This is a genomic window from Streptococcus infantis (genome assembly GCF_047465525.1).
GTDB classification, from domain to species: domain Bacteria; phylum Bacillota; class Bacilli; order Lactobacillales; family Streptococcaceae; genus Streptococcus; species Streptococcus infantis_R.
Map to the genome: position 1 here is coordinate 1 of NZ_JASGZS010000012.1, position 57,671 is coordinate 57,671.

Below are 57,671 nucleotides of genomic sequence, written 5' to 3' on the forward strand. Positions count from 1 at the left end.
TTACTCAAAGTTAAGTGACGATAGCCTAGGAGATACACCTGTACCCATGCCGAACACAGCAGTTAAGCCCTAGAACGCCGGAAGTAGTTGGGGGTTGCCCCCTGTGAGATAAGGAAGTCGCTTAGCTAAAGGGAGTTTAGCTCAGCTGGGAGAGCATCTGCCTTACAAGCAGAGGGTCAGCGGTTCGATCCCGTTAACTCCCATAGGTCCCGTAGTGTAGCGGTTATCACGTCGCCCTGTCACGGCGAAGATCGCGGGTTCGATTCCCGTCGGGACCGTTTAAGATAACGGAAGTTATTTTAGACTCGTTAGCTCAGTTGGTAGAGCAATTGACTTTTAATCAATGGGTCACTGGTTCGAGCCCAGTACGGGTCATCATTGCGGGTTTGGCGGAATTGGCAGACGCACCAGATTTAGGATCTGGCGCTTAACGGCGTGGGGGTTCAAGTCCCTTAACCCGCATAATAGAAATAAGCCGGCTTAGCTCAGTTGGTAGAGCATCTGATTTGTAATCAGAGGGTCGCGTGTTCAAGTCATGTAGCCGGCATTTTTTTAATATAACCAAGAGGTCGATGCGAACGTAGTTCAGTGGTAGAACACCACCTTGCCAAGGTGGGGGTCGCGGGTTCGAATCCCGTCGTTCGCTTAGAGAGGCCGGGGTGGCGGAACTGGCAGACGCACAGGACTTAAAATCCTGCGATTGGTAACGATCGTACCGGTTCGATCCCGGTCCTCGGCATATAATGAGCACCCTTAGCTCAACTGGATAGAGTACCTGACTACGAATCAGGCGGTTAGAGGTTCGACTCCTCTAGGGTGCATTTTTTCTATTTAACTCGGGAAGTAGCTCAGCTTGGTAGAGTACTTGGTTTGGGACCAAGGTGTCGCAGGTTCGAATCCTGTCTTCCCGATTGATGGCGGTGTAGCTCAGCTGGCTAGAGCGTCCGGTTCATACCCGGGAGGTCGGGGGTTCGATCCCCTTCGCCGCTATAATGATCTTGTTGGACCTTTAGCTCAGCTGGTTAGAGCTCTCGGCTCATAACCGAGTGGTCGTAGGTTCAAGTCCTACAAGGTCCATTAAATACTATGGAGGATTACCCAAGTCCGGCTGAAGGGAACGGTCTTGAAAACCGTCAGACGTGTAAAAGCGTGCGTGGGTTCGAATCCCACATCCTCCTTTATTATTAACGCGGGATGGAGCAGCTCGGTAGCTCGTCGGGCTCATAACCCGAAGGTCGCAGGTTCAAATCCTGCTCCCGCAATAAGGCTCGGTAGCTCAGTTGGTAGAGCAATGGATTGAAGCTCCATGTGTCGGCGGTTCGATTCCGTCTCGCGCCATATTTGTTTTTATGCGGGTGTAGTTTAGTGGTAAAACTACAGCCTTCCAAGCTGTTGTCGCGAGTTCGATTCTCGTCACCCGCTTTGAACATTTAGTTCATTTACCAAGTTATTTAACTTGGGCGCGTAGCTCAGGTGGTTAGAGCGCACGCCTGATAAGCGTGAGGTCGGTGGTTCGAGTCCACTCGTGCCCATTAATAGGAGAATTACTCAAGAGGCTGAAGAGGACGGTTTGCTAAATCGTTAGGTCGGGTAACTGGCGCAAGGGTTCGAATCCCTTATTCTCCGTAGTTGAAGAGCTTAAAAGCTCTTTTTTTGACTTTAAAAGGCTCTTTGTTAACTGTAGTGGGTTGAATAAAAGCTAACATCTGGAGAGGACAATCGTTGTCCTCTCCATTTTTATATTCAGAGCGATGAAAATTCGTTTCTTAAAGTTGTCAAAGTTCCTAAAACCAAAAGCATTGCGTTTGATGAGTTTAATGAGATTATTGGTTGCTTCCAATTTGGCGTTGGAATAAGGTAATTGAAGGGCGTTGACAATTTTCTCTTTGTCCCTGAGAAATGTCTTAAAGACAGTCTGAAAAAGAGGATGAACCTGCTTTAGATTGTCCTCAATGAGTCCGAAAAATTTCTCGTGCTCTTTATTCTGAAAGTGAAAAAGCAATAGTTGATAGAGATCATAGTGAGATTGTAAGTCTTCTGAATAGCTCAAAAGCTTATCTAGAATTTCTTTATTCGTCAAGTGCATATGAAAAGTAGGGCGATAAAATCGTTTATCACTCAGTTTACGACTATCTTGCTGGATGAGCTTCCGGTAGCGCTTGATAGTCTTGTATTCATGAGATTTTCGCTCAAACTGATTCATGATTTGAACACGCACACGACTCATAGCACGGCTAAGATGTTGGAGTAAAACAGTCCAGTGGACTGTTTAGAAATATAAAAACGAAGGGTGAAAGCAATCCGACACAATTTTAGAGTACGGGAGTGAAACAGTCTGGGAGACTGTTTCAGCCTGAGCGTGGAAATTCGAAAGCAAAGCTGTTTAGCCAAGTTATATAAGGACTAAACATATCCATAGTAATGATTTTCACCTGACAACGAACGGCTCTATCGTAGCGCAGAAAGTTATTTCGGATGACAGCTTGTGTTCTTCCTTCAAGAACGGTGATAATGTTGAGATTATCAAAGTCTTGTGCGATAAAACTCATCTTCATCTCCCGATTGAAACAGTCACTCCCCTGACTGTTTCAACATCCCAGGACATAATCTAAGGAATCGGCTAAAGTCATGCTTAAAGTGAAAGTCATTGAGCTTACGAACGACAGTTGAAGTTGAGATGGAAAGCTGATGAGCAATGTCGGTCATAGAAGTCTTTTCAATCAGTTTTTGAGCAATCTTTTGGTTGATGATACGAGGAATTTGGTGATTCTTCTTGACGAGAGAAGTCTCAACGACCATCATTTTCGAGCACTGATAGCACTTGAATCGACGCTTTCTAAGGAGGATTCTGGTAGGTATACCAGTCGTTTCGAGGTAAGGAATCTTAGACGATTTTTGAAAGTCATATTTCTTCATTTGATTTTCGCAATCAGGATAAGGTGGAGCCTCATAATCTAGTTTAGCGATGATTTCTTTGTGGATATCCATATTGATGATGTCTAGAATCTGGATGTTAGGGTCTTTAATATCGAGTAGTTTTGTGATAAAATGTAATTGTTCCATATGATTCTTTCTAATGATGGTTTGGTTACTTTTCATTATAGGTCATATGGGACTTTTTTTCTACAACAAAAATAGGCTCCATAATATCTATAGGGGATTTACCCACTACAAATATTATAGAGCCGATAATATGCGTTTTATCATAGACAGATCTATTTCATTTTTTACTATAGTTGATTGAAATAAGATATGAACAAATAGGTTAGGAAAGTCAAAACAATGTCTAATAAATGTTTTAGAATCCATGACGTGCTACTCTAAGTTCAATCCACTATAAAATTAAGTTTTTAACTAGCCTCTGAATGATTACTGAAGATTAACCTTGTTTTTCAAGATGTAGTAGGTTCCGAGATAGAAGACTGCGATAAGGATTAGATCTTTGAAGATTTCATAAGTAAGCATCATATTGTAATGGGTACCAAAGTTTAAGAAGAGATCACTGAATCCAAGGACAATATGAATGACAATATAGGCTAAAACTGCAAGAGCTGTACGGTATTCATTAAAGAGTTGTCCGATTGAGATTGCCAAGTAGATGCATAGTATGCCTGCTACAGTGCTGAGGATGAATGAAATCAGAGATAAGCTGATACTGTCTAGGTACTGTTGGAACAAGTCTTTAAAAGCAAGGAAATCAACAGAATTAGGCTCAATGATCACAAGAATGATATAAATGCTCAGAACCAAGACTGCTGAACTGATCAGAGACCAAATGAAGGCCCCAAAGAGTTTGGCTAGGATAATCTGGTGTTCGGAAACTGGCAAGGTCAAAGTGAGATAACCTTGTCGGTCATAGACACTACCTTTGAAGCGACGGATGATCAAAATCAAGGTTGAAATCCCAAGCGTAATCATCAAGCCACCAAATACGAGTGCAAGAAAAACAAGTAGAATAGGTTGACTTTCTTTGATGGGTAGATTGTTATAGGTCTTTGCTTGAATTCCGATAAGACCAGAAAGTGCTAACACAGCACCATAGAGGGCTAAATACCATTTGTTAACATTTTTAAATTCATAACGAACTAAATTCCAAAACATAATAATCTCCTTTATTTAGGCTTTGAATTCGTGGCGGAAGAGCTGGTCGATAGACTCCCCAGACTCATAGCGAATATCATCAACATTTCCTTGACGGACGACTTTTCCATCCTTGAGGAAGATAATCTCATCCAAGATTGGTTCGATATCTGAAATCAAGTGAGTTGAAATCAAGACAGTCGAAGTTGGAGAGTAGTTGTTAATGATGGTGTTCAAGATATAGTCACGAGCTGCTGGGTCGACACCACCGATTGGTTCATCAAGGACGTATAGACGAGCATCACGACTCATGACAAGGATCAACTGAACCTTTTCTTTGTTCCCTTTTGAGAGTTTCTTGAAACGGCTATTCTCATCGATGCCAAGGTCACGAAGGAGACCTTGAGCACGTTCCAGATTAAAATCTTGGTAGAAGGTCTTGAAATAAGTGAGAGCTTCCTTGACCTTCATCTGCTCGTTGAGGTAGGTCGTATCAGGAAGATAAGAAACAATTGCTTTAGTTGTTGGGCTTGGTTCCATGCCATTGATGAGGATACGCCCTTCCTCTGGCTGTAGCAAGCCGTTGATTAGTTTAATCAAGGTTGTCTTTCCAGAACCGTTTGGACCAAGGAGGCCAACGATTTTTCCAGCTGGAATTTCAAGGGAAACATTTGTAAGAGCAGGACTTGCTCCATAGGATTTTGACACATTTTCAAATGCTAACAAGGTCATAGTTTAAACTCCTTCAATATAATCTCTCAAAACAGTCGGTAGTTCTTCTTTTTCATAGCCGAATTCTACCATGCCTGTTACAAACTGTTGCAGCTGTTCTTCTGACAGTTGCTTACGGGATTGGAGGATCAAGTCCAAATCCTCTGTGACAAAGCGTCCTGACGTCCGCTTGGTATAAACGAAACCTTCTCTCTCCAAGTCCGATAGGGCACGCTGGATGGTGTTGGGATTGACCCCTGCCTCGCTTGCCAATTCTCTAACGGTTGGAAGCTGTTGATTGGGCTCAAGTTTATGGGAAATAATCTGCAATTTGATTTTCTCCATAATCTGCACATAAATGGGTTTATTGTTATCAAATGTCCAAGACATCACGATCTCCGTTCTAATTACCTTTGTGTTAATTAAATAATACAACAAAACAAAAAACTTGTCAAGCCAAAAGGAGAATTATTTTGGGAATCTCTTAAAAAATGGTATAATGAAAAGAAAACGACAAGGAGGGAAAGGCATGCGTTGTCCAAAATGTGGCACTACAAAATCAAGTGTGATCGATAGTCGCCAGGCTGAAGAAGGAAATACAATCAGAAGAAGACGTGAGTGTGAAGAGTGTCAGCATCGTTTTACAACCTATGAACGTGTTGAAGAGAGAACACTAGTTGTGGTCAAAAAAGATGGTACACGGGAACAATTTTCAAGAGATAAAATCTTTAACGGGATTATTCGTTCAGCCCAGAAACGTCCAGTGTCCAGTGATGAAATTGGCATGGTGGTCAATCGCATCGAACAAAAACTCCGTAGTCGCAATGAAAATGAAATTCAGAGTGAGGTTATTGGCTCCTTGGTTATGGAAGAGTTGGCAGAGTTAGATGAGATTACTTATGTACGTTTTGCCAGCGTTTACCGTAGCTTTAAGGATGTGAGTGAGCTTGAAAGCCTACTCCAGCAGATTACACAATCCTCTAAAAAGAAAAAGGAAAAATAAATGAAGCCAAATGACCGTTTTTCTTTTGTAAAGAATAATCGGGTGTCGCAAGATACCTCATCAATGGTGCAGTGCTACCTCCCGATTATCGGTCAGGAGGCGCTGAGCCTCTATCTTTATGCTGTGACTTTTTGGGATGGTGGTCAAAAAGAACATCTCTTTGCAGCCATGCTCAATCATCTGAATTTTGGGATGGATACCCTTTTAAAGGCTTTTAAAACTCTGACAGCCATGAAATTGGTGACTCTCTATCAGCAGGGAGAGGCCTATAACTTGTTACTCCATTCTCCCTTATCAACTCAAGAATTTTTACAACATACAGTTTATCGGACCTTATTAGAAAAAATGATTGGGGATAGTGCGGTTGCAGCCATGAGACAGGATAGTGTTGAAGGGGAGCCGATCTCGGTGGCCTTGAGTCAAATTTTCCCTCAGTTATCCGAGTCTGCGAGTCAAGAAACCTCTAGTAGTCAGCCTCTAGCAGATGATTTTGATTTGGAGCATTTCCGTCAGCTCATGGCTCGCGATGGTCTTCGTTTTCAAGATGAGACTTCGGATGTTTTGGCCTTGTTTGCAATAGCAGACGAGCAGAAGTGGACCTGGTTTGAGACTTATCAAGTAGCCAAAGCGACAGCAGTGTCGCAAGTGATTTCTGTCAAACGCATCCGTGAAAAGATAGCGCAAAAGCCTGTGACTTCTGACTTTAGTCCCAAGGAAGCAACCATTATCCGAGAGGCTAAGAGAAAGACAGCCTTGCAGTTCCTTGCTGAAATCAAGCAGACCCGCAAGGGAAATATTACCCAGACTGAACGGGACCTGCTCCAGCAGATGGCAGCCTTGGGCTTGTTGGATGAAGTGATCAATGTTATCTTGCTCCTAACCTTTAATAAGGTTGATTCGGCCAATATCAATGAAAAATACGCCATGAAGGTGGCTAATGACTACGCCTATCAAAATATTCGTAGTGCCGAGGAGGCTGTCCTCCGTATTCGTGAACGTGGCCAAAAAGCAAAAACGCAAAAGCAGAATCAGACTGCCCCAGTAAAAACCAATGTGCCTAAATGGAGCAATCCTGAATATAAGAATGAAACGAGCGAAGAAACTCGTTTAGAACTAGAACGTAAGAAAAAAGAAATGTTAGCTCGATTAGAAAAAGGAGGAGACTAGATGGAAAGTGTCGGAGACGTACTCAAGCGTCAACCAAGCCGATTTCAGTATCAGGATTTGGTCCAGCAAATTGTGAAAGACCCTGATGTTGCGGCCTTTATCCAGAAAGAATCCCTCAGTCAGGAGGAGTTGAACCGTAGTATTTCCAAGTTTAACCAATACATCACTGAGAGAGATAAGTTCCTCCGAGGAGATACAGACTATATCGCGCGTGGCTACAAGCCTATCCTAGTCATGAACCATGGCTATGCAGATGTCTCTTATGAAGAGACTCCGGAGCTAATCGCGGCAGAAAAAGAAGCGGCGATTAAAAACCGTCTCAAGCTAATCAATCTTCCAGCTAGTCTTAAAAAAGCTAGCCTAGCTCAAGTAGACTTGGATGATTTGGGACGCTTATCCGTTTTTGAAAAGCTCCTAGCCTTTGTGGAGCAATATCCAGCTATTCGAAAAGGTCTGTACTTATATGGAGACTTTGGTGTGGGTAAAAGTTTCATGGTGGCTGCCCTAGCCCATGATTTGTCAGAAAAACGTGGTGTTTCATCAACTCTCCTCCACTATCCTAGCTTTGTCATCGATGTCAAAAATGCCATCGGTGATGGTAATGTTAAGACCTTGGTGGATGAGATTAAGCTGGCTGAAGTCTTGATTTTAGATGATATTGGTGCCGAGCAATCAACAGCTTGGGTGCGTGACGAGATTCTGCAGGTCATTCTCCAATATCGTATGCAGGAAGATTTACCGACCTTTTTCACCTCCAACTTCAATTTTGAAGATTTGGAGAAGCATTTCGCTAAAGGGAAAAATGGAAATGACGAAACCTGGGAAGCTAGACGCGTCATGGAACGCATTCGTTATTTAGCAGAGGAAACCAGACTTGAAGGAGAAAACCGCCGATGACAGAAACAATCAAATTAATGAAGGCTCACACTTCAGTGCGTAGATTTAAGGAGCAAGAGATTCCCCAAGAAGATTTAAATACCATTTTGTCTGCAGGACAAATGGCTTCTTCTTGGAAAAATTTCCAATCGTATTCTGTCATTCTTGTCAGAAGTCAAGAAAAGAAGGATGCCTTATTTGAGTTAGTTCCTCAAGAAGCGATTCGCCAGTCTGCAGCCTTTTTACTTTTTGTTGGTGACCTAAACCGTGCAGAAAAAGGGGCTCGTCTCCATACGGATGTTTTCCAACCTCAAGGGGTGGAAGGACTCCTCATCACTTCAGTAGATGCTGCGCTTGCTGGGCAAAATACCTTGCTTGCGGCAGAAAGCCTAGGCTACGGAGGAGTGATTATCGGTTTGGTGCGTTACAAGTCTGTTGAATTAGCAGAATTGTTCAGACTTCCTGACTATACCTATCCAGTCTTTGGGATTGCACTAGGTGTGCCAAATCAAAAGCATGATGTAAAACCAAGATTACCACTAGAGAATGTTGTCTTTGAGGAAGAATACCAAGAACAGTCAACTGAGGCTATTGAAGCCTATGACCGTGTACAGACTGAATATGCAGGTGCGCGTGCGACTACAACTTGGAGTCAACGTTTGGCAGAGCAATTCGGCAATCCAGAACCAAGCTCGACTCGAGAAAATCTTGAGCAGAAGAAGTTATTGTAGAAAGTGAGAAAACATGGCCTTACCAACTGTTGCCATTGTGGGACGTCCCAATGTTGGGAAATCAACCCTATTTAACCGTATCGCGGGAGAACGCATCTCAATCGTAGAAGATGTTGAAGGTGTAACGCGAGATCGTATCTATGCCACGGGTGAGTGGCTTAACCGTTCTTTTAGTATGATTGATACTGGAGGAATCGATGATGTCGATGCTCCTTTCATGGAACAAATCAAGCACCAGGCAGAAATTGCCATGGAAGAAGCAGATGTTATCGTATTTGTCGTGTCTGGTAAAGAAGGAATTACAGATGCGGACGAATACGTTGCCCGTAAACTTTATAAAACTCATAAACCAGTTATCCTAGCCGTTAACAAGGTTGACAACCCTGAGATGCGAAATGATATCTTTGATTTCTATGCTCTAGGTTTGGGTGAACCACTACCGATTTCATCTGTTCATGGTATCGGGACAGGGGATGTACTGGATGCTATCGTTGAAAATCTCCCACATGAAGTCGAAGAAGAAAATCCAGATGTTATTAAATTCAGCTTGATTGGTCGTCCAAATGTCGGAAAATCTAGCTTGATCAATGCCATTTTGGGAGAAGATCGCGTCATTGCCAGCCCTGTCGCTGGTACCACTCGTGACGCCATTGACACTCATTTTACAGATGCTGACGGTCAAGAGTTTACCATGATTGATACTGCTGGTATGCGTAAATCTGGTAAAGTCTATGAAAATACTGAGAAATACTCTGTCATGCGTGCCATGCGTGCTATTGACCGTTCAGATGTAGTTTTGATGGTCCTCAATGCCGAAGAAGGTATTCGTGAGTATGACAAGCGTATCGCTGGATTTGCCCATGAAGCTGGTAAAGGGATGATTATCGTGGTCAATAAGTGGGATACGCTTGAAAAAGATAACCGCACCATGAAAAACTGGGAGGAAGATATCCGTGAGCAGTTCCAATACCTGCCTTACGCACCGATTATCTTTGTATCAGCTTTGACCAAGCAACGTCTCCACAAGTTGCCTGAGATGATCAAGCAAATCAGCGAGAGTCAAAATACCCGTATCCCATCAGCTGTCTTGAATGATGTGATTATGGATGCTATCGCCATCAATCCAACACCGACAGACAAAGGGAAACGCCTCAAGATTTTCTATGCGACACAAGTGGCAACCAAACCACCAACCTTTGTTATCTTTGTGAATGAAGAAGAACTCATGCACTTCTCTTACTTGCGTTTCTTGGAAAATCAAATCCGCAAGGCCTTTGTCTTTGAAGGAACACCGATTCATCTGATCGCAAGAAAACGGAAATAAAAAAGCAGAATCTGGAAGGATATTTCCAGATTTTTTGCTATAATAAAATAAGGAAAGCGTTGGAGAGGTAAGGAGATGGAAAAACTATTAAAATTCTTGATTTTGGCACCCTACTTTTACTTTTTTCGTTGGCAAGGGAAGGTACAGCCAGGAAGTAAGTACTTTTCTGTCTTTTACTATTTTTATTGGTTTTATTTACCTCTAATGGCTTTGTTTAGTTTAACCTTCACTCTTTTTTCGCTAGTCTTATTTAACTTTATTTTACAAGAACCAAGGGATCTTGCTAGATGGGTGATTTGGCTACTTTTAGTCCTTTTATCCTTAGTCAATGACTGGAAAATCTATGCTTGTCTAAAATTTATGAATAAGCTGCGATTGGAAAAGAAGAAATCCAGTCTTCCTTGAAAGAAATAGGAAAGATTGTACCTGAAAGAAAACTAGCCTTGGAAGAGGGATTTTAAGGGAACTAATCACCTTGGTTAGCCCTTTTTTCGTCCTAAGGGAAAACGGAATATTTCTTGAAAAAATTGGGCAAATATGCTACAATAAAAAGAACATTCTAAAATATTCAGAATTTAAAGTAAGGAAAAAAATGGCAAATTTATTAAAAACAATCATCGAAAATGATAAAGGAGAGATTCGTCGTCTGGAAAAGATGGCGGACAAAGTCCTAAAATATGAAGATGAAATGGCTGTGTTAACAGACGAGCAATTGCAAGCAAAAACAGAAGAATTCAAACAACGCTACCAAAATGGTGAGACTCTTGACCAACTTTTGTATGAGGCGTTTGCTGTTGTACGCGAGGGAGCTAAGCGTGTTCTTGGTCTTTTCCCGTATAAGGTTCAGGTTATGGGGGGAATCGTTCTTCACCATGGTGACGTTCCTGAGATGCGTACTGGTGAGGGGAAAACCTTGACAGCGACGATGCCTGTATACCTCAATGCTCTTTCAGGAAAAGGGGTTCACGTAGTTACGGTCAATGAATACCTTTCTGAACGTGATGCGACTGAGATGGGTGAATTGTACTCATGGCTTGGCTTGTCAGTAGGGATCAACTTGGCAGCTAAATCTCCAATGGAGAAAAAAGAAGCTTATGAGTGTGATATCACTTATTCAACCAACTCAGAAATCGGATTTGACTACCTCCGTGATAACATGGTCGTTCGTGCGGAGAATATGGTTCAACGTCCACTCAACTACGCCTTGGTCGATGAGGTTGACTCAATCTTGATCGACGAAGCTCGTACTCCTTTGATCGTTTCAGGAGCCAATGCAGTTGAAACCAGCCAACTCTATCATATGGCTGACCATTTTGTGAAGTCTTTGGATAAGGATGACTATATCATTGATATTCAGTCTAAGACGATTGGTCTATCAGATTCAGGGATTGACAAGGCCGAAAGCTACTTCAATCTAAGCAACCTCTACGATATTGAAAACGTAGCCTTAACTCACTTTATCGACAACGCCCTTCGTGCCAACTACATCATGCTTCTCGATATTGACTATGTGGTCAGCGAAGAGCAGGAGATCTTGATTGTCGACCAATTTACAGGTCGTACTATGGAAGGTCGTCGTTATTCTGATGGATTGCACCAAGCGATTGAAGCTAAAGAAGGTGTGCCAATCCAAGATGAAACCAAGACTTCAGCTTCTATCACCTACCAAAACCTCTTCCGTATGTACAAGAAGTTGTCTGGTATGACAGGTACTGGTAAGACTGAGGAAGAAGAATTCCGCGAAATCTACAATATTCGTGTTATTCCTATCCCAACAAACCGTCCAGTTCAACGTATTGACCATCCAGACGTACTTTATGCTAGTCTTGAAGCTAAATTTAAGGCTGTTGTCGAAGATGTAAAAGCTCGCTACCAAAAAGGTCAACCAGTCTTGGTAGGTACTGTTGCAGTTGAAACTAGTGATTATATTTCTAAAAAATTAGTAGCTGCAGGCGTTCCTCACGAAGTATTGAATGCTAAGAACCACTACAAAGAAGCTCAAATCATCATGAATGCTGGCCAACGTGGTGCAGTTACAATCGCGACCAACATGGCCGGTCGTGGTACTGATATTAAGCTCGGTGAAGGTGTTCGTGAACTTGGTGGACTTTGTGTCATCGGTACAGAACGTCATGAAAGCCGTCGTATCGATAACCAGCTTCGTGGACGTTCAGGACGTCAAGGGGATCCAGGGGAATCTCAATTCTACCTTTCTCTTGAAGATGATTTGATGAAACGTTTCGGTTCAGAGCGCTTGAAGGGTGTCTTTGAACGTCTTAATATGTCAGACGAAGCGATCAAATCTCGTATGTTGACACGTCAGGTTGAAGCAGCACAAAAACGTGTTGAAGGAAACAACTACGACACACGTAAACAAGTCCTTCAATACGATGATGTCATGCGTGAGCAACGTGAGATTATCTACTCACAACGTTACGATGTCATCACTGCTGATCGCGACTTGGCTCCTGAGATTCATGCGATGATTAAACGCACCATTAATCGTGTTGTTGATAATCATGCGCGTGCTAAACAAGATGAAAAACTAGAGGCTATCTTGAATTTTGCAAGATACAACTTGCTTCCAGAAGATTCAATTTCACTTTCAGACCTAGAAGGTTTATCAGATCAAGCAATCAAAGATGAACTTTACCAACGTGCCTTGAAAGTCTACGATAGCCAAGTTGCTAAGCTTCGAGATGAGGAAGCTGTTAAAGAATTCCAAAAAGTCTTGATCCTACGTGTTGTAGACAACAAGTGGACAGACCATATCGATGCTCTTGATCAGTTGCGTAATGCTGTTGGCCTTCGTGGTTACGCACAAAACAACCCTGTCGTTGAGTATCAAGCAGAAGGTTTCCGTATGTTTAATGATATGATTGGTTCCATTGAGTTTGATGTGACTCGTTTGATGATGAAAGCACAAATTCATGAACAAGAGCGTCCACAAGCAGAGCGTCATATCAGTACTACAGCGGCTCGTAATATTGCTGCACAACAGACTGAGCTTCCTGCAGATTTGGATCTTAGCCAAGTTAAGCGTAATGACTTGTGTCCATGTGGTTCTGGTAAGAAATTTAAAAACTGTCACGGTAAACGACGTTAAGAATGACTAATTTTCAGGCGGATGCCTAGTGAAAAGTGAATTTTCGCTTGGCGTCCGTTTGCTTTATAAGGAGGATGAATCATGGTATTTACAGCCAAAAGCCCTAAAATTAATATTGAAGAAGTTCGTAGTTTGTCTAAATTAGAAGGACAAGCACTTGCCACTAAACAACAACGCGATCAAGAACTTGAAGCGATTATTCGTGGTGAAGATCAACGCATTTTGTTAGTGATTGGTCCGTGTTCATCTGACAATGAAGAAGCAGTTCTTGAGTATGCTAAGCGTTTGTCAAAACTGCAAGAAGAAGTCAAAGATCGCGTCTTTATGGTGATGCGCGTCTACACTGCTAAACCACGTACTAATGGTGATGGTTATAAGGGCTTGATTCACCAACCAAATGCCAAAGAAGCACCTAGTCTCATCAATGGGATCAAGGCAGTTCGTCACCTGCATTACCGTGTTATTTCTGAAACAGGAATGACGACAGCGGATGAAATGTTGTACCCAGAGAACCTTCCTTTGGTAGATGATTTGATTTCTTATATGGCAGTTGGAGCTCGTTCGGTTGAAGACCAACAACACCGTTTTGTAGCTAGTGGAGCAGATTTTGCGACAGGTTTTAAAAATCCAACATCTGGAAATCTCAATGTCATGTTCAACGGTATTTATGCAGCGCAAAACAAGCAGAGTTTCCTTTTCCTAGGGAAAGAAGTCGAAACTACTGGAAATCCTCTATCCCATGCCATTCTCCGTGGTGCCCTTAACGAATACGGGAAAAATATTCCTAACTACTACTATGATAATTTGATGGATACTATTGCCCAGTATGAAAAGATGGGCCTTGAAAATCCATTTATCATCATTGATACCAACCATGATAACTCAGGCAAGCAGTATATGGATCAGATTCGCATCGTTCGTCAGACCTTGATTAACCGCGATTGGAATGAAAAGATTAAAAAATATGTTCGTGGTTTCATGATTGAGTCTTATCTAGAAGACGGTCGTCAAAATGAACCAGAGGTCTTTGGGAAATCTATCACCGATCCATGTCTAGGATGGGAAAATACTGAGGCTCTTGTGCGTGAAATCTACCAAAGACTAGGAGAATAATATGGCATTTATTGAAAAAGGTCAAGAGATTGATATTGAAGCGATTAAGGCGGAAACACAGTTATCTGCAAAAGCCTTGCAACATAAGGAAAGCCGTGACCAGGAACTAGCAGACATCCTTTCAGGAAAGGATGACCGAATCTTGTTGGTCATTGGACCTTGTTCGTCTGACAATGAAGAAGCAGTTCTTGAGTATGCTCGCCGTTTGGCAGACTTGCAGAAGAAAGTTGCGGATAAGATTTTCATGGTCATGCGTGTTTACACAGCCAAGCCACGCACCAATGGAGATGGCTACAAGGGTTTGGTTCATCAGCCAGATACTTCTAAAGCACCAAGTTTGATTAATGGTTTGCAGGCTGTACGTCAGCTTCATTATCGTGTTATTACAGAAACTGGATTGACTACAGCAGATGAAATGCTTTATCCATCCAATCTAGTTTTAGTTGACGACTTGGTGAGCTACCATGCCGTGGGTGCGCGTTCAGTAGAAGACCAAGAACACCGTTTTGTAGCTTCAGGGATTGATGCACCAGTGGGGATGAAAAATCCAACCTCAGGAAATCTATCTGTTATGTTTAATGCCATCTATGCTGCACAAAATAAGCAAACATTTCTTTACCATGGACAAGAAGTTGAGACTTCAGGTAATCCCCTGGCCCACGTTATCCTTCGTGGAGCTATGAATGAATATGGGAAGAATGAACCAAACTTCTACTATGAAACTCTCTTAGATGCTATCGGCCGTTACGAGTCTATGGGGCTTGAAAATCCCTTTATCATGATTGATACTAACCATGATAATTCAGGGAAACAATATATGGAGCAAGTTCGAATTGTTCGTCAGGCTCTGCTCAACCGTGACTGGAATGAAAAGATCAAGAAGACAGTTCGAGGTTTCATGATTGAATCTTACTTGGCAGATGGTCGCCAAAATCAACCAGAAATCTTTGGTTGTTCTATTACAGACCCATGTCTAGGATGGGAAAACACAGTAGCCTTGGTAGAAGAAATCTATACTACCTTAACAAAATAAGTGAAAAGGATGGAGTTGGGGAAACCTCAACTCTTTTTGACGAAAATGATAGTTGGACACGGAATCGATATCGAAGCATTAGCTTCCATACAAAATGCAGTTAAAAAAAGAGAAGGCTTTGCGCAGCGTGTGTTGACAGACAAGGAATTGAAGCGTTTTGCCAGTCTCAAAGGTCGTAGACAGATTGAGTATTTGGCTGGTCGTTGGTCAGCTAAAGAAGCTTTTTCAAAGGCTATGGGAACGGGTATTGGAAAGCTAGGATTTCAGGATTTGGAAATTTTGAACAATGAGAGAGGTGCTCCCTACTTCAGCAAATCCCCGTTTTCAGGAAAAGTGTGGCTATCAATTAGCCATACAGATCAGTTTGTGACAGCTAGTGTTATTTTGGAGGAGAATCATGAAAACTAGTCCACATAGACCAACCAAAGCCCTCATCGATCTGGGAGCTATCCGCTACAATATCCAACAAATGGGAGCGCACATTCCCAAAGATACCCTCAAATGGGCAGTTGTAAAAGCCAATGCCTACGGACACGGTGCGGTAGCTGTTGCGACGGCTATCCAGGATGATGTTGATGGCTTTTGCGTTTCGAATATCGATGAAGCCCTCGAACTCCGTCAGGCAGGAATTTCTAAGAAGATTCTCATTTTGGGAGTATCTGAAGTTGAATCTCTTTCATTGGCTAAGGACTTTTATATTACCTTGACAGTGGCTGGATTGGAATGGATCCAGAAACTCATAGCGACAGAGTCAGACTTGTCAGGATTAACTGTTCACCTTAAAATTGACTCAGGTATGGGACGAATTGGTTTTAGAAGTGCAAGCGAGGCAGCACAAGCTCAAACTTTACTCAAGGAACATGGAGCTAATGTTGAAGGGATCTTTACCCATTTTGCAACTGCAGATGAAGAGTCAGACAGCTACTTTAACCAACAGTTGGACTGTTTCAAGGGAATACTTGCTGGCTTGCAAGAAGTACCAGAATTGGTTCATGCGAGTAACTCTGCGACTACTCTATGGCATGCAGAAACGATTTTTAATGCTGTTCGCATGGGGGATTCTATGTATGGTCTCAATCCAAGTGGACAAGTTTTAGAATTGCCTTATGAACTAAAACCTGCTTTGACCTTGGAAACAGCCATCGTTCATATCAAAACAGTAGAGGCTGGTGCTTGTATGGGTTACGGAGCAACTTATCAAGCAGACGGTGAGCAAGTCATTGCCACTTTGCCAATCGGTTATGCGGATGGTTGGACACGAGATATGCAGAATTTCTCAGTTCTGGTGGATGGACAATTGTGCCCTATCGTAGGGCGTGTATCCATGGATCAAATCACTATTCGTTTGCCTAAGCTTTATCCATTGGGTACCAAGGTAACCTTGATTGGCTCAAACGGTGACAAGGAGATTACTGCAACAGATGTAGCAGTTTACCGAGGAACCATCAATTATGAGGTGGTTTGCCTCCTTAGTGATCGAGTTCCGAGAGAATATCATTAAGAAACAAAAGGAAAGGAGAGGAGCATGAATTTACATCAACCCTTGCATGTCTTGCCTGGCGTGGGACCAAAGTCAGCAGAGAAATATGCCAAACTAGGAATTGAAAACCTGCAAGATCTCTTGCTCTACTTTCCTTTCCGTTATGAAGATTTTAAGACCAAGCAGGTACTAGAACTAGAAGATGGTGAAAAGGCTGTCCTATCTGGTCAGGTAGTAACACCAGCTAGTGTTCAGTATTATGGTTTTAAGCGCAATCGCCTACGCTTTAGCCTCAAGCAGGGAGAGGTTGTGTTTGCAGTTAACTTCTTTAACCAACCCTACCTGGCTGACAAGATTGAGCTAGGAGCCACTCTAGCCGTTTTTGGTAAGTGGGATCGCGCCAAGGCTAGTCTCACAGGGATGAAGGTTTTAGCCCAAGTGGAGGACGACCTTCAACCTGTCTATCGTCTCGCACAAGGAGTTAGTCAAGCAAGCCTTGTTAAAGTCATTAAAACCGCCTTTGATCAGAGGCTAGATCTCTTGATAGAGGAAAATCTCCCTCAGTCCTTGCTAGATAAATACAAACTCATGTCTCGCTGTCAGGCTGTTCGTGCTATGCATTTTCCTAAGGATTTGGCAGAATACAAGCAGGCTCTCCGTCGAATCAAGTTTGAGGAACTTTTCTATTTCCAAATGCAATTACAGACCCTCAAGTCTGAAAATAAGATTCATGGAAGTGGTCTAGTCTTGAATTGGTCGGAAGAAAAACTAACTGCGGTTAAAGAAAATTTGCCTTTTGCTTTGACCCAAGCACAAGAAAAGAGCCTGCAAGAAATCCTGACCGATATGAAGTCGGACCATCACATGAATCGACTCTTGCAAGGGGATGTTGGTAGTGGGAAAACAGTGGTGGCAGGTCTAGCGATGTACGCAGCCGAAACGGCTGGTTATCAGGCTGCCCTCATGGTTCCAACAGAGATTCTTGCAGAGCAGCATTTTGAAAGTCTAGAAAGTCTCTTTCCTGATTTGAAACTAGCTCTTCTAACAGGTTCATTAAAAGCTGCAGAAAAACGTACGGTTTTAGAGACCATTGCCAAGGGCGAGGTCGATGTGATCGTCGGTACCCATGCTCTTATACAGGACGGGGTGGACTACGATCGACTTGGTTTAATTATCATCGACGAGCAACACCGTTTTGGTGTGGGACAAAGACGTATTTTACGTGAAAAAGGAGAAAATCCAGATGTCCTCATGATGACGGCGACTCCGATTCCACGAACCTTAGCCATCACCGCCTTTGGAGATATGGATGTTTCCATTATTGACCAGATGCCAGCAGGACGAAAACCGATTGTGACACGTTGGATCAAGCATGAGCAACTGCCACAGGTTTTGACTTGGTTGGAAGGAGAAATTCAAAAAGATTCTCAGGCCTATGTTATTTCTCCTTTGATTGAAGAATCTGAAGCCTTGGATTTGAAAAATGCTATTGCTTTATCGGAAGAATTGACGGATCATTTTGCAGGAAAAGCAAAAGTAGCTCTCTTACACGGGAAGATGAAGAGTGATGAAAAAGACCAGATTATGCAGGAGTTCAAAGAGAGAAAGACAGATATTCTGGTTTCGACAACGGTTATCGAGGTTGGGGTCAATGTGCCAAATGCGACCGTCATGATTATCATGGATGCTGATCGTTTTGGACTCAGTCAACTCCATCAGCTCAGAGGTCGCGTCGGTCGGGGAGACAAGCAGTCCTATGCGGTTCTTGTGGCTAATCCTAAAACGGATTCAGGTAAAGACCGCATGCGTATCATGACAGAAACGACCAATGGTTTTGTCCTTGCGGAGGAAGATTTGAAAATGCGCGGTTCGGGTGAGATTTTTGGAACCAGGCAGTCAGGTTTACCAGAGTTTCAAGTGGCTGATATTATCGAAGATTTTCCGATTCTTGAGGAAGCACGTAAGGTAGCTAGTTATATCAGCTCCCTTCCTAACTGGCAGGAGGACCCAGAGTGGCATATGATTGCTCTAAATCTAGAAAAGAAAGAACATTTAGATTAAGCTTTCTCTAAGAAAATCTTAAGTTTGCTTTTAGGGTTATTGCCTATACTAGAGTCATCAAAAAGAAACGAGGACTCTCACATGACAATGACGATTAAAGTAAATTACCAAAAAACGTTTCAACAGGAGCAAGCACCTTCTCCTAAATACTAAGTAAAAGAGCGGTAACGCTCTTTTTGTGTGGGGATTCGCAGCTAAGGGATTTAGAAAAATGCTTATATTAATTTTATTTACTGAATGCATAAACTTAAACACCACTTCAAACGAGGTCTTAGTCTATCTGGTAAACTGAATGCAGTGCTTTGAGAAAGCTGTGACTAGCTTTCTAGTTTTCTCTTTCGTTTTCATTGAGTCACAAGTTACTTTTAGTTTTTTCTAAGGAAAATATAAGCTATGTTTTAGGAAGGGATTTTATACTAGGTTCATCAAAAAGAAACGAGGACTCTCACATGACAATGACGATTAAAGTAAATTATCAAAAAACCTTTCAAGAAGTAGTAGAGGCAGACAAGCTTGCTACAAAATAGTATTTAAAAAGGGCGATAAAGCCCTTTTTAAATACTTGCTTTAGGTGAAATATGGTAGACTTTTAGTATAAAGAATCAGTAGAATCACGCTATACCAATTTTTACTCTTGACAAGTAAAAGAAACAAGTATATACTGTTTTTGCTGATTCTATAAAAGAAGAATTAGACTATACCAATTTTAAGGAGAAAGCACAGCTAGCCTGTGTCGTATATACTATGTGTGGAATTGTTGGTGTTGTTGGAAACACAAATGCAACTGATATTTTGATTCAAGGGCTTGAAAAGCTCGAATACCGTGGTTATGATTCGGCTGGAATTTTTGTCCTAGGTGGTGCTGAAAACCATTTGGTGAAGGCTGTTGGTCGTATTGCAGAATTATCTGCTAAAACTGCTGGTGTTGAGGGAACAACTGGTATCGGACATACTCGTTGGGCCACTCACGGGAAACCAACAGAAGATAATGCTCACCCACACCGATCTGAGACAGGACGTTTTGTCTTGGTGCACAACGGGGTGATTGAAAACTATCTTGAAATTAAGGAAGAATACCTTGCAGGACACAACTTCAAGGGACAAACAGATACAGAAATCGCTGTTCACTTGATTGGAAAATTTGCGGAAGAAGATGGCTTGTCAGTTCTTGAAGCCTTCAAAAAAGCTCTTCACATCATCCGTGGTTCTTATGCCTTTGCCCTGGTTGACTCACAAGATCCTGAAGTCATCTACGTGGCTAAAAATAAATCACCACTTTTGATTGGTCTTGGGGAAGGCTATAACATGGTTTGCTCAGATGCTATGGCTATGATTCGTGAGACCAACCAATACATGGAAATCCATGACCAAGAGTTGGTAATCGTCAAGGCTGATAGCGTAGAAGTTCAAGATTATGATGGTAACAGTCGTGAACGTGCTAGCTATACTGCGGAACTTGACTTGTCAGATATCGGTAAGGGAACTTATCCTTACTACATGCTTAAGGAAATTGATGAGCAACCAACTGTTATGCGTAAACTCATCCAAGCCTACACAGATGAGACTGGTCAAGTAGTGGTGGATCCTGCTATCATTAAGGCTGTTCAAGACGCAGACCGCATCTACATCCTTGCAGCTGGAACATCTTACCACGCAGGATTTGCTTCTAAGAAGATGCTGGAAGAATTGACGGATACACCAGTTGAGCTTGGAATCTCATCTGAGTGGGGTTACGGTATGCCACTTCTCATCAAAAAACCACTCTTCATCTTTATCAGTCAGTCTGGTGAAACAGCTGATAGCCGTCAGGTTTTGGTTAAGGCCAATGAAATGGGAATTCCAAGCTTGACAGTGACGAACGTGCCAGGATCAACGCTGTCACGTGAAGCTAACCATACCATGCTTCTTCACGCAGGTCCTGAAATTGCCGTAGCATCAACTAAGGCTTATACAGCCCAAATCGCAGCCCTTGCCTTCCTTGCAAAAGCAGTTGGTGAAGCAAATGGCAACGAAAAAGCCAAAGCTTTTGACCTAGTTCACGAGTTGTCTATCGTGGCTCAGTCTATCGAATCAACTCTTTCAGAGAAAGAAACGATCGACGCAAAAGTCCGTGATCTTCTTGAAACAACACGCAACGCCTTTTACATCGGACGTGGTCAAGATTACTATGTAGCCATGGAAGCCAGTCTCAAGCTCAAAGAGATTTCGTACATTCAATGTGAAGGTTTTGCGGCTGGAGAGCTCAAGCACGGAACGATTGCCTTGATTGAAGAAGGAACACCTGTCTTGGCCCTCTTGTCAGACCCAGTTCTTGCAAACCACACTCGCGGAAATATCCAAGAAGTGGCAGCACGTGGAGCTAAGGTCCTCACCATTGCAGAAGAAAATGTTGCCAAAGATACAGATGATATCGTTCTTACGACCGTCCACCCTTACCTCTCACCAATCTCAATGGTCGTACCAACGCAATTAGTCGCTTACTTTGCAACCCTACACCGTGGACTCGACGTGGACAAACCACGTAACCTTGCTAAGTCAGTAACGGTAGAATAAACCAAAAAATTAAATCATAAGCAAAAGTGAACTAGATAGTTTTCTGAAAATCAGAATACTGTCTTGTTCACTTTTTTGTATATTCAATGAAAATCAATGACCAAATTTGTTCTCTTGTGTAGATGCCTCCAAGCATCGCTTTGAGGTTTTAGATAAGAGTGACGCAGTCAGTCTTATTTATTGTAGAGAAAATGGATCAAGATCTCAGCCAAGGTAGTTCAAGTCAAGATTGAAGAGGATTGATTCATACTCTTCGAAAATCTCTTCAAACCGCGTCAACGTCGCCTTGCCGTAGGTATGGTTACTGACTTCGTCAGTTCTATCCACAACTTCAAAACAGTGCTTTGAGCTGACTTCGTCAGTTCTATCCACAACCTCAAAACAGTGTTTTGAGCTGACTTCGTCAGTTTCATCTACAACCTCAAAGCAGTGCTTTGAGCAACCTGCGGCTAGTTTCCTAGTTTGCTCTTTGATTTTCATTGAGTATCACTCCTTTTAAGGATTCATTAGAAATAAATCTAAAATTAAATGTTATTCCAGTTTCTATTAAAATGAGAATTATTTTTGAAAGATATGCTTGTGGAAGACTTGCAAGCTATAAAAAAACTCTAAGAGCTGGATGATAAGGATCCAACTCTTAGAGGAGTGAGTTTCGTATTTTACTTGCGATACAAACGATCGTATTGGTAGTAAGGATCAAAGGTTACGTTGATACCTAGTTTGCGAAGAACATTTTTATCTTCGTCTGTTAGGATAATCGTAGAGTGAGCTTCGCTTCTTTTGAGATTTCCGAGTTCTTTCATGGCACGATCTGCATCAGGATTCTGCATTGCTGTGATAGCAAGGGCGATGAGGATCTCGTTAGAATGAAGTCGAGGGTTACGGCTACCCAAGTGATTGATTTTCAAACCTTGAATTGGTTTCACCACTTCTGGTTCAATTAATTTTGTTTCAGCATCAATGTTAGCGGACATCTTGATAGCATTGATCAATGCAGCCGCTGTTGGACCAAAGAGTTCTGAGTTCTTACCAGTAACGATTTCACCAGAAGGTAATTCAAGAGCGAGAGCGGGTCCACCTGTTTCTTCTGCTTTTTGACGTGCGGCAACAGCAACCTTTCGGTCAGCTGGTGTGATACCCAGGTCATTCATGAGAAGCTCAATCTTCTTCACAGCAGTTTCTCCAACCTTCTCAGCTTTGAAGTCAAGAACTGTCTGGTAGTAGCGACGGATAATTTCCTGTTTAGATGCTTCAATGGCAGCGTCGTTATCAGTGATTGCAAAACCAACCATATTGACACCCATGTCAGTTGGAGACGCATAAGGAGATTCACCCAAGATACGTTCCAGCATGCGCTTAAGAACGGGGAAAATCTCGATATCACGATTGTAGTTGACTGTGGTTTCTCCATAAGTTTGGAGATGGAATGGGTCAATCATGTTGACATCATCTAGGTCTGCTGTAGCAGCTTCATAAGCTAAGTTGACTGGATGATGAAGTGGGAGATTCCAAACTGGGAAGGTTTCAAATTTGGCATAACCAGACTTGATACCATTGATTTGGTCGTGGTACATGTTAGACATACAAGTTGCCAACTTACCTGAACCAGGCCCAGGAGCTGTCACGACAATCAAATTGCGACTAGTTTTGATATAGTCGTTTTTCCCCATACCTTCAGGAGAAATGATGTGATCCATATCTGTCGGATACCCCTTGATAGGGTAGTGAAGATAAGAGTCGATACCATTCTTCTCTAATTGATTACGGAAGGCATCTGCTGCCGGTTGGCCTGCATATTGAGTAATGACAACTGAACCAACAAAGATACCAAGTTCATTGAATTTATCGATCAAACGAAGCACTTCTTGGTCGTAAGAAATGCCCAAGTCACCACGAGCTTTGGAATGCTCGATGTTACTTGCATTAATAGCAATCACAACTTCAACCTGCTCTTTCAATTCTTGCAAGAGCTTGATTTTATTGTCAGGCTCATAACCAGGAAGAACGCGAGCAGCGTGGAAATCTTCCAACATCTTACCCCCAAACTCTAAATAGAGTTTGCCATCAAATTGGTTGATACGCTCCAAGATATGGTCGCGTTGTAGATTCAAATATTGTTCAGAACTAAAAGCTTGTTTTTTCATTTTTTTACCTCTGAGCTCTATTATATAAAAAAAATGGAAGATTAGAAACTAGAGAGTCGCAAAAGTGAGAAAAAAAGATAAAGCAAACGCTTGCATAAAATTGATAAAAGGTCTATGATGGAGTAAAGTCAATTTTAAATAGAGGTAAAAAGATGCAAGAAAAATGGTGGCACAATGCCGTTGTTTATCAGGTCTATCCAAAAAGTTTTAAGGATAGCAATGGAGATGGGATTGGTGATTTGCCTGGGATTACCAGTAAGCTAGACTATCTAGCTAAGTTAGGGATCACAGCGATCTGGCTTTCTCCAGTCTATGATAGCCCCATGGATGACAATGGTTATGATATTGCCAATTATCAAGATATCGCGGCTATCTTTGGAACCATGGAAGATATGGATGTGCTGATTGCTGAGGCTAAAAAACGAGATATCCGAATCATTATGGATTTGGTGGTCAATCATACATCAGATGAGCATGCTTGGTTTATCGAAGCTTGTGAAAATCCTGATAGTCCTGAGCGAGACTACTATATCTGGCGTGATGAACCTAACGAATTGGAGTCAATTTTCAGCGGCTCTGCCTGGCAATACGATGAAAAGTCTGGTCAATATTACCTGCACTTTTTCAGTAAGAAACAACCAGACCTCAACTGGGAAAATAAAGAACTTCGCCAAAAAATCTATGAGATGATGAATTTCTGGATTGATAAAGGGATTGGTGGATTCCGTATGGACGTCATTGACATGATTGGGAAGATTCCTGATCAGAAAATTGTCAACAATGGTCCTATGCTTCATCCCTATCTCAAGGAAATGAATCAGGCTACTTTCGGCGACAAAGAGCTCTTGACAGTAGGGGAGACATGGGGAGCAACACCAGAGATCGCTAAACTCTATTCAGATCCTAAAGGACAAGAATTGTCTATGGTTTTCCAGTTTGAACATATCTGTCTTCAGTATCAGGAAGGACAACCTAAGTGGCAGTACCAAAAAGAGCTAAATGTTGGGAAATTAAAAGAAATTTTCAACAAATGGCAGACAGAATTAGGAGTTGAGGATGGCTGGAATTCCCTTTTCTGGAACAACCATGACCTCCCTCGAATCGTCTCTATCTGGGGAAATGACCGAGAATACCGCGAAAAATCTGCTAAAGCGTATGCAATCTTGCTTCATCTCATGAGAGGGACTCCTTATATTTACCAAGGGGAGGAGATTGGGATGACCAATTTCCCGTTTGAAAAGCTAGATCAAGTAGAGGATATTGAATCCCTCAACTATGCGCGTGAAGCTCTTGAAAAAGGTGTTTCAATGGAAACAATCATGGATAGCATTCGTGTGATTGGACGTGACAATGCGCGTACTCCAATGCAGTGGGATGAGACAAAAAATGCTGGTTTCTCAGACGGACAACCTTGGTTGGCTGTTAATCCAAACTATGTGAAGATAAATGTAAAAGAAGCTTTAGCAAACCCAGATTCTATTTTCTATACTTATCAAAAATTGGTAAACATTCGTAAGGAAAATAGCTGGTTGGTGAGAGCTGATTTTGAACTCCTTGAAACGGCTGAAAAAGTCTTTGCTTACATCCGTAAAGATGGCGACCGTCGATTCCTAGTAGTGGTTAACCTTTCAAGCCAACAACAAGAGTTCCACTTGGATGCAGTCCTTAAGTCAGTCTTAATTGCAAATACAGATGTCAAAGCTACCATAGAACAACTAACATTGGCTCCCTGGGATGCCTTCTGTGTCGAATTAGTTGCTTAAAATTACCATCTCAAGTGTCGCATGGCGCTTGGGATCTTTACTAAAATAAGTGTAGAAAATTCTTTAAAAAATATTTGTTTGAATTTTCTAAAAAATACCCTGTAAACCCTTGCTTTTATAGAAAAATAGGGTATAATGGTGAAAATAGTATTTTAAAGGAGAATACCGATGAAATCGAAAAAGTGGCTCGCAGTAGCAGGGATAACGATGAGTGCAGCTCTTCTTTTGGCAGCTTGTGGCAAGACTGAGAAAAAAGCAGATGCTCCAACAACATTTTCGTATGTATATGCTATTGATCCAACAACATTGGACTATAGCGTTACTAGTAAAAGTTCAACATCAGACGTCATTGCCAACTTGGTCGACGGACTCTTGGAAAATGACAAATATGGGAACTTGATTCCATCGCTTGCTGAAGATTGGTCAGTCTCACAAGACGGCTTGACTTATACTTACAAGCTACGTAAAGGTGTCAAATGGTATACTTCTGAAGGAGAAGAGTACGCTGAAGTCAAGGCCCAAGACTTTGTGACTGGCTTGAAGCATGCTGCAGATGGTAAATCAGATGGCTTAACACTTATCCAAGACTCTATCAAAGGTTTGGCAGAGTATGTTAGCGGTGAGACAAATGACTTCTCGACAGTCGGTGTCAAAGCAGTGGACGATTATACAGTTGAGTATACCTTGAACAAGCCAGAAAGTTTCTGGAATTCTAAGGTGACAACGGCGACCATGCTCCCGGTTAATGAAGAATTCCTTAATTCTCAAGGGAAGGATTACGGAGCAGCAGCTCCTTCAGGTATTCTCTACAACGGTCCATATATTTTGAAGAACTTCACTTCAAAATCCGTGATCGAGTACGAAAAGAACCCAAATTATTGGGACAAAGACAATGTTAAAATTGACCACGTCAAGCTTACCTTCTACGATGGTTCTGACCAAGAATCATTGATTCGTAGCTTTGCGTCAGGCTCATATACGACAGCTCGTCTCTTCCCAACTAGCTCAAGCTTTGATTCAACTAAGAAAGAATACGGCGATAAGATCGTTTATAGTCCGCAAGAAGCGACAAGCTATTACTTTACTTTCAACGTAAATCGTCAGTCTTACAATAAAACAGCTAAGACAGATGATGCCCAAAAAACTTCAACTAAAGAAGCACTTCTCAATAAAAACTTCCGTCAAGCTATCAACTTCGCTCTTGACCGTCATGCTTACTCTGCACAGATGAATGGCGAAGAAGGTGCAGACAAGATTATCCGTACTAGCCTTGTGCCTTATGACTATGTACAGGTCGGTGAAAAGACCTTCGGTGAATTGGCTCAAGAACAACTGGTAACATACGGAGACCAGTGGAAGGATGTAGCTTTGACAGATGGTAAAGATACCCTTTACAATCCAACAAAAGCAAAAGCTGCCTTTGAAAAAGCAAAATCAGAATTGCAAGCTAAAGGTGTAACCTTCCCAATCCATTTGGATATTCCAGTTGAGCAGACAGATGTCATTGCTGTACAACAAACTAACTCTCTCAAACAGTCTGTCGAAGCAGCACTTGGAAGTGAAAATGTTGTCATCGATGTACTTCAAATGACTGACAATGAGAAAATGAGTATCACATCTCAAGCCAAAGTGCCTTCTCAAAAAGACTATGACTTGAACGGAACTGGTTGGGGGCCAGACTATCAAGACCCAGCAACCTACCTCAATATCTTAGATGCTAAGAAGGGTTCTGCCCTTAAACACTTGGGTATCACAAAAGGTAAAGATCCAGAAGTTATGGCTCAAGTTGGACTGGATGAGTACAAGAAACTCTTGGATGATGCAGCGTCAGAAACAAGCGATCTTAACAAACGCTATGAAAAATATGCCAAAGCACAAGCTTGGGTTTCAGATAGCTCACTTCTTATCCCTGTAGCTTCTTCAGGTGGTTCTCCGACAGTTAGTCGTACAGTGCCATTCACAAAAGCTTACTCTCAAGTTGGTATCAAGGGAGATCCATTTGTATTCAAAGGTTTAGAATTGCAAAATGATATTGTAACAGCTAAAGAATACGAAGAAGCTCTCAAGAAATGGCAAAAAGAGAAAATTGAAACAAATGCTAAATACCAAAAAGAACTAGCAAATCACGTTAAATAGTCTTTTGTAATGAATAAAGAAATCCTGTTTTGAAGCGGGATTTCTTTATTTTTTGATTTTCAATGATAGGTCAAATCAGTATATAACTTTACTTTTTGGACAAAATTTGTTAAAATATAACCATGTTACAAAACCTAACATATGAGGAGAAATAAAACATGAAACTTAAAAAACGTTTGATTGGAGCGGGGTTGACACTTGCTGCTGCGGTCCTATTGACAGCATGTGGCCAGTCAGCATCAGACGGCAAGACATACTCGTCTACCTTTGGTGCAGATCCAACAACCTTCAACTATCTCTTGGACTACGCTGGTGATAACACTGCTATTGTAACCAACTTGGTTGATGGTTTGCTTGAAAATGATAACTATGGCAACCTCATTCCTGCTCTTGCAGAAGATTGGAGTGTTTCTAAGGATGGTTTAACTTATACCTACAAACTTCGCCAAGATGCCAAGTGGTTTACAGCTGACGGTGAAGAATACGCTCCCCTTAAAGCACAAGACTTTGTAACTGGTATCAAGTACGCTGCTGATAATAAGGGTCAAGCCCTAGACTTGATTCAGAACTCTATCAAGGGCTTGGATGATTATGTAACAGGTGCAAATACTGACTTCTCAAATGTTGGTGTCAAAGCCTTAGATGACTATACTGTCCAATATACCTTGACTCGTCCAGAGCCATTCTGGAACTCAAAAACAACCAACAGTATCTTATTCCCTGTAAACGAAGAATTCCTTGCTTCTAAAGGTAAAGACTTCGGAACCCTGAAACCAGATAGCATTCTTTATAGCGGACCATATTTGTTAAAAGATTTTACATCTAAGTCTTCTATCGAATATGTGAAAAACCCACATTACTATGACCAAGAAAAAGTAACGATTGAAAAGGTAAAATTGGCCTACTTTGATGGTTCAGACCAAGACTTGACAATCCGTAACTTTGAAAGTGGTGCTTACTCATCTGCAGGTGTTTATCCAAATAGCTCAAACTTCGCTAAGACAAAGGAAAAATACAAGGACAATATCGTTTATAGCTTGCAAGATGCAACATCTTGGTACTATAACTTTAACGTCAACCGTGGTGCTTATAACCACACTGCAAAAACAAGCGATGAGCAAAAACAAGCAACTCAAGCTGCAGTTTTGAATAAAAACTTCCGTCAGGCAGTTAACTTCGCCATTGATCGTACAGCCTACTCAGCTCAATCAAATGGTGAAGAAGCAGCTAAAAACACTCTTCGTAACTCGCTTGTACCACCAACTTTCGTACAAGTTGGAGACAAGACTTTTGGTGAAACAGTTGCTTCAAAATTGGTCAACTATGGTACACAATGGTCAAATATGAATCTTGAAGATGCTCAAGATGGTTATTTCAACAAAGAAAAAGCGCAAGCTAAGTTTGCTGAAGCTAAAAAAGAATTAGAAGCCCAAGGTGTGAGCTTCCCAATTCATTTGGACTTGCCTGTAGACCAGGTTAACAAGACCTTGCTTTCTGGAACAAACTCAATTAAACAATCAATCGAATCAACGCTCGGTTCTGAAAATGTAGTGGTTGATGTTATCCAATTGTCGACAGATGATTATATAAATGCAACAGCTCAAGCACCAACACCGGCAGATCATGACTATGATTTGAACTTGGATGGATGGTCAGCTGACTACCAAGATCCTTCAACTTACCTCAATCCTTTCAACGCTGAAGATGGATTCTATCTCAAGATTTTAGGACTTGATCCAAGCAAGGATGCTGATAAGATTACAAGTATCGGTTTGGACCAATTTACTCAAAAATTAAAAACAGCAGATGCAGAAAATACAGACGTAGCGAAACGCTATGAAAACTACGCAGATGCACAAGCTTGGTTGATTGATAGTTCCCTTCTAATCCCAGTTGTGTCAAACGGTGGTGGAGCTTCGGTGACACGCGTGACACCATTTACACGTGCTTACTCACTAGTTGGTATCAAAGGAACTGGAAGCAACTACAAGTACATGAGATTGCAGACAGATGTTGTTACAAGCTCTCAATTTGCTGAAGCCAAGGCTAAATGGGAGCAAGAAAGAAAAAATTCTGTCGAAAAGAGTCAAAAAGACTTTGAAAGTCACGTGAAATAAGTTTAAGAAGATAGGTTGGGTAAAAACTCAATTTGAAAATGAAATTGAGTGAAGCTTTCAATTATAAAATGCATAGTATAAAGTTTTTGAACACTTAATACTATGTGTTTTTTATTTTGAAGACTTTTACCCTGCCTCTTGTTTTTTATTATAGTAGATTGAAATAAGGTATGAACAGAAAGGTTAGGAAAGTCAAACTAATTTCTAGAAATATTTTTAGCAGTTGTAGTGCACTGTTCTAGATTCAATCTACTACAAATTCTAAAAATGTTTTAGAATTCGTGGTGTACTATTCCAAGTTCATTTTACTATAACGATAAATCTTTGTTACGATAGCGGGTTGTTTTTTGTTTTCAAGACTTTAAAAGGCTATTTTTATAAAAACTTGAGTCTCTCTAGTTAAAATCTTCTACTTTCTTGGTAATTATTGAAAGTTTTAGAGTGTGAGAGTATGGTATTGAGAACTTGTCAACCGATTTCTATCTCCTGGTATTTTTGTTGGCAGTCTTCTTTCAAAAAAAGATATGAGGCATTTAATGATTGAAATATAGTATTTTTGGTTTTAAGGTAAAATAAAACGGTTGCAATTCAGGTGTTGATAGCATCCAGTGTTAGTTTGTGATATAATAGAAATAAAATAATTAATAGAGGTGTAAGGTGGGGAGACGTTTAAAAGAAAATAAAACGAGCAAGTTTCAGCAAAGTTTCAATATTATTTTGTTGTTTCTATATATAGTGCTTACTTGTTTTTTGCTGTTTTTAATATTCAGATATCATATCTTAGCCGTTAGTTATTTCAATCTTCTTCTAGCAGCTATTATGGTGTTCATTGCGCTAGTAGCTTTATTTTTAATATCAAATAGAAAAGCTAAGAAGTTTACTTTAATCATGCTCTTGCTATCTATTGTAGCTAGCTCACTAGCCTTGGTTGGAGTTCATCAGTTCGTTAGTTTGGCCAATCATTTAAATGCAACATCTAACTATTCTAGTTACTCCATCAGTGTTGCAGTTTTGGCGGATAGTGAGATTGGTAATGTGTCCCAACTATCCAGTGTGACAGCTCCGACAAAAACAGATGCGGAGAATATCAAAAAACTGCTCGATGATATTAAGACAAGTCAGAATAAAGACCTAAAGGTTGAGGATAGTTCTTCGTATCTTGCGGCTTATAAGAGTCTCTTAGCTGGAGAGACCAAGGCAATTGTTTTGAATAGTGTCTTTGAAAATCTGATTGAACAAGAGTATCCAGATCATGCCAAAAAGATCAAGAAGATTTATACCAAAGAACTAACCAAAACTGTTGAGGCACCTAAGTCTTCTCAAAACAAGGCTTTTAATATCTATATTAGTGGGATTGACACATACGGACCGATTAGCTCCGTTTCTCGTTCGGATGTCAATATCATCATGACGGTTAATCAAGAAACCAAGAAAATTCTCTTGACAACGACCCCTCGTGATGCTTATGTGCCCATAGCTGATGGAGGCAATAACCAAAATGATAAATTGACTCATGCAGGTATTTATGGTGTGGATGCTTCGATTCATACTTTGGAAAATCTTTATGGAATTGATCTAAATTACTATGCACGACTCAACTTCACTTCCTTCTTGAAATTAATTGATCTCTTAGGTGGTGTTGATGTTAATAATGACCAAGAATTTACCTCACTTCATGGCAATTACCATTTTCCTGTTGGAAATGTTCATCTAGACTCTGAGCGGGCTCTAGGCTTTGTACGCGAGCGTTATTCATTAGCAAACGGCGATGGAGACCGTGGGCGCAATCAACAGAAAGTCATTTCTGCAATTGTCCAGAAACTAACTTCGGCAGAAGCATTGAAAAATTTTGATGATATTATGCAAAGTTTACAGGATTCTGTCCAAACTAATATGCCTCCTGAAACAATGGTTAGTTTAGTGAACGCCCAACTAGTAAGTGGAGGGAAATATACTGTCATCACTCGAGATCTAAAGGGAACTGGTCGTATGGATCTTCCTTCCTATGCCATGCCTGACAGCAGCCTTTATATGCTAGAGGTAGATCCAAATAGCCTAGAGACACTCAAAACAGAAATTAAAGATATCATGGAAGGAAAATAAGATGATTGATATCCATTCACACATAGTTTTTGATGTAGATGATGGTCCTAAGGATAAGACAGAAAGTATAGCGCTTCTGAAGGAAGCCTATGCTCAAGGAGTCCGTACCATCGTTTCGACTTCCCATCGTCGAAAGGGGATGTTTGAAACACCAGAAGAGAATATATTAAGAAATTTTAAAGTTGTCAAGGAGTTGGCTAAAGAGGTTGCTCCTGATTTAACCATCTTGTATGGAGCAGAGATTTATTACAGCAGTGATGCTTTAAACAAATTAGAGAATCAGCAGATTCCACAACTAAATGGCACTCGTTATGCCTTGATAGAATTCAGCATGAATACTCCTTACCGAGACATTCATAATGCACTAACGAATGTTCTCATGTTAGGGATAACACCTGTAATAGCACATATAGAGCGATACGCTGCTTTGGAAAATAATGAAAAAAGAGTGCGAGACCTCATCAATATGGGATGTTATACACAGGTCAACAGTTCGAGTATCCTTAAACCAAAATTGTTTGGTGATACTTATAAATTCATGAAAAAACGGGCTCGCTATTTCTTAGAGAGGGATTTGGTTCACATAGTTGCTAGTGATATGCACAATCTAGATGGTCGCCCTCCTTATATGAAGGAAGCATACGAAATAGTGAGTAAAAAGTATGGCCAAGATAAGGCTCGGGAACTCTTTATATTAAATCCCGAAAAAGTCATTAAAGATCAAATTATTTAGGAGTTATAATGAAAGAAAAAGATACTATTGAAATCAATGTTATTCAGTTGTTAAAGGCACTATGGAAAAAGAAACTGCTAATCCTTCTTGTAGCCATCGTAGCAGGAACTGCTGCATTTGCATATAGTAGTTTTGTTGTTAAACCTGAGTATAGAAGTACAACTCGGATCTATGTAGTTAATCGAAACCAAAGTGATAAACCGGGATTGACAAATCAAGATCTACAAGCAGGAGCTTACCTGGTTAAGGACTATCGTGAGATCATTCTTTCCCAAGATGTCCTAGAGAAAGTAGTTGCTGATCTTGGTTTAAACATTAATGCGAAAATATTAGCTAAGAAGATTCAAGTAACGGTTCCCGCAGACACACGTATCGTATCTATTTCAGTTAGTGATCACAAGCCTGACGAAGCAAGTCGAATTGCAAATGCTCTTCGAGATGTTGCGGCACAAAAGATTATTGCGGTCACCCGTGTTTCTGACGTAACTACCTTGGAGGAAGCACGTCCAGCAACTGGACCGTCTTCACCAAATATTCGTCGAAATACCATTATGGGAGTTGTAGCAGGTGCAGGATTAGTGATTGTAGTGGTCTTGTTGCTTGAACTATTCGATGACCGTGTTAAACGTCCAGAAGATATCGAAGATGTTATGGAAATTTCACTCCTTGGAGTCATTCCAGATATGGATAAATTAAAGTAAGGGAGAACTTATGGCGAAGTTAGAATTATCACAACAAAAACTGAACTCTGTAAAAAAAGCAGAAGAGTACTACAATGCTTTACGTACAAATATACAACTGAGTGGGAATAACTTAAAGGTTATTGCCGTTACATCGGTTGACCCTAGCGAAGGAAAGTCTACAACAGTTACTAATGTTGCTTGGGCTTTTGCGCGTGCAGGCTACAAGACACTCTTGATTGATGCTGATATCCGAAATTCAGTTATGTCTGGAGTATTCAAGTCAAGAGAACGAATCACAGGTTTAACTGATTATCTAGCTGGGACACAAGATTTATCTCATGGCCTTTGTGAAACAAACATTGATGATTTGTTTATAATCCAATCAGGGTCACCTTCTCCAAACCCAACAGCTCTTCTTCAAAGTGCCAATTTTGGCTTGATGATTGAAACCTTACGGAAATATTTTGATTATATTATTGTTGATACAGCACCAATCGGAGTTGTAATTGATGCAGCAATTATTGTGCAAAAATGCGATGCATCGATTTTGGTTACAGAAGCTGGCGGAACAAAAAGAAGAGACATTCAAAAAGCTAAAGTTCAGCTAGAACAAACAGGGGTTCCATTTTTGGGTGCGATTTTAAATAAATTTGATGTTAAACGAGAAAAATATGGATCTTATGGAACTTACGGTTCTTATGGTAAAAGAAAAAAATAAGATAGGGAGTTCAGTATGGAAGGAAGAGGTTTCTACAATATAACTCTGGCACTCTTGCAGAGTATACTTGTTAGTTTATTAGCTTATGTACTGATTGCAATTTCAGAAACTGACATTGTTTTAAATACAGTATTTGTTCTGTTTTTTCTTCACTTTGTCGCCTTCTATATCAGTGGATACGGTAAGGATTTTTTTAAACGAGGCCAGTATGTTGAGTTAGTAGAAACAATTAAATATATTATCTTTTATGCTCTGCTGATTAGTTTTTCAAGTTTTTTCTTGAAAGAAAAGTTTGTAATTTCAAGGCGTGGAATGGTATACTTGCTTTCCTTGTACAGTGTCTTGAATTATCTACTCAGTTTCTTTGTGAAGAGATATTGGAGAATCTTCAAACATAATGTGAAGGGAAGTCGTAATATTTTATTGATTACGGCGATATCACGTACCGAAAAAGTATTGGATCGATTATTAACAGCTAATGATGTTCCAGGGAGAATCGTTGCAGTAAGCGTTTTAGACATGCCAGAGTTTACTCATGATAAGATCGCTGTTGTGCCGAGGGAACAGTTGCTTTCTTATGCCACGCATGGAGTGGTGGATGAAGTTTTTGTCAATCTTCCAAGTGAGGACTATGATATCGAGACTGTTATTTCTCAGTTTGAAATAATGGGGATTGATGTAACAGTTAACTTAAATACTTTCGATAAAAGTTTAGGTCGAGATAAACAAATCCATGGGATGGCAGGTTTGAATGTGGTGACATTTTCTACAAACTTTTACAATCCTAGTCATATAATTGCCAAACGAATCCTTGATATTTGTGGAGCTATTGTTGGGTTGCTCCTTTGTGGAATTGCTAGTCTATTTTTGGTCCCCTTGATTCGTAAAGATGGTGGACCAGCTATTTTTGCTCAAACTCGTATCGGGAAAAATGGTCGACATTTTACCTTTTATAAATTTAGATCAATGTGTATTGATGCAGAAGACATCAAGGATCAATTGATGGAGCAAAACACCATGCAAGGTGGGATGTTTAAGATGGATAACGATCCTCGAGTGACCAAGATTGGACACTTTATTCGAAAGACAAGCTTGGATGAATTGCCACAATTTTGGAATGTTTTGATTGGAGATATGAGTTTGGTAGGCACACGCCCACCAACCGTAGATGAGTATGAAAAGTACACACCTGAGCAAAAACGTCGTCTCAGCTTTAAACCTGGTATTACAGGTTTGTGGCAAATTAGTGGTCGCAGTGCAATCACAAACTTCGATGATGTTGTAAAACTGGATGTGGCTTATATTGATGGTTGGACCATCTGGAAAGATTTTGAAATATTGTTAAAAACTGTAAAAGTTGTGTTGATGAGAGATGGAGCGAAGTGAGGGATGACAAATAGAATCAAACTTTTAGGTATTAACATTGATCCTCTTACGATGAGGGAAACAGTGGATGCTGTTGAACAATACGTACTGGGGAAAAGAGCATTACACTTAATGGGAGTTAATGCTGATAAAATTAATCAGTGCCATACAGATGAGAAAATCAAAAAAATTGTTAATGACTCAGGAATCATAAATGCCGACGGCGCTTCCGTTGTTCTTGCAAGTAAGTTTTTAGGAACACCTGTTCCTGAACGAGTGGCAGGGATTGATTTGATGCAATCTCTTTTAGAGTTGTCTAATAATAAAGGGTATTCCGTTTACTTTTTTGGAGCAAAAGAAGAGGTTTTGCAAGATATGCTCAAAGCATTTAAGAATGATTATCCTAATTTGATAGTTGTTGGACACAGAAATGGTTATTTTTCTGCAGATGATGAGCAAGATATTCAAGAAGATATTCGTGAAAAGAACCCTGATTTTGTGTTTGTTGGTATTACGTCTCCTAAAAAAGAATATATTATTCAAAAAATTATGGATAACGGTGTCAATTCGGTATTTATGGGAGTTGGTGGTAGTTTTGATGTCTTGTCTGGTCATATCCAACGAGCACCTCTATGGATGCAAAAGTCAAACCTTGAGTGGTTGTTTCGTGTAGCAAATGAGCCTAAACGCCTCTTTAAGCGTTATTTTGTAGGGAATGTTTCATTCATAGGAAAAGTTTTAAAAGCAAAAAGAGGTGTAAAATATTGAACCAAACAGAAATGGTAAAATTGATTCAGCAAGTTGAATTAGATGCTATAAAAGAGTTTCAAAAAATTTGTAAAGAGAATAATATAGACTTTTTCCTCCGTGGAGGTAGTGTACTTGGGGCAGTCAAATACGATGGCTTTATTCCATGGGATGACGATATGGATATCGCAGTACCTCGTGAAGGCTACGATAGACTTCCGGAAATTTTTAAGGATAGAATTATCGCAGGCAAATATCAGGTTCTTGCTTATCAATATTGCGACACTTTGCATTGTTACTTTCCTCGCCTATTCCTTTTGGAAAATGAAAGAAAACGTTTGGGCTTGCCACGAAATACAAATTTAGGATTGCATTTGATTGATATCATTCCTTTGGACGGTGCCCCAAATCATTCGTTTTTAAGAAAGCTTTACTTTGGTAAAGTATACTGGTATCGTTTTTTAGCAAGTTTAGGAACAACCTATGTTGGCGACCATGTGGATATGCATTCCGCTAAGCAAAAACTAATTATTGGTTTCTTTAAAAAACTAGGATTTGCAAAACTATTTCCTCAAAATTCTGTATACAGACGTTTAGATAATCTCTATAAAAAGTATGATTGGAAAAAGCAGCAGTATGCTGGGACTATCAATGCTTCTTTATTTGCTAAAGAAGTTATGCCGGTAGAGATTTGGGGAGAAGGAGTAGAGAAGCCTTTTGAGGATACCTTTTTTAAAGTTCCAACGGAGTATGACCGCTACCTTAAAAGACTTTACGGAGAAAACTATCTTCACGAAGAGCCTAGTGATGATGAAAAGAAATCGCATTTAGGAGGACACTAATTTGTTTTGTTATATTATTTTGCATTACAAAGTCTTAGAAGAAACTATTTCTTGTGTTAAATCTATAAAAGAAGGCAATTCTAATGCAAAGCAAATCGTTATTATTGATAATTTCTCTAATAATGGTACTGGTGAAAAACTACAAGAGCTTTATGAATCAGATTCAGAAATTGATGTTTTGATTAACCATGAAAATGCTGGTTTTGCTCGTGGAAATAATGTAGCTTATCAATTTGCTAAGGAAAAGTATAACCCCGATTTCATGGTTATCATGAATAACGATATTGAGATAGAAACAGAAGATTTTGAAAAAATCGTGACAGATATCTATAGTGAGGAGAAATTCCATTTGCTCGGGCCAGATATCTTCTCGACTACTTACCAACTTCACCAAAACCCAAAACGGTTGACACATTATACTTATGAAGAAGTTAAAGCTCTAAATGAAAAATTTAAAAAAGGGAGCCAAGTTAGTCTAGCTTTAAAAATCAAATGTTGGTTGAAAGCTAGTAAAGCTCTTCGAACAGCAATCTATCAAAATAGACGTAAAAAAGGATCAGTAGACTATAGAAAACAGGTAGAAAATCCAATTCTTCATGGTTCGTTTATTGTATATTCGAGAGATTTTATCGAAAAAGAGGAGTATGCTTTTAACCCTAACACCTTCTTCTACTATGAAACAGAGATATTAGATTATGAAGCTGAATTAAAAGGATACAAGAGAATTTACACACCGAAGATTAAAGTATTGCACCATCAAAATGTTGCAACTAATCAGGTTTATACAAACTTAGTAGAAAAAACTTTGTTTTCAAACAAATGCAACTTTGAATCCACTAGTTATTTTTTAACTTTAATGGAGAAAAATAAAATTAGTCGGTAATTATTAAAAATGAATAAAAAAATGATGAAAAAAATTTTATATGTGACAAATGTTGATTGGAATTGGATAAAACAGCGTCCACAATTTATTGCAGAAAGCTTATCTAATTTTTATGAGATACTAGTTCTGTATCGCTATTGGTATAATAGAAAAGGGTTGACTGAGGATAGAAATACTAATATTACAAATATATCACGTATTTATGCCCTACCTTTTGTTAATAGGTCACCTAAACTAAAGCAACTGAATGATAAAATTGTTGCTTGGAATATTCGAAGAAAAGTTAAGGCTTTTAAACCAGAATATGTATATTTGACAAATCCAATGCAGTTTGCATCTCTTGTAGACAATTCAGAACAAAAAATAATATATGATTGTATGGATTATCATGTGGCTTTTATAGAAGATAGAGAAGAACGCCAGCGATTAAAGGATTTAGAAGAGAAACTGGTCAATAGAGCTAATTTAATCTTAGTTTCGAGTGAGAAATTAAGAGAAAATATTATTTCTGATTATAACTTGGAAGAACAGGTTGATAAAATAGTGGTGGTTAGAAATGGTTATAATGGTAAAATCTTAAGCATTCCTACTCAGCATAAAAAGAATAACCAAAAGCTTGTACTTGCATATGTTGGAACTATCAGTCATTGGTTTGATTTTGATATCATTTTACGAAGTTTAGAAGATTTTGATAATATTGAATATAAGTTGATTGGTCCGATTAGCAAAGCTGTTATTCCTGAACATGATAGAATTCATTATTTAGGAAGTGTACCACACGAGAAGATTTATCAGTATATTGAGAATGCAGATGTTCTTATTATGCCGTTTCAAATTAATGATATTGTTGAAGCAGTGGATCCGGTTAAGTTATATGAATATATTAACTTTAGCAAAAATATACTTACGGTATGTTATAAGGAAATTCTGAGATTTGAACCATTTGTATACATGTATTCAAATTATTCAGATTACCAAATGAATCTGGTGCAATTGATTGAAAATAATAATTTGAAATATGACAGTATAGCTAGAGAAGATTTTTTGAAAAGTAATACTTGGGAAAAAAGAGCGGAGATGATTCATCAGCTGATTAATCAGTTGTAATTTTTTGTGGAGAGATGAATGAAGAGACAGAAGTTTGAATTTATAGAGATTCTATACTATTTTACAGTGATGCTATCAGTGGGAATGTTTCTTATGTTTTCCCTCAACTTATATTGGCACAGAAACTTATTAACTATTTTATCTATTGCACTCTTATTTTTAATGATTCCTATACTGATTGTTAATGCTAAAAGAATTTCTAAATCAGCTTTTATCTATGGTACTTTTTTATCTATATGTATTATATACGAGATATCAAGAGCTAAAACTCTTTATAATTATAGTGTGAGTAATATTTTTTTGGCATCCCGACAATATATATGGATTTTTCTATTTTTTGTATTGATTTACCTTTTTAAGAACAAACAAGAAAACATGAGAAAAATTTTAGATAATACACTCAATATTTTTATGTTTTCTCTTGGGATTAGAGCATTCACATGGTTTTTATATACAGTATTTCAATTTGAACTATTTCCATCTATTTTAAGAGAATTCGGAGATTTGTGGTATCGAAATGAATTTTCTGTACGAATAGATGGAACACCATTAATTATAATAGGTTTGTTAATCTCCACTTTTTTCTATTTTAAATTTGGAAATAGGAAATACTTTTATTATTTATTCTCGATATTAATGTATATAACATTTGTAAATCAGACAAGGATGCTACTGGTTTCTGTTTTGATTTCAATTTTTCTCATGTTTGTATATTCTAGAAGAACTTCTAGATTGCTCACCTCTTTAAGTTTTATAACTGTAATTATAGTATTCGTTTATGGAGGTGGATTGGATTATATTAAAGCATATTTAAATATCGACACTGGATCATTTGATATGGGATTAGGATTTAGATACTGGGAGTTGAAATACTATCTTGGTTTATTAGCTAATGATGTATGGAAACTTGGGGTTGGAATTCTAACATCAAGTAATATAAATAGTAATTTTATTTTGGCTGGGCCAAGTGCTGTTAAGATGTATCTAGATGATTTAGGTTTTTTAGAGTTATTTGTTCAATTTGGTGTGGCTGCAATTTTTATGTATGGTTATATATTTTATAAGATAATTAATTTAATTCTAAGAATGTCAAATGATAAATATAGAGTTGACCGAGCCTTTTTTATTGCACTCTTAACTAATTTAATAATTACTTCAATTTCTTTAAATATCTTTGGAGCGCAGAGAAGTTTCTCATTGGCAATTGTTCTAGCATTAATATTCTACTATGACTATAGGCTAAAAAATGACATAGAAAATTAGGTGTATAATGGATAAAGTATGTATAGTTATTCTCAATTATAATAATTATGAAGATACGATTGAATGTGTACAAAGTTTGAGAAGTACTATAAAATCAAATGAGTATGACATCGTGATTGTAGATAATAATTCGGTTAACGATAGTGTCAAAGAGTTATCCAGGGCGCTATCCCCTATTAAGATTATTACTAGTTTAGAAAATAGAGGATATGCGAATGGGAACAATATTGGAATAAAGTATGCTGAGGATAATGGATATGATTACATTTGTATATTAAACAATGATACACTAATTGAAGTTGATTTTTTGGAATCGTGTAAACGAGAACTAGAAGATAATTCCTCTGTTGCTTTTGTTAGTCCAGTGTTAGTTGAATATAAAAATAATAACTTGGTACAATCTACAGGTGGTGATATTTTTATTAATAGAGGAATTGTAACTTTAAAAAATCATGGTGCTCAGAGAGACAAACTTCCTTCTAAAATCGAAAGTGACTATATTGGGGGAGCGTGTTTGATGTTCAAAACCTCTATCTTGAAAATTATTGGATATATACCGGAAAGCTATTTTCTATTTTATGAAGAAACTGAATGGTGTTATAGAGCTAAAAAGTTAGGCTATAAGAATATATGTCTTACTCAAAGTTATGTTTATCATAAAGGTTCGGTCTCTATAAAAGCGGTCAATGGACTTCAAGAATATTTAATGGCGAGAAATAGAGTTGTATTTGTTCGTAGAAATGTAAATAGTAAACTAAGGTATACTGTTTTCTTGATCTATTTATTCATGCAACAACTTTATCATTGCTTCTCGAGAAGGGATTGTTCTAAAAGAAAGTATAAATATTATTTAGATGGTGTATTTAATAGAATTGATCCATCCTACCCATTTATTTTCATAAACGAATAAGTTACTGCTTATAACTGTAGATGCACTAAGGTAATTAGATTAAATAAGCAAAGAGAGTGGTCATTATAGGATCATAATTTAAAATAGTTAGGTGAAACATGGAAGTGTTTGATATATCTCAAATAAAAACAAAAATAGTCGCATTTGATTTTTTTGATACTGTTGTACATAGGAATTGTCATCCTGAGCAAACTTTGTATCAGTGGGCTAAGGAAATGGCTTTGGAGCTGAATTTTGATGTATCTCCTGCAATATTATACAAGGTTAGAAAAAGTGTCGAAAACGATAAAGAGTTAGGCACTGAAGAAATGTGTTATCTAGATCTTTTGTCTGGAATTTACGATAAAATTAAAGATAAGATAAAAATTATATCAAAAGAAGAGTTTATTCATAGAGCTAAAACTCTAGAGTTGAAAATTGAATTACAACATATTTACTTGGATTCGGAAATTAAAGAAGTTTTAAAAAGATTGAAAAGTGATTCAAAACAGATTATCCTAGTTTCTGATTTTTATACTGATAAAGAATTAATAGAAACTGTATTAAAAAAGTTTGAAATTTTTGATTATTTCTCTTCTATCTATATTTCGAGTGAGAAAGCTTGCCGTAAATCTACAGGAAATTTATATAAGTTAATTTTAAAAGAATTAGGCTTAAATCCTATAGACATTACCATGATAGGAGATAATTATAAATCTGATTATGAAGTACCGCGTTCTCTAGGATTAAATGCTATTTATAGACAATACATAGATAAAAATACAACGGTAGCAGAGAAAGAGTTGGTAAGACTCTATAATCAAATTTTATTTTCTAACAGTAAAAAAGCACCGTTTAATATTTTTTTAGCTGACATCGTATTCTTTATTTCGAAATTGCATAAAAAGATGATTCAAGATGATGTTCAAATAGCACTCTTTTGCTCAAGAGAAGGACAGTTATTGAAAAGACTTTTTGATATATATCAAGATACTTTTTTGGGGAAAAATCAAAAGATTTGTACAGAATATTTTTATGTTTCTAGACGATCGACATTATATTCTTCTTTTACTTCTTTAGAGAATGAAGAATTTGAGATGATTTTTCGTCAATATAAAAAAATTACATTACAAAATTTCTTGTTAAATTTAAACTTTTCTGATAATGAAATCATATTGATTTGTCAAGATTTAAAAGAGAAACCAACATATGTATTAACAGTAGACGATCATTTATTAGAGAAATTAAAAAAACATCCTCAGTTCATTACGAAGTTCAATAAAGAGAAAAAAGACAGTCAATTACTACGTGATTATATAGAACGTTTAACTAAAAACCAAAATGAAGTATATTTAGTCGATGTGGGTTGGAAAGGAACGATACAAGATAGTATCAAAAAGGCTCTTCCAGACAAGAGAATAGTAGGTTATTATCTAGGATTGATGCTCAATGTTTACTCAGTAGAAAATAAAACGAATAAAACTGGTCTATTATTTTCTGATTATCCAAATAAATCGGAATTTTATGATATTGTGAGTAGAAATTTTGAATTTTATGAAGATATTTTTGTAGCAGATCATGGTCCAGTTTTGAAATATAAAAAAGATAGTGAAATTATTCCCATTCTTGAAGATGATAAGAAACATGTGAGTATTTATCAGGCAGTTAAAGATTATCAAGAAGAGTTAGTATTTGGATTTTCAGAAATTTTGGAAGCTTATAAGAAAATGAAGTTTCTCCCTTTTGAACAAAAAAGTCTATGGCTAATGATGTCGCTAAAAAAAGAATGTATTTATATACCTAAGTTACAATCATTTTCTGAATCTTTAAAAGAAAAAGTTGTTGAAAATTTTGGTGAGATAGTAACTCTTAAGACTACGAAAAAATCTTTAAAAACGTTATTAAGAGAGAAAAGCGATCTACTTTGGGTTGATTTCGTTTATAGATTGTTTGGTGGTGTCAATTTCCTATTTATTCCAGAATTATATACAAGAGTTATATTTTTATTGAAATATTTAGATTTGAAATTGAGGTTGAAAAATTATGGGGAATAAATCCATAAAGTTGAATGCATTATTAAATATTGTCCTGACGCTATCAAATATCATCTTCCCATTAATCACTTTTCCTTATATATCTAGAATATTGAATCCAACTGGTATAGGTTTAACTTCATTTTTTAGTTCAATAGGGAATTATGGTATTTTACTTGCTTCTCTGGGAATTTCAACTTATGGTATCAAAGCAGTAGCAAGTGTTAGAGATGATAGAGACAAGTTGTCAAAGGTAGTGCAGGAGTTAATGATTATAAACGTTGCTATGTCTATAATAACAACTGCAATACTATTACTTTTGACTATATTTATAACACAATTGAATAAAGAATTTTCACTCTTATTGCTCACATGTGGGACAATTTTATCTTCTCCTTTTGCCTTAAATTGGTTGTATAGTGGAATGGAAGAATATACTTATATTACTACCCGGTCAGTAGTGTTTAAAATTTTATCATTAATATTGATTTTTCTACTTGTGAAAAGGCCAGAGGATTATATTGTTTTTGCTAGTATTTCATTGTTTTCTTCTCTAAGTTCAAATATCTTAAATCTATGGCATAGCCGACATTTCATTAATATTAAATTATATAAAAATTTACAATTTAAACATCATTTTAAACCAATGTGGTATTTATTTGCCTCATTACTTGCGGTAAATATTTATACTAATTTAGATACAGTTATGCTCGGTTTTATTAATGGTAATGAGGCTGTGGGATACTATTCTGTGGCATCAAAGGTTAAGTGGATTTTGCTTTCTCTTATTACATCTATTAGTGCAGTTTTGCTACCGAGACTTTCATTTTATATTAGTAAAAATGACACCTCGAATTTTAGAAAAATATTAAAGGAGTCATCTGCGGTTATATTTTTTATTGCGATTCCATTGATGGTATTCTTTATTGTAGAGGCGAAAGATAGTATCTTATTACTAGGAGGAAGTCAGTATCTTCCTGCGACCTTAGCCATGCAAATACTTATGCCAATTTTACTTATTTCTGGTTTCTCGAATATTACAGGAAATCAAATATTGATTCCAATGAATAGAGAAAAATATTTTATGGTTGCAGTAACGATTGGTGCTGTGATTAATCTTATTTTGAATCTACTGTTAATGCCTAATTTTGGAATTATTGGTGCTTCTGTCGCAACTCTTTTTGCGGAATTGTCGCAGATGATGGTACAACTACATTTTTCAAAAGAATATTTAGTATCAAATATATCGATAAAGAGTTTGGTTAATGTGATAATTGCAACAGTTGTTTCTACAATACCACTAATCATTTTGAATCAGCTGATAACGATAACTATACCATTTTATTCTCTAATGCTAGCAGGTTTTGCTTTCTTTTCATTATATTTAGTAATTCTGCTTTTATTAAAGGAGGAAGTGACGATTCAATTATTTTCTCTTCTTGCAAAGAAGAAGTAAATTGGTCAGAAATTGAAATGTATAAACAAATAAAGAATTTAATTATTGATTTAGGAGGAAATCATGAAGATAATGCTAGTTTTTGGTACACGTCCAGAAGCGATAAAAATGTGTCCATTAGTGAATGAGTTGAAAAAACAGGCAGATATGGAAACAGTTGTTTGTGTAACTGGTCAACACAAGGAGATGGTTAGCCCTGTTTTGGAATTGTTTGGAGTTCAACCAGACTATGATTTAGAAATAATGAAAGCTAATCAAACCTTGTTCTCTATAACAACAAGTATTTTAGAAAAAATTAAACCTGTTTTAGAAGAAGAACAACCAGATATTGTTCTAGTTCATGGTGACACTACTACAACATATGCAGCAGCTTTGGCAGCATTTTATCTTGGAATTAAGGTTGGCCATGTTGAAGCTGGGTTACGAACTTACAACCTGCAAAGTCCCTTCCCAGAAGAATTTAATAGACAATCGACTTCTATTATTGCAAATTATCATTTTGCTCCAACTGAATTGGCTAAAGAAAATCTTTTAAAAGAGGGTAGAGAGAATGTTTATGTAACTGGAAATACAGTTATTGATGCACTTACAACTACAGTACAAAAGGATTATACACACCCTGATTTGGATTTAAACGTTGACACTCGTCTTATTCTACTAACTGCTCATAGACGTGAAAATCTCGGAGAACCTATGAAACACATGTTTAGAGCTGTTAAACGAGTTTTAAATGAATACGATGATGTTAAGGTAATTTATCCAATTCATAAAAATCCCTTGGTGCGTGAAACAGCTGCGGAAATTTTTGGAGACACAGAACGTATTCAGATTATTGAACCTTTGGATGTTCTTGATTTTCATAATTTCATGAATCATAGTTATATGATTTTAACTGATTCAGGAGGAGTTCAGGAAGAGGCTCCTTCTTTAGGAAAACCTGTATTGGTCATGCGAGATACGACAGAAAGACCTGAAGGAGTAGCTGCCGGAACGTTGAAATTGGTTGGAACTGATGAGGAGACTATTTATCAAAACTTTAAGATGCTTTTAGACGATTCCGAAGAATATAAAAAAATGAGTCAAGCTAGTAATCCTTATGGAAATGGTGATGCTAGTAAACAGATAGTTCGTATTTTACGCGGAATTTAAGCGAGGCTAGGTAAAGTAATAATATAGAAAGGTACCCTACTATGAAAGGTATTATTCTAGCAGGTGGTTCGGGGACACGTTTATATCCTTTGACCCGAGCTGCATCAAAACAACTTATGCCGGTTTATGATAAACCGATGATTTACTATCCACTTTCAACATTGATGTTGGCTGGAATTAGGGATATTTTGATAATCTCAACTCCTCAAGATTTGCCTCGTTTTAAAGAGCTCCTTCAAGACGGATCTGAGTTTGGGATTAAACTTTCTTATGCAGAGCAACCTAGTCCAGATGGTTTGGCACAATCCTTTATCATTGGGGAAGAGTTTATTGGTGATGATAGCGTTGTTCTAATCTTAGGCGACAATATCTATCATGGGCCTGGTCTTTCTAAGATGCTACAAAAGGTAGCAAGTAAGGAGTCAGGGGCAACTGTGTTTGGCTACCATGTGAAGGATCCAGAGCGCTTTGGTGTGGTTGAGTTTGACAAGGATATGAACGCTATTTCTATCGAAGAAAAACCAGAACACCCTCGTTCAAACTATGCAGTTACAGGACTCTATTTTTATGATAATGATGTAGTGGAAATTGCCAAGAGTATTAAACCAAGTCCTCGTGGTGAATTGGAAATTACAGACGTTAACAAGGCTTACCTAGATCGTGGAGATTTGTCCGTTGAGGTTATGGGACGTGGTTTTGCTTGGCTGGATACTGGAACTCATGAAAGTTTACTAGAGGCTTCACAGTACATCGAAACAGTGCAACGGATGCAAAATGTTCAGGTGGCAAACTTGGAAGAAATTGCTTACCGCATGGGTTATATCAGTCGCGAAGATGTGTTGGCCTTAGCTCAACCGCTTAAGAAAAATGAATACGGACAGTATCTGCTCCGTTTGATTGGAGAAGCATAGATGACAGACAATTTTTTCGGTAAGACACTTGCAGTACGCAAGGTTGAAGCTATTCCAGGTATGTTGGAGTTTGATATCCCTGTGCATGGGGACAACCGTGGCTGGTTTAAAGAAAATTTCCAAAAGGAAAAAATGCTTCCACTTGGATTTCCAGAGTCTTTCTTTGCAGAAGGAAAATTACAAAACAACGTCTCTTTTTCTCGTAAGAATGTTCTTCGTGGTTTGCACGCAGAACCATGGGATAAGTACATCTCTGTAGCAGATGGTGGGAAAGTTCTGGGCTCTTGGGTTGATCTACGCGAGGGCGAAACCTTTGGGAATACTTATCAGACGGTTATTGATGCTAGCAAGGGAATTTTTGTTCCTCGAGGCGTGGCCAATGGCTTTCAAGTCCTATCAGATACAGTTTCTTATAGTTATCTGGTCAATGATTACTGGACTCTCGAACTCAAACCCAAGTATGCCTTTGTAAACTACGCTGATCCGAGCCTTGGTATTGAATGGGAAAATCTTGCAGAAGCAGAGGTTTCAGAAGCTGATAAAAATCATCCACTACTTAAGGATGTAAAACCTTTGAAAAAAGAGGATTTGTAAAAAGGAAAGAATATGACTGAATACAAAAATATTATCGTGACAGGAGGAGCTGGTTTTATCGGATCCAACTTTGTCCATTATGTTTACAAGAATTTTCCAGATGTTCACGTGACAGTCTTGGACAAGTTGACTTATGCTGGAAACCGCGCTAATATTGAGGAAATTTTAGGTGATCGTGTTGAGTTAGTTGTTGGTGACATTGCTGATGCAGAGGTGGTAGACAAATTGGCAGCTCAAGCTGATGCTATCGTTCATTATGCAGCGGAAAGTCACAATGACAATTCGCTGAATGATCCATCACCATTTATCCATACCAACTTCATCGGAACCTATACTCTTTTGGAAGCGGCTCGCAAATATGATATTCGTTTCCACCATGTGTCTACAGACGAAGTTTATGGTGATCTTCCTCTACGTGAGGATTTGCCAGGTCATGGTGAAGGTCCAGGTGAGAAATTTACTGCTGAAACCAAATACAATCCAAGCTCTCCTTACTCATCAACTAAGGCAGCTTCAGACTTGATTGTCAAAGCCTGGGTACGATCATTTGGTGTCAAGGCAACGATTTCTAACTGTTCAAACAATTATGGTCCTTATCAACACATTGAAAAATTTATCCCACGCCAGATTACCAACATTCTAAGTGGAATTAAGCCAAAACTTTACGGTGAGGGTAAGAACGTTCGTGACTGGATTCATACCAATGACCATTCTTCAGGTGTTTGGACAATCTTGACAAAAGGGCGAATTGGTGAAACCTACTTGATTGGGGCTGATGGCGAGAAAAACAACAAGGAAGTTTTGGAACTTATCCTTAAGGAAATGGGACAACCTGCGGATGCCTATGATCATGTGACTGACCGTGCAGGACATGACCTTCGTTATGCTATTGATGCAAGCAAGCTCCGTGATGAGTTAGGGTGGAAACCTGAATTTACTAACTTTGAAGCTGGGCTCAAGGAAACAATCAAGTGGTATACAGATAACCAAGAATGGTGGAAAGCAGAGAAAGAAGCTGTTGAAGCCAACTACGCTAAAACACAAGAGGTTCTTGAAAAATAAAAGGCAGAAACTTTCTGCTTTTTATTGCTATACCGAAGAATTGTGAATCAGTTGAAAGGAAGAAAGATGATTTTAATTACAGGAGCAAATGGCCAATTAGGAACGGAACTTCGCTATTTATTGGATGAGCGTAATGAAGAATATGTTGCGGTTGATGTGGCTGAGATGGATATTACCAATGCAGAAATGGTTGAGAAGGTTTTTGAAGAGGTGAAACCGACTTTAGTTTACCATTGTGCAGCCTACACCGCAGTTGATGCAGCAGAGGATGAAGGGAAGGAATTGGATTTCGCCATCAATGTTACGGGGACAGAAAATGTCGCAAAAGCATCCGAAAAGTATGGAGCAACTCTAGTCTACATCTCTACAGATTATGTCTTTGATGGTAAGAAGCCAGTTGGACAAGAATGGGAAGTCGATGACCGACCAGACCCACAAACTGAATATGGTCGTACTAAGCGTATGGGAGAGGAGCTTGTAGAAAAACACGTTTCAAACTTCTATATTATCCGTACCGCCTGGGTTTTTGGAAATTACGGCAAAAACTTCGTCTTCACGATGCAAAATCTTGCAAAAACTCATAAGACCTTGACAGTTGTAAATGATCAACATGGTCGCCCAACCTGGACGCGTACCTTGGCCGAGTTCATGACTTTCCTAGCTGAAAATCGCAAGGAATTTGGTTATTATCATTTGTCAAATGATGCGACGGAAGACACAACTTGGTATGACTTTGCAGTTGAAATTTTGAAGGATACAGATGTCGAAGTCAAGCCAGTAGACTCAAGCCAATTTCCTGCCAAAGCTAAACGTCCACTAAACTCAACAATGAGTCTGGCTAAAGCTAAAGCTACTGGATTTGTCATCCCAACTTGGCAAGATGCCTTGAAAGAATTTTACAAACAAGACCTTAAAAAATAAATGTTGAAATATTGCTATAAAGTATATTTTGAACTAGAGATATTTTAGGATTAGTGCCTTATCACTCATGCTAAAGGATGAAATAGTTTTATTAGAGAAGTCGAACTATGTGTGCTAGACACTCGCACTAGGAAATAGATTTATAGAATTTTCTTTTGGACAGTTGCGGAAAATAGGACCAATTTTCCAGTAATTTTATAAAAAGGCGGAGGAGGTAAAAACTCAATTTGAAGATAAAATTGAGTAAATCTTTCCGTTATAAAACGCATAGTATCAAGTTTTTTTGAACATTTGATATTATGCGTTTTCTTATTTTAAGGGGGCGTTTGCCCAGCCGTTTTCTTTTTATTTACCCACCGATGAAATCGTCGGATAATTATAAAAATTCAAGAAAAAGCTTGCGTAAATGTTAGAAAATTCGAGCACGAATGTATTTTTTGTGTTATAATATTCTGTGAGTAGTTATGCCTTGGTGTAGCTATTAAAAATAGAAGTGTGAAACTGGTAAGATAGAGAGGACGCAGTGTAATGACTAGGAATGGTTTTTTTACAGGCTTAGATATCGGAACTAGCTCTATTAAAGTGTTGGTTGCAGAGCTTGTAAATGGTGAAGTAAATGTAATTGGCGTAAGTAATGCCAAAAGTAAAGGTGTCAAAGATGGGATTATCGTTGACATCGAAGCAGCAGCGACTGCTATTAAGTCTGCAATTTCTCAAGCAGAAGAAAAAGCAGGAATTTCAATCAAGTCTGTAAACGTTGGTTTGCCAGCTAATTTGCTACAAGTTGAGCCAACTCAGGGCATGATTCCGGTGACATCAGATACAAGAGAAATTACAGATCAAGATGTTGAAAATGTTGTTAAATCAGCTTTGACTAAAAGTATGACTCCAGACCGTGAAGTTATCACCTTTATTCCAGAGGAATTTGTCGTAGATGGATTCCAAGGAATTCGTGATCCTCGCGGGATGATGGGTGTGCGTTTGGAAATGCGCGGTCTCTTGTACACTGGCCCACGTACGATTCTCCATAATCTTCGTAAAACTGTAGAGCGTGTAGGCATTCAAGTTGATAACGTGATTATTTCACCTCTTGCAATGGTTCACTCTGTCTTGAATGAAGGTGAACGTGAGTTTGGTGCGACTGTTATCGACATGGGTGGTGGCCAAACGACGGTTGCCACTATTCGCAACCAAGAACTTCAATATACAAATGTCAACCAAGAGGGTGGCGATTATGTTACAAAAGACATTTCAAAAGTTCTCAAGACTTCTAAGAAAATTGCAGAAGGTCTAAAATTGAACTATGGAGAAGCTTATCCACCACTAGCTAGCAAGGAAACTTTCCAAGTTGAAGTGATCGGTGAAGTTGAACCAGTTGAAGTGACTGAAGAATACTTGGCTGAGATTATTTCGGCAAGACTTAAGCACATTTTTGAGCAAATTAAGCAAGATTTGGAAAGACGTCACCTATTAGACTTGCCAGGAGGTATTGCTTTGATTGGTGGAAATGCCCTCCTTCCAGGTGTCGTTGAATTGGCCCAAGAAGTATTTGGAGTCCGTGTTAAGTTATTCGTACCAAATCAAGTTGGGATTCGTAATCCTGCTTTTGCCCATGTCATTAGCTTGTCAGAATTCGCTGGAAGCCTTACTGAAGTGAATGTTCTAGCTCAGCGAGCAATTCGAGGGGAACATGCTTTAAGCCACCAGCCACTTGACTTTAGAAGTTCAGCTCAACCTGTTTCACCTGTTTCTCCACGACCAGTATTTAATACAGTGACAACACCTGAGCCTGAAACAAACCAATCTGTTGAACCAGTAGCTCCTCTTCAATCGGAAGAAAAGAGCAGAGGTAAATTAACGGATCGTTTCCGTAGCTTGATTGGAAGCATGTTTGACGAATAAAATAGAGGAATATAAATATGACATTTTCATTTGATACAGCAGCAGCACAAGGTGCAGTAATTAAAGTAATCGGTGTCGGCGGTGGTGGTGGAAATGCCATCAACCGTATGGTTGACGAAGGCGTTTCTGGAGTTGAATTTATCGCAGCCAACACAGATGTACAAGCTTTGAGCAGTACAAAAGCTGAGACAGTTATTCAGCTCGGCCCTAAATTGACTCGCGGACTTGGTGCAGGAGGTCAACCTGAAGTTGGTCGTAAAGCTGCGGAAGAAAGCGAAGAAGTATTGACAGAAGCAATCAGCGGTGCTGATATGGTCTTCATCACTGCTGGTATGGGTGGTGGTTCTGGTACAGGTGCTGCACCAGTTATCGCTCGTATTGCAAAAAGTCTTGGTGCTTTGACAGTCGGTGTTGTTACTCGCCCATTTGGTTTTGAAGGAAGCAAACGTGGACAATTTGCTATCGAAGGGATTAACGAACTTCGTGAGCATGTTGATACACTCTTGATTATCTCAAACAACAACTTGCTAGAAATCGTTGACAAGAAGACTCCACTTCTTGAAGCATTGAGTGAAGCAGATAACGTTCTTCGTCAAGGTGTGCAAGGGATTACAGATTTGATTACAAATCCTGGTTTGATCAACTTGGACTTTGCAGACGTTAAGACTGTTATGGCCAATAAAGGTAACGCCCTTATGGGAATTGGTATCGGTAGCGGTGAAGAACGTGTTGTAGAAGCTGCTCGTAAAGCAATCTACTCACCACTTCTTGAAACAACTATTGATGGTGCTGAGGATGTTATCGTTAACGTAACTGGTGGTTTGGACTTGACTTTGATTGAAGCTGAAGAAGCATCAGAAATTGTGAACCAAGCAGCTGGGCATGGAGTTAACATCTGGCTTGGAACATCTATTGATGAGACAATGAAAGACGAAATCCGCGTGACGGTTGTTGCGACAGGAGTACGTCAGGATAAAGTTGAGAAAGTTGTAACTCCTCAACCACGCCAAGCAACACACCGCGAACCTGCTCGAACTAGTCATGCGCAGACTTTTGATCGTAATTTTGATATGGCTGATACAGCAGAAATTCCAACTCCAAGTTATCGTCGTCAAGAAGCTCCAAAGGCATCAGCTTTTGGTGACTGGGACTTGAGACGCGATGCTATCGTTCGTCAAGGAGAGCCAGTTGTTTCTCCAGTGGAACGTTTTGAAGTTCCAGCAGCTACGGATGAAGATGAGTTGGAAACACCACCATTCTTTAAAAATCGTTAATGAAGATGAATTTAAAAGAAAATACGAACCTTGTTTTTCAACAGATATCGAATGCAGTTCAGGAAGCTGGTCGTGAAAACGACTCGGTTTCTGTGATTGCGGTGACCAAATATGTAGATGTTGAAACAGCCTCAGCTTTGGTTTCGCAAGGAGTGCAACACATTGGTGAGAACCGTGTTGATAAATTTCTTGACAAGTATCATGCTCTAAGTGATAAGAATCTTACCTGGCATTTGATTGGAACCTTACAGAGACGTAAAGTCAAGGAAGTGATTTCTTATGTGGATTATTTTCATGCTTTAGATTCCTTAAAGCTAGCTCAGGAAATTCAAAAACGAGCAGACCACAAGATTAAGTGCTTTTTGCAAGTAAATATTTCTAAGGAAGAAAGTAAGCACGGTTTTTCGAAAGAAGAATTGTTAGCCCTCTTACCAGAACTTTCAGAATTAGACCGGATTGAGTACGTTGGATTGATGACCATGGCTCCGTTTGAAGCAACAAGTCAAGAGTTACAGGAGATATTTAAAGAAACGCAAGAATTGCAAAAAACCATTCAAGAAAAGCATCTCCCCAATATGCCGATGACAGAACTCAGTATGGGAATGAGTCGAGACTTCGAAGAAGCGATTCAATGTGGTTCAACTTTCGTTCGAATCGGCACAGCATTTTTTAAGTAGGAAATAACCATGTCACTAAAAAATAAATTTGAAAAGTTTATAGATTATTTCACTGAAGATGGAGAAGAGGTGGCGCCAAACGTTGCTGAATTAAAGCCTGAAAAAACGCTAACATCAGTTTCTGCCCCCATGGAAGAACTTCCACAAGCTCAACAACTTCCCCAGCCTTCACAAGTGAATTCAAAGGAAAAAAATATTACGCGCCTTCATGCTCGTCAGCAAGAATTAGCGATGAAGAGTCATCGTAGTACAGAAAAGGTAACCATTGATGTTCGTTATCCTCGTCGCTACGAAGATGCAACGGATATCGTTGATTTACTAGCAGGCAATGAAAGTATTTTAATCGATTTCCAATACATGACTGAAGTACAAGCGCGTCGTTGTCTAGACTATTTAGATGGAGCTCGTCATGTACTTGCTGGTGAATTAAGAAAGGTTGCAAATACCATGTACCTTTTGACACCAGTAGGAGTTGTGGTTAACATTGAAGATATTCGTTTACCTGAGGGAACTCATGGTGAAGAGTTTGATTTCGATATGAAGAGAAAACGAGTGAGATAATGATATTTCTAGTTCGCTTTATTCAAAACGCTACAGATATCTATTCTATGATACTTGTAGCGTTTGCTCTCTTATCCTGGTTTCCAACTGCCTATGAGACTAGAGCAGGTCGTTTGTTGACTAATTTAGTCAAACCGATTCTTCAACCCCTGAGACGTTTGCCACTAAGTATTGGTGGTTTAGATTTTTCAGTCTGGGTGGCTGTCATCTTGGTTCATCTTGTTGGAAACTATCTCATTCGTTTTCTTTATATACTAGCATGAGAAAAGATATCTATCAGCATTTTTCAGTCGAGGATATACCTTTTATTGATAAAGGTTTGGAGTGGCTCAGGCAGGTTGAGGAGCACTACGCTCCCATCTTAACTCCCTTTATCAACCCTCATCAGGTCTTTATTTTAAAGACATTGGGCAATCATCAAGGAATTAAAGTTTTTTCTAGCAATGATTTTATAGCTAGCGAGTATAGTCGTGTACTACTTGCACCAGATTATTTCATACCGACTTTGACGGATTTTGAAATGGACTTGCTTGAGATTGTTTATTCTAGCAAGTTTGACCAATTGACTCATTCCAAGATTTTAGGAACTGTTCTGAATCGTCTGGGAATCGATCGCAAGTTATTTGGTGATATATTGGTAACAGAAAATAGAGCTCAAATCATTGTGGACCAAAAATTCACTTCTCTCTTTCAAGATGGGATTCAAAAGATTGCTCGATTACCTGTCAAACTTGAAGTCAAATCCTTTGAAGAATTGGTAGAAGCCGAGAGTGATTATCAGGAAAAGGAAGTTTTAGTTCCGAGTATGCGCTTGGATGCTTTCTTGTCAAATGTTCTGAAATTGTCTCGCTCTCAGACAGCTGAGTTATTAGAAAGAAAATATGTTCAGGTAAATTACCATCTGGTTGAAAAATCTGATTATCAAGTTAAGATTGGTGATTTAGTAAGTGTCAGACGTTTTGGAAGAATTAGTGTTCTGAGAGAAAATGGTCAGACAAAAAGGGATAAGAAGAAATTGACAATACAATTATTATTAAGTAAGTGAGGGGAAAATATGCCAATTACATCGTTAGAGATTAAGGATAAAAGCTTTAGTACTAAGTTTAGAGGTTTTGATCCTGAAGAAGTTGATGAATTTCTCGATATTGTAGTTCGAGACTATGAAACATTGGTTCGAAGTAACCATGATAAAGAGCAACAAATTAGAAATTTAGAAGAGCGTTTGTCTTATTTTGATGAGATGAAAGATTCATTGAGTCAGTCTGTTTTAATTGCTCAAGATACTGCTGAGCGAGTTAAACAAGCAGCTACTGAACGCTCTCATAATATCATTCATCATGCTGAACAGGAATCACAACGTTTGCTTGATGAAGCTAAGTACAAGGCAAATGAAATTTTACGTCAAGCAACTGATAATGCTAAGAAGGTTGCGATTGAGACAGAAGAACTGAAGAATAAGAGTCGTGTCTTCCATCAACGCTTGAAATCTACAATTGAAAGTCAATTGGCAATCGTTGATTCATCTGATTGGGAAGAAATTTTACGTCCAACAGCAACTTATTTACAAACTAGTGATGAAGTCTTTAAAGAGGTGGTTAGAGAGGCTTTGGGGGAAAATATTTCAGCATTTCATGAGGAGGAATCCAATGATTTGACTCGTCAGTTTTCACCTGAAGAGGTTGCTGAGCTCCAAGCACGTATAGAAGCAACTAATCGTGAATTGATGGAAGCACAGGATGAATCAACTTTATCTGACTTATCTTCGTTAGTAAATAATGAAATGAGTTCTGAGTCTAAAGAGGATTCAGAATAACAATTTCTCAACATTTATAATTGTAAAATCTGAGAACAAGATCTAATCAAACATATTTCCAGCGAGTAGGAGATGGTGGAAGTCCTACAATCCCTGTTGATGAGATTATCCTCTCAAGTTATCAAGTCTGAAGTTAGTAGGATTTGACGTTGCCCACGTTACGGGAAAAGAGGGAGAAAGACTAGTTCTTTTTCCGAACAAAGGTGGTACCACGATTTTCGTCCTTTTTAGCGAATCGTGGTTTTTAATTTGTCTATATAAAAAAGGAGATATCATGAAACTCAAAGAAACTTTAAATCTTGGGAAAACTGACTTCCCAATGCGTGCAGGCCTTCCTACAAAAGAGCCAGTATGGCAAAAAGAGTGGGAAGAAGCAAAATTGTATCAACGTCGTCAAGAGTTGAATGAAGGGAAACCTCACTTCACTCTTCATGATGGACCTCCGTACGCTAACGGAAATATCCACGTTGGTCATGCTATGAACAAGATTTCAAAAGATATCATTGTTCGTTCTAAGTCTATGTCAGGATTCTACGCGCCATATATCCCAGGTTGGGATACACATGGTCTGCCAATCGAGCAAGTCTTGGCAAAACAAGGTGTTAAACGCAAAGAAATGGACTTGGTTGAGTACTTGAAACTTTGCCGTGAATACGCTCTTTCTCAAGTAGATAAACAACGCGAAGACTTCAAGCGCTTGGGTGTTTCTGGTGACTGGGAAAATCCATATGTGACTTTGACTCCTGACTATGAAGCGGCCCAAATCCGTGTCTTCGGTGAGATGGCTAACAAAGGTTATATCTATCGTGGTGCAAAACCAGTTTACTGGTCTTGGTCATCTGAGTCAGCTCTTGCTGAAGCGGAAATTGAATACCATGACTTGGTATCAACTTCTCTTTACTATGCCAACAAAGTCAAAGATGGCAAAGGTGTCCTAGACACTGATACTTATATCGTTGTTTGGACAACAACTCCATTTACTATCACTGCTTCTCGTGGTTTGACTGTTGGTGCGGATATTGATTACGTTTTGGTTCAACCTGCTGGTGAAGCCCGTAAGTTTGTGGTTGCTGCTGAATTGTTGAACAGCTTGTCTGAAAAATTTGGTTGGACGGATGTTCAAGTTTTGGCTACTTACCGTGGTTCAGAATTGAACCACATCGTGACAGAGCACCCATGGGATACTGCAGTAGATGAACTTGTTATTCTTGGTGAACACGTTACAACAGACTCAGGTACTGGTATCGTCCATACAGCTCCTGGTTTTGGTGAGGACGACTATAATGTTGGTATTGCTAACGGACTTGAAGTTGCTGTGACAGTTAACGAACGCGGGCTTATGATGGCTAATGCTGGTGCTGAGTTTGAAGGCCAATTCTATGATAAGGTTGTTCCAACGGTTATCGAAAAACTTGGTGATTTACTTCTTGCTCAAGAAGAAATCTCTCACTCATACCCATTTGACTGGCGTACGAAAAAACCAATCATCTGGCGTGCAGTTCCACAATGGTTTGCTTCAGTATCAAAATTCCGTCAAGATATTTTAGATGAAATCGAAAAAGTGAAATTCCATTCAGAATGGGGTAAAGTCCGTCTTTACAACATGATCCGTGACCGTGGTGACTGGGTTATCTCTCGTCAACGTGCTTGGGGAGTTCCTCTTCCAATCTTCTACGCAGAAGATGGCACACCAATCATGACAGCTGAAACGATTGAACATGTAGCTCAACTCTTTGAAGAGCATGGTTCAATCATCTGGTGGGAACGTGATGCTAAAGACCTATTACCAGAAGGATTTACACATCCAGGTTCACCAAATGGAGAGTTCAAGAAAGAAACTGACATCATGGACGTATGGTTTGACTCAGGTTCATCATGGAATGGTGTCGTGGTTAACCGTCCAGAACTCAAATACCCAGCTGACCTCTACCTTGAAGGTTCAGACCAATACCGTGGTTGGTTCAACTCTTCTCTTATCACATCTGTTGCCAACCATGGTGTGGCACCATACAAACAAATCTTGTCACAAGGATTTGCCCTTGACGGTAAAGGTGAAAAGATGTCTAAATCTCTTGGAAATACCATTGCTCCAAGCGATGTTGAGAAACAATTTGGTGCGGAAATCTTGCGTCTCTGGGTAACAAGTGTTGACTCAAGCAATGACGTGCGTATCTCAATGGATATCTTGAGCCAAGTTTCTGAAACTTACCGTAAGATCCGTAACACTCTTCGTTTCTTGATTGCTAACACATCTGACTTTAATCCAGCTGAGGATACAGTTTCTTACGAAGAACTTCGTTCAGTTGATAAGTATATGACCATCCGCTTTAACCAGCTTGTGAAGACAATTCGTGATGCTTATGCTGACTTTGAATTCTTGACAATCTATAAAGCACTAGTGAACTTTATCAACGTTGATTTGTCAGCCTTCTACCTTGATTTTGCCAAAGATGTTGTCTACATCGAAGGAGCCAAATCATTGGAACGCCGTCAAATGCAAACAGTCTTCTATGATATTTTGGTGAAAATCACTAAGCTTTTGACACCAATCCTTCCTCACACTGCGGAAGAAATTTGGTCATATCTT

46 protein-coding genes, 17 tRNA genes, 1 rRNA gene and 1 pseudogene (1 of these 65 running past the window's edge) are annotated in these 57,671 nt (G+C 38.9%); 59 read left to right on the forward strand and 6 right to left on the reverse strand.

The window, feature by feature from the left end; genetic code table 11:
- Positions 1-10 precede the first annotated feature (10 nt).
- The 18 genes from rrf to QM374_RS05870 all read left to right on the forward strand — a co-directional run bounded on the left by rrf (position 11) and on the right by QM374_RS05870 (position 1,626).
- Positions 11-126 (forward strand): 5S ribosomal RNA (rrf, locus tag QM374_RS05785).
- A gap of 4 nt (positions 127-130) precedes the next feature.
- Positions 131-203: transfer RNA gene (locus tag QM374_RS05790), tRNA-Val, on the forward strand.
- A 2-nt stretch (positions 204-205) separates the two neighbouring features.
- Positions 206-278, forward strand: a tRNA-Asp gene (locus QM374_RS05795).
- A gap of 24 nt (positions 279-302) precedes the next feature.
- Positions 303-375 (forward strand) — tRNA-Lys (locus QM374_RS05800).
- Between the two features lie 5 nt (positions 376-380).
- A tRNA-Leu gene (locus QM374_RS05805) sits at positions 381-462 on the forward strand.
- A gap of 12 nt (positions 463-474) precedes the next feature.
- Positions 475-547: transfer RNA gene (locus tag QM374_RS05810), tRNA-Thr, on the forward strand.
- 27 nt (positions 548-574) lie between these two features.
- Positions 575-646: transfer RNA gene (locus tag QM374_RS05815), tRNA-Gly, on the forward strand.
- 7 nt (positions 647-653) lie between these two features.
- Positions 654-739 (forward strand) — tRNA-Leu (locus QM374_RS05820).
- A gap of 8 nt (positions 740-747) precedes the next feature.
- Positions 748-821 (forward strand) — tRNA-Arg (locus QM374_RS05825).
- Between the two features lie 16 nt (positions 822-837).
- Positions 838-911: transfer RNA gene (locus QM374_RS05830), tRNA-Pro, on the forward strand.
- Between the two features lie 5 nt (positions 912-916).
- Positions 917-990 (forward strand) — tRNA-Met (locus QM374_RS05835).
- Positions 991-1,003: 13 nt separating this feature from the next.
- Positions 1,004-1,077, forward strand: a tRNA-Ile gene (locus QM374_RS05840).
- Positions 1,078-1,088: 11 nt separating this feature from the next.
- Positions 1,089-1,178 (forward strand) — tRNA-Ser (locus QM374_RS05845).
- A gap of 10 nt (positions 1,179-1,188) precedes the next feature.
- Positions 1,189-1,262 (forward strand) — tRNA-Met (locus QM374_RS05850).
- Positions 1,263-1,265: 3 nt separating this feature from the next.
- Positions 1,266-1,338: transfer RNA gene (locus QM374_RS05855), tRNA-Phe, on the forward strand.
- Positions 1,339-1,351: 13 nt separating this feature from the next.
- Positions 1,352-1,422, forward strand: a tRNA-Gly gene (locus QM374_RS05860).
- A 36-nt stretch (positions 1,423-1,458) separates the two neighbouring features.
- Positions 1,459-1,532: transfer RNA gene (locus QM374_RS05865), tRNA-Ile, on the forward strand.
- A 6-nt stretch (positions 1,533-1,538) separates the two neighbouring features.
- Positions 1,539-1,626: transfer RNA gene (locus QM374_RS05870), tRNA-Ser, on the forward strand.
- A gap of 73 nt (positions 1,627-1,699) precedes the next feature.
- Here QM374_RS05870 and QM374_RS05875 read toward each other — a convergent pair.
- From QM374_RS05875 to QM374_RS05890, 4 genes and pseudogenes are all read right to left on the reverse strand, one after another.
- A pseudogene (locus QM374_RS05875) lies at positions 1,700-3,063 on the reverse strand (ISL3 family transposase).
- 306 nt (positions 3,064-3,369) lie between these two features.
- Entirely contained in the window at positions 3,370-4,101 is a 732-nt protein-coding gene (locus QM374_RS05880; RefSeq protein ID WP_414311155.1) for a hypothetical protein, read from the reverse strand.
- Positions 4,102-4,116: 15 nt separating this feature from the next.
- The gene (locus QM374_RS05885; protein ID WP_414311156.1) at positions 4,117-4,812 is read right to left on the reverse strand and encodes an ABC transporter ATP-binding protein; all 696 of its coding nucleotides are present in this window, start codon (positions 4,810-4,812) and stop codon (positions 4,117-4,119) included.
- A 3-nt stretch (positions 4,813-4,815) separates the two neighbouring features.
- On the reverse strand, positions 4,816-5,181 hold the full coding sequence (locus QM374_RS05890; RefSeq protein WP_248035513.1) for a GntR family transcriptional regulator: 366 nt from the start codon (positions 5,179-5,181) through the stop codon (positions 4,816-4,818).
- 139 nt (positions 5,182-5,320) lie between these two features.
- Here QM374_RS05890 and nrdR point away from each other — a divergent pair, with 139 nt between their 5' ends.
- The 12 genes from nrdR to glmS all read left to right on the forward strand — a co-directional run bounded on the left by nrdR (position 5,321) and on the right by glmS (position 21,238).
- Positions 5,321-5,794 carry a transcriptional regulator NrdR gene (gene nrdR, locus QM374_RS05895; RefSeq protein ID WP_414311157.1) on the forward strand — a complete coding sequence of 158 codons (474 nt, stop codon included), beginning with the start codon at positions 5,321-5,323 and terminating at the stop codon, positions 5,792-5,794.
- Positions 5,795-6,961, forward strand: coding sequence for a DnaD domain protein (locus QM374_RS05900; protein ID WP_311522946.1), 1,167 nt, complete (start codon positions 5,795-5,797; stop codon positions 6,959-6,961).
- On the forward strand, positions 6,962-7,858 hold the full coding sequence (gene dnaI, locus QM374_RS05905) for a primosomal protein DnaI (RefSeq protein ID WP_223140149.1): 897 nt from the start codon (positions 6,962-6,964) through the stop codon (positions 7,856-7,858).
- Complete coding sequence (locus tag QM374_RS05910; protein ID WP_414311158.1) at positions 7,855-8,568, forward strand: NADPH-dependent oxidoreductase; 714 nt, start codon at positions 7,855-7,857, stop codon at positions 8,566-8,568. Before dnaI ends, QM374_RS05910 begins: the two co-directional genes overlap by 4 nt.
- A 13-nt stretch (positions 8,569-8,581) precedes the next feature.
- Entirely contained in the window at positions 8,582-9,892 is a 1,311-nt protein-coding gene (gene der, locus QM374_RS05915) for a ribosome biogenesis GTPase Der (protein WP_084852488.1), read from the forward strand.
- Between the two features lie 592 nt (positions 9,893-10,484).
- Positions 10,485-12,998: a preprotein translocase subunit SecA gene (secA, locus tag QM374_RS05920; RefSeq protein WP_414311159.1), complete on the forward strand. Its 2,514-nt coding sequence runs from the start codon at positions 10,485-10,487 to the stop codon at positions 12,996-12,998.
- An 81-nt stretch (positions 12,999-13,079) separates the two neighbouring features.
- Complete coding sequence (locus QM374_RS05925; protein WP_414311160.1) at positions 13,080-14,111, forward strand: 3-deoxy-7-phosphoheptulonate synthase; 1,032 nt, start codon at positions 13,080-13,082, stop codon at positions 14,109-14,111.
- A 1-nt stretch (position 14,112) separates the two neighbouring features.
- On the forward strand, positions 14,113-15,144 hold the full coding sequence (locus QM374_RS05930; protein WP_049503924.1) for a 3-deoxy-7-phosphoheptulonate synthase: 1,032 nt from the start codon (positions 14,113-14,115) through the stop codon (positions 15,142-15,144).
- 45 nt (positions 15,145-15,189) lie between these two features.
- Complete coding sequence (acpS, locus tag QM374_RS05935) at positions 15,190-15,552, forward strand: holo-ACP synthase (protein ID WP_414311181.1); 363 nt, start codon at positions 15,190-15,192, stop codon at positions 15,550-15,552.
- Positions 15,542-16,645, forward strand: a complete 1,104-nt coding sequence (gene alr, locus QM374_RS05940) for an alanine racemase (RefSeq protein WP_414311161.1) — start codon at positions 15,542-15,544, stop codon at positions 16,643-16,645. Before acpS ends, alr begins: the two co-directional genes overlap by 11 nt.
- Positions 16,646-16,669: 24 nt before the next feature.
- Positions 16,670-18,685 carry an ATP-dependent DNA helicase RecG gene (gene recG / locus QM374_RS05945; protein ID WP_414311162.1) on the forward strand — a complete coding sequence of 672 codons (2,016 nt, stop codon included), beginning with the start codon at positions 16,670-16,672 and terminating at the stop codon, positions 18,683-18,685.
- A gap of 744 nt (positions 18,686-19,429) precedes the next feature.
- Positions 19,430-21,238 (forward strand): glutamine--fructose-6-phosphate transaminase (isomerizing), encoded by a 1,809-nt coding sequence (gene glmS, locus QM374_RS05950; protein WP_414311163.1) that lies wholly within the window; start codon positions 19,430-19,432, stop codon positions 21,236-21,238.
- Between the two features lie 204 nt (positions 21,239-21,442).
- Here the strand turns inward: glmS and QM374_RS05955 are convergent, their stop codons facing one another.
- Positions 21,443-21,718 (reverse strand): hypothetical protein, encoded by a 276-nt coding sequence (locus QM374_RS05955; RefSeq protein WP_045762826.1) that lies wholly within the window; start codon positions 21,716-21,718, stop codon positions 21,443-21,445.
- A gap of 179 nt (positions 21,719-21,897) precedes the next feature.
- Positions 21,898-23,382, reverse strand: a complete 1,485-nt coding sequence (locus tag QM374_RS05960; protein ID WP_414311164.1) for a DUF1846 domain-containing protein — start codon at positions 23,380-23,382, stop codon at positions 21,898-21,900.
- Between the two features lie 152 nt (positions 23,383-23,534).
- On the opposite strand from QM374_RS05960, the gene QM374_RS05965 reads away from it, so the two are divergent.
- The 29 genes from QM374_RS05965 to ileS all read left to right on the forward strand — a co-directional run.
- Complete coding sequence (locus QM374_RS05965; protein WP_414311165.1) at positions 23,535-25,145, forward strand: glycoside hydrolase family 13 protein; 1,611 nt, start codon at positions 23,535-23,537, stop codon at positions 25,143-25,145.
- Positions 25,146-25,313: 168 nt separating this feature from the next.
- The gene (locus tag QM374_RS05970; RefSeq protein WP_075227262.1) at positions 25,314-27,281 is read left to right on the forward strand and encodes a peptide ABC transporter substrate-binding protein; all 1,968 of its coding nucleotides are present in this window, start codon (positions 25,314-25,316) and stop codon (positions 27,279-27,281) included.
- 158 nt (positions 27,282-27,439) lie between these two features.
- Positions 27,440-29,398, forward strand: a complete 1,959-nt coding sequence (locus tag QM374_RS05975; protein WP_414311166.1) for a peptide ABC transporter substrate-binding protein — start codon at positions 27,440-27,442, stop codon at positions 29,396-29,398.
- Between the two features lie 657 nt (positions 29,399-30,055).
- The gene (locus tag QM374_RS05980) at positions 30,056-31,501 is read left to right on the forward strand and encodes an LCP family protein (RefSeq protein WP_414311167.1); all 1,446 of its coding nucleotides are present in this window, start codon (positions 30,056-30,058) and stop codon (positions 31,499-31,501) included.
- A gap of 1 nt (position 31,502) precedes the next feature.
- Entirely contained in the window at positions 31,503-32,234 is a 732-nt protein-coding gene (gene cps4B, locus QM374_RS05985) for a capsular polysaccharide biosynthesis protein Cps4B (protein WP_414311168.1), read from the forward strand.
- 8 nt (positions 32,235-32,242) lie between these two features.
- Positions 32,243-32,935, forward strand: a complete 693-nt coding sequence (locus QM374_RS05990) for a CspC family polysaccharide chain length determinant protein (protein WP_281335619.1) — start codon at positions 32,243-32,245, stop codon at positions 32,933-32,935.
- Between the two features lie 10 nt (positions 32,936-32,945).
- A complete protein-coding gene (locus tag QM374_RS05995; RefSeq protein WP_281335620.1) occupies positions 32,946-33,635 on the forward strand; it encodes a tyrosine-protein kinase in 690 nt (229 codons plus the stop codon).
- Between the two features lie 15 nt (positions 33,636-33,650).
- A complete protein-coding gene (locus QM374_RS06000) occupies positions 33,651-35,021 on the forward strand; it encodes a sugar transferase (protein WP_414311169.1) in 1,371 nt (456 codons plus the stop codon).
- Positions 35,022-35,024: 3 nt separating this feature from the next.
- Positions 35,025-35,768, forward strand: coding sequence for a WecB/TagA/CpsF family glycosyltransferase (locus QM374_RS06005; RefSeq protein ID WP_414311170.1), 744 nt, complete (start codon positions 35,025-35,027; stop codon positions 35,766-35,768).
- Positions 35,765-36,589 carry a LicD family protein gene (locus tag QM374_RS06010; protein ID WP_414289699.1) on the forward strand — a complete coding sequence of 275 codons (825 nt, stop codon included), beginning with the start codon at positions 35,765-35,767 and terminating at the stop codon, positions 36,587-36,589. Before QM374_RS06005 ends, QM374_RS06010 begins: the two co-directional genes overlap by 4 nt.
- A gap of 1 nt (position 36,590) precedes the next feature.
- Positions 36,591-37,472 (forward strand): glycosyltransferase, encoded by an 882-nt coding sequence (locus tag QM374_RS06015; protein ID WP_049530530.1) that lies wholly within the window; start codon positions 36,591-36,593, stop codon positions 37,470-37,472.
- A gap of 9 nt (positions 37,473-37,481) precedes the next feature.
- The gene (locus QM374_RS06020; protein WP_375555645.1) at positions 37,482-38,579 is read left to right on the forward strand and encodes a glycosyltransferase; all 1,098 of its coding nucleotides are present in this window, start codon (positions 37,482-37,484) and stop codon (positions 38,577-38,579) included.
- An 18-nt stretch (positions 38,580-38,597) separates the two neighbouring features.
- On the forward strand, positions 38,598-39,842 hold the full coding sequence (locus tag QM374_RS06025) for a polymerase (protein WP_414311171.1): 1,245 nt from the start codon (positions 38,598-38,600) through the stop codon (positions 39,840-39,842).
- Positions 39,843-39,849: 7 nt separating this feature from the next.
- A complete protein-coding gene (locus tag QM374_RS06030) occupies positions 39,850-40,752 on the forward strand; it encodes a glycosyltransferase family 2 protein (RefSeq protein ID WP_414311172.1) in 903 nt (300 codons plus the stop codon).
- Positions 40,753-40,850: 98 nt separating this feature from the next.
- Positions 40,851-42,785: an HAD-IA family hydrolase gene (locus QM374_RS06035; protein ID WP_414311173.1), complete on the forward strand. Its 1,935-nt coding sequence runs from the start codon at positions 40,851-40,853 to the stop codon at positions 42,783-42,785.
- Positions 42,775-44,220, forward strand: coding sequence for a flippase (locus QM374_RS06040; protein ID WP_342760443.1), 1,446 nt, complete (start codon positions 42,775-42,777; stop codon positions 44,218-44,220). The genes QM374_RS06035 and QM374_RS06040 overlap by 11 nt, the downstream gene beginning before the upstream one ends.
- A gap of 60 nt (positions 44,221-44,280) precedes the next feature.
- Positions 44,281-45,369, forward strand: coding sequence for a non-hydrolyzing UDP-N-acetylglucosamine 2-epimerase (wecB, locus tag QM374_RS06045; protein ID WP_049530524.1), 1,089 nt, complete (start codon positions 44,281-44,283; stop codon positions 45,367-45,369).
- A 41-nt stretch (positions 45,370-45,410) separates the two neighbouring features.
- Positions 45,411-46,280, forward strand: a complete 870-nt coding sequence (gene rfbA, locus QM374_RS06050; RefSeq protein ID WP_414311174.1) for a glucose-1-phosphate thymidylyltransferase RfbA — start codon at positions 45,411-45,413, stop codon at positions 46,278-46,280.
- Positions 46,281-46,874 carry a dTDP-4-dehydrorhamnose 3,5-epimerase family protein gene (locus QM374_RS06055; RefSeq protein WP_414311175.1) on the forward strand — a complete coding sequence of 198 codons (594 nt, stop codon included), beginning with the start codon at positions 46,281-46,283 and terminating at the stop codon, positions 46,872-46,874.
- A 12-nt stretch (positions 46,875-46,886) separates the two neighbouring features.
- Complete coding sequence (gene rfbB, locus QM374_RS06060; RefSeq protein WP_414311176.1) at positions 46,887-47,936, forward strand: dTDP-glucose 4,6-dehydratase; 1,050 nt, start codon at positions 46,887-46,889, stop codon at positions 47,934-47,936.
- A 66-nt stretch (positions 47,937-48,002) separates the two neighbouring features.
- Positions 48,003-48,857 (forward strand): dTDP-4-dehydrorhamnose reductase, encoded by an 855-nt coding sequence (gene rfbD / locus QM374_RS06065; protein WP_414311177.1) that lies wholly within the window; start codon positions 48,003-48,005, stop codon positions 48,855-48,857.
- Positions 48,858-49,385: 528 nt separating this feature from the next.
- Positions 49,386-50,759: a cell division protein FtsA gene (gene ftsA / locus QM374_RS06070; RefSeq protein WP_371560002.1), complete on the forward strand. Its 1,374-nt coding sequence runs from the start codon at positions 49,386-49,388 to the stop codon at positions 50,757-50,759.
- Between the two features lie 17 nt (positions 50,760-50,776).
- Entirely contained in the window at positions 50,777-52,033 is a 1,257-nt protein-coding gene (gene ftsZ, locus QM374_RS06075) for a cell division protein FtsZ (protein WP_371560000.1), read from the forward strand.
- A 5-nt stretch (positions 52,034-52,038) separates the two neighbouring features.
- On the forward strand, positions 52,039-52,710 hold the full coding sequence (locus QM374_RS06080; protein WP_414311178.1) for a YggS family pyridoxal phosphate-dependent enzyme: 672 nt from the start codon (positions 52,039-52,041) through the stop codon (positions 52,708-52,710).
- Positions 52,711-52,719: 9 nt separating this feature from the next.
- Positions 52,720-53,271 carry a cell division protein SepF gene (locus QM374_RS06085; RefSeq protein WP_075231297.1) on the forward strand — a complete coding sequence of 184 codons (552 nt, stop codon included), beginning with the start codon at positions 52,720-52,722 and terminating at the stop codon, positions 53,269-53,271.
- Positions 53,271-53,534, forward strand: coding sequence for a YggT family protein (locus QM374_RS06090; protein WP_315640763.1), 264 nt, complete (start codon positions 53,271-53,273; stop codon positions 53,532-53,534). Before QM374_RS06085 ends, QM374_RS06090 begins: the two co-directional genes overlap by 1 nt.
- Positions 53,531-54,316, forward strand: coding sequence for an RNA-binding protein (locus QM374_RS06095; RefSeq protein WP_315640765.1), 786 nt, complete (start codon positions 53,531-53,533; stop codon positions 54,314-54,316). The genes QM374_RS06090 and QM374_RS06095 overlap by 4 nt, the downstream gene beginning before the upstream one ends.
- Before the next feature lie 9 nt (positions 54,317-54,325).
- On the forward strand, positions 54,326-55,084 hold the full coding sequence (locus QM374_RS06100) for a DivIVA domain-containing protein (RefSeq protein ID WP_311522915.1): 759 nt from the start codon (positions 54,326-54,328) through the stop codon (positions 55,082-55,084).
- Between the two features lie 274 nt (positions 55,085-55,358).
- Positions 55,359-57,671 carry the 5' portion of an isoleucine--tRNA ligase gene (gene ileS, locus QM374_RS06105; RefSeq protein ID WP_414311179.1) on the forward strand. 480 nt of this gene lie beyond the right edge of the window, so 2,313 of the gene's 2,793 nt are visible here — the first part of the coding sequence; its start codon is at positions 55,359-55,361; the stop codon falls past the right edge of the window.

Excerpts from the sequence above, each read along its gene's own strand:
- QM374_RS05880 (WP_414311155.1), bottom strand. The coding sequence starts at position 4,101 with ATGTTTTGGAATTTAGTTCGTTATGAATTTAAAAATGTTAACAAATGG.
- QM374_RS05885 (WP_414311156.1), bottom strand. The coding sequence starts at position 4,812 with ATGACCTTGTTAGCATTTGAAAATGTGTCAAAATCCTATGGAGCAAGT.
- QM374_RS05890 (WP_248035513.1), bottom strand. The coding sequence starts at position 5,181 with ATGTCTTGGACATTTGATAACAATAAACCCATTTATGTGCAGATTATG.
- nrdR (WP_414311157.1), top strand. The coding sequence starts at position 5,321 with ATGCGTTGTCCAAAATGTGGCACTACAAAATCAAGTGTGATCGATAGT.
- QM374_RS05900 (WP_311522946.1), top strand. The coding sequence starts at position 5,795 with ATGAAGCCAAATGACCGTTTTTCTTTTGTAAAGAATAATCGGGTGTCG.
- dnaI (WP_223140149.1), top strand. The coding sequence starts at position 6,962 with ATGGAAAGTGTCGGAGACGTACTCAAGCGTCAACCAAGCCGATTTCAG.
- QM374_RS05910 (WP_414311158.1), top strand. The coding sequence starts at position 7,855 with ATGACAGAAACAATCAAATTAATGAAGGCTCACACTTCAGTGCGTAGA.
- der (WP_084852488.1), top strand. The coding sequence starts at position 8,582 with ATGGCCTTACCAACTGTTGCCATTGTGGGACGTCCCAATGTTGGGAAA.
- secA (WP_414311159.1), top strand. The coding sequence starts at position 10,485 with ATGGCAAATTTATTAAAAACAATCATCGAAAATGATAAAGGAGAGATT.
- QM374_RS05925 (WP_414311160.1), top strand. The coding sequence starts at position 13,080 with ATGGTATTTACAGCCAAAAGCCCTAAAATTAATATTGAAGAAGTTCGT.
- QM374_RS05930 (WP_049503924.1), top strand. The coding sequence starts at position 14,113 with ATGGCATTTATTGAAAAAGGTCAAGAGATTGATATTGAAGCGATTAAG.
- acpS (WP_414311181.1), top strand. The coding sequence starts at position 15,190 with ATGATAGTTGGACACGGAATCGATATCGAAGCATTAGCTTCCATACAA.
- alr (WP_414311161.1), top strand. The coding sequence starts at position 15,542 with ATGAAAACTAGTCCACATAGACCAACCAAAGCCCTCATCGATCTGGGA.
- recG (WP_414311162.1), top strand. The coding sequence starts at position 16,670 with ATGAATTTACATCAACCCTTGCATGTCTTGCCTGGCGTGGGACCAAAG.
- glmS (WP_414311163.1), top strand. The coding sequence starts at position 19,430 with ATGTGTGGAATTGTTGGTGTTGTTGGAAACACAAATGCAACTGATATT.
- QM374_RS05955 (WP_045762826.1), bottom strand. The coding sequence starts at position 21,718 with ATGAAAATCAAAGAGCAAACTAGGAAACTAGCCGCAGGTTGCTCAAAG.
- QM374_RS05960 (WP_414311164.1), bottom strand. The coding sequence starts at position 23,382 with ATGAAAAAACAAGCTTTTAGTTCTGAACAATATTTGAATCTACAACGC.
- QM374_RS05965 (WP_414311165.1), top strand. The coding sequence starts at position 23,535 with ATGCAAGAAAAATGGTGGCACAATGCCGTTGTTTATCAGGTCTATCCA.
- QM374_RS05970 (WP_075227262.1), top strand. The coding sequence starts at position 25,314 with ATGAAATCGAAAAAGTGGCTCGCAGTAGCAGGGATAACGATGAGTGCA.
- QM374_RS05975 (WP_414311166.1), top strand. The coding sequence starts at position 27,440 with ATGAAACTTAAAAAACGTTTGATTGGAGCGGGGTTGACACTTGCTGCT.
- cps4B (WP_414311168.1), top strand. The coding sequence starts at position 31,503 with ATGATTGATATCCATTCACACATAGTTTTTGATGTAGATGATGGTCCT.
- QM374_RS05990 (WP_281335619.1), top strand. The coding sequence starts at position 32,243 with ATGAAAGAAAAAGATACTATTGAAATCAATGTTATTCAGTTGTTAAAG.
- QM374_RS05995 (WP_281335620.1), top strand. The coding sequence starts at position 32,946 with ATGGCGAAGTTAGAATTATCACAACAAAAACTGAACTCTGTAAAAAAA.
- QM374_RS06000 (WP_414311169.1), top strand. The coding sequence starts at position 33,651 with ATGGAAGGAAGAGGTTTCTACAATATAACTCTGGCACTCTTGCAGAGT.
- QM374_RS06005 (WP_414311170.1), top strand. The coding sequence starts at position 35,025 with ATGACAAATAGAATCAAACTTTTAGGTATTAACATTGATCCTCTTACG.
- QM374_RS06020 (WP_375555645.1), top strand. The coding sequence starts at position 37,482 with ATGAATAAAAAAATGATGAAAAAAATTTTATATGTGACAAATGTTGAT.
- QM374_RS06025 (WP_414311171.1), top strand. The coding sequence starts at position 38,598 with ATGAAGAGACAGAAGTTTGAATTTATAGAGATTCTATACTATTTTACA.
- QM374_RS06030 (WP_414311172.1), top strand. The coding sequence starts at position 39,850 with ATGGATAAAGTATGTATAGTTATTCTCAATTATAATAATTATGAAGAT.
- QM374_RS06035 (WP_414311173.1), top strand. The coding sequence starts at position 40,851 with ATGGAAGTGTTTGATATATCTCAAATAAAAACAAAAATAGTCGCATTT.
- QM374_RS06040 (WP_342760443.1), top strand. The coding sequence starts at position 42,775 with ATGGGGAATAAATCCATAAAGTTGAATGCATTATTAAATATTGTCCTG.
- rfbA (WP_414311174.1), top strand. The coding sequence starts at position 45,411 with ATGAAAGGTATTATTCTAGCAGGTGGTTCGGGGACACGTTTATATCCT.
- QM374_RS06055 (WP_414311175.1), top strand. The coding sequence starts at position 46,281 with ATGACAGACAATTTTTTCGGTAAGACACTTGCAGTACGCAAGGTTGAA.
- rfbB (WP_414311176.1), top strand. The coding sequence starts at position 46,887 with ATGACTGAATACAAAAATATTATCGTGACAGGAGGAGCTGGTTTTATC.
- rfbD (WP_414311177.1), top strand. The coding sequence starts at position 48,003 with ATGATTTTAATTACAGGAGCAAATGGCCAATTAGGAACGGAACTTCGC.
- ftsA (WP_371560002.1), top strand. The coding sequence starts at position 49,386 with ATGACTAGGAATGGTTTTTTTACAGGCTTAGATATCGGAACTAGCTCT.
- ftsZ (WP_371560000.1), top strand. The coding sequence starts at position 50,777 with ATGACATTTTCATTTGATACAGCAGCAGCACAAGGTGCAGTAATTAAA.
- QM374_RS06080 (WP_414311178.1), top strand. The coding sequence starts at position 52,039 with ATGAATTTAAAAGAAAATACGAACCTTGTTTTTCAACAGATATCGAAT.
- QM374_RS06085 (WP_075231297.1), top strand. The coding sequence starts at position 52,720 with ATGTCACTAAAAAATAAATTTGAAAAGTTTATAGATTATTTCACTGAA.
- QM374_RS06090 (WP_315640763.1), top strand. The coding sequence starts at position 53,271 with ATGATATTTCTAGTTCGCTTTATTCAAAACGCTACAGATATCTATTCT.
- QM374_RS06095 (WP_315640765.1), top strand. The coding sequence starts at position 53,531 with ATGAGAAAAGATATCTATCAGCATTTTTCAGTCGAGGATATACCTTTT.
- QM374_RS06100 (WP_311522915.1), top strand. The coding sequence starts at position 54,326 with ATGCCAATTACATCGTTAGAGATTAAGGATAAAAGCTTTAGTACTAAG.